Source organism: Bacteroidota bacterium (assembly GCA_018816945.1).
Taxonomy (GTDB): domain Bacteria; phylum Bacteroidota; class Bacteroidia; order Bacteroidales.
Window position 1 is genome coordinate 1 of sequence record JAHIVC010000007.1, and the last position, 57,671, is coordinate 57,671.

The 57,671-nt window shown below is 36.1% G+C and carries 55 protein-coding genes and 1 pseudogene (1 of these 56 running past the window's edge); 43 read left to right on the plus strand and 13 right to left on the minus strand.

From position 1 onward, the window contains the following. Both KKG99_00445 and KKG99_00450 read left to right on the plus strand, forming a co-directional pair. Positions 1-618, plus strand: a 618-nt coding sequence (locus KKG99_00445; GenBank protein ID MBU1011445.1) for a HAMP domain-containing histidine kinase, incomplete at its 5' end; no start/stop codon positions are given. A gap of 9 nt (positions 619-627) precedes the next feature. Continuing rightward, entirely contained in the window at positions 628-3,921 is a 3,294-nt protein-coding gene (locus tag KKG99_00450) for a hypothetical protein (GenBank protein ID MBU1011446.1), read from the plus strand. A 140-nt stretch (positions 3,922-4,061) separates the two neighbouring features. Here KKG99_00450 and KKG99_00455 read toward each other — a convergent pair whose 3' ends face one another. The 3 genes from KKG99_00455 to KKG99_00465 are packed head-to-tail and all read right to left on the minus strand — an operon-like array spanning position 4,062 to position 6,108. Beyond that, positions 4,062-4,457 carry a GntR family transcriptional regulator gene (locus KKG99_00455; protein MBU1011447.1) on the minus strand — a complete coding sequence of 132 codons (396 nt, stop codon included), beginning with the start codon at positions 4,455-4,457 and terminating at the stop codon, positions 4,062-4,064. A 1-nt stretch (position 4,458) separates the two neighbouring features. Next, positions 4,459-5,265, minus strand: a complete 807-nt coding sequence (locus tag KKG99_00460) for a hypothetical protein (protein MBU1011448.1) — start codon at positions 5,263-5,265, stop codon at positions 4,459-4,461. Between the two features lie 3 nt (positions 5,266-5,268). Then, the gene (locus tag KKG99_00465; protein ID MBU1011449.1) at positions 5,269-6,108 is read right to left on the minus strand and encodes an ABC transporter ATP-binding protein; all 840 of its coding nucleotides are present in this window, start codon (positions 6,106-6,108) and stop codon (positions 5,269-5,271) included. 185 nt (positions 6,109-6,293) lie between these two features. On the opposite strand from KKG99_00465, the gene KKG99_00470 reads away from it, so the two are divergent. The 9 genes and pseudogenes from KKG99_00470 (at position 6,294) to KKG99_00510 (ending at position 16,757) form a co-directional block, all read left to right on the plus strand. Beyond that, complete coding sequence (locus tag KKG99_00470) at positions 6,294-7,697, plus strand: amidophosphoribosyltransferase (GenBank protein ID MBU1011450.1); 1,404 nt, start codon at positions 6,294-6,296, stop codon at positions 7,695-7,697. 122 nt (positions 7,698-7,819) lie between these two features. Then, positions 7,820-11,101 carry a PDZ domain-containing protein gene (locus tag KKG99_00475; protein MBU1011451.1) on the plus strand — a complete coding sequence of 1,094 codons (3,282 nt, stop codon included), beginning with the start codon at positions 7,820-7,822 and terminating at the stop codon, positions 11,099-11,101. A gap of 175 nt (positions 11,102-11,276) precedes the next feature. Beyond that, positions 11,277-12,224, plus strand: coding sequence for a tetratricopeptide repeat protein (locus KKG99_00480; GenBank protein MBU1011452.1), 948 nt, complete (start codon positions 11,277-11,279; stop codon positions 12,222-12,224). A gap of 345 nt (positions 12,225-12,569) precedes the next feature. Beyond that, positions 12,570-12,770, plus strand: a pseudogene (locus KKG99_00485) (VOC family protein). A 28-nt stretch (positions 12,771-12,798) separates the two neighbouring features. Continuing rightward, entirely contained in the window at positions 12,799-13,428 is a 630-nt protein-coding gene (locus tag KKG99_00490) for a hypothetical protein (GenBank protein MBU1011453.1), read from the plus strand. A 56-nt stretch (positions 13,429-13,484) separates the two neighbouring features. Continuing rightward, positions 13,485-14,621: a DUF4105 domain-containing protein gene (locus KKG99_00495; GenBank protein MBU1011454.1), complete on the plus strand. Its 1,137-nt coding sequence runs from the start codon at positions 13,485-13,487 to the stop codon at positions 14,619-14,621. A 71-nt stretch (positions 14,622-14,692) separates the two neighbouring features. Further along, positions 14,693-15,052: a cupin domain-containing protein gene (locus tag KKG99_00500; protein ID MBU1011455.1), complete on the plus strand. Its 360-nt coding sequence runs from the start codon at positions 14,693-14,695 to the stop codon at positions 15,050-15,052. A 1-nt stretch (position 15,053) separates the two neighbouring features. Then, positions 15,054-15,815 carry an SDR family oxidoreductase gene (locus KKG99_00505; GenBank protein ID MBU1011456.1) on the plus strand — a complete coding sequence of 254 codons (762 nt, stop codon included), beginning with the start codon at positions 15,054-15,056 and terminating at the stop codon, positions 15,813-15,815. A 24-nt stretch (positions 15,816-15,839) separates the two neighbouring features. Continuing rightward, positions 15,840-16,757 (plus strand): DMT family transporter, encoded by a 918-nt coding sequence (locus tag KKG99_00510; protein MBU1011457.1) that lies wholly within the window; start codon positions 15,840-15,842, stop codon positions 16,755-16,757. Between the two features lie 12 nt (positions 16,758-16,769). On the opposite strand, the gene KKG99_00515 is transcribed toward KKG99_00510, so the two are convergent. Further along, positions 16,770-17,282: a M23 family metallopeptidase gene (locus KKG99_00515; protein ID MBU1011458.1), complete on the minus strand. Its 513-nt coding sequence runs from the start codon at positions 17,280-17,282 to the stop codon at positions 16,770-16,772. Between the two features lie 6 nt (positions 17,283-17,288). Further along, on the minus strand, positions 17,289-19,874 hold the full coding sequence (locus tag KKG99_00520; protein MBU1011459.1) for a peptidase M14 family protein: 2,586 nt from the start codon (positions 19,872-19,874) through the stop codon (positions 17,289-17,291). Between the two features lie 143 nt (positions 19,875-20,017). On the opposite strand from KKG99_00520, the gene KKG99_00525 reads away from it, so the two are divergent. The 10 genes from KKG99_00525 to KKG99_00570 all read left to right on the plus strand — a co-directional run bounded on the left by KKG99_00525 (position 20,018) and on the right by KKG99_00570 (position 26,627). Beyond that, complete coding sequence (locus tag KKG99_00525; protein MBU1011460.1) at positions 20,018-20,230, plus strand: heavy-metal-associated domain-containing protein; 213 nt, start codon at positions 20,018-20,020, stop codon at positions 20,228-20,230. A 37-nt stretch (positions 20,231-20,267) separates the two neighbouring features. Beyond that, positions 20,268-21,644: a 4Fe-4S dicluster domain-containing protein gene (locus KKG99_00530; protein ID MBU1011461.1), complete on the plus strand. Its 1,377-nt coding sequence runs from the start codon at positions 20,268-20,270 to the stop codon at positions 21,642-21,644. A gap of 28 nt (positions 21,645-21,672) precedes the next feature. Further along, positions 21,673-21,957, plus strand: coding sequence for a DUF493 domain-containing protein (locus KKG99_00535; protein MBU1011462.1), 285 nt, complete (start codon positions 21,673-21,675; stop codon positions 21,955-21,957). Between the two features lie 15 nt (positions 21,958-21,972). Continuing rightward, a complete protein-coding gene (crcB, locus tag KKG99_00540; GenBank protein ID MBU1011463.1) occupies positions 21,973-22,359 on the plus strand; it encodes a fluoride efflux transporter CrcB in 387 nt (128 codons plus the stop codon). Positions 22,360-22,362: 3 nt separating this feature from the next. Beyond that, positions 22,363-22,701, plus strand: a complete 339-nt coding sequence (locus KKG99_00545) for a DUF190 domain-containing protein (GenBank protein ID MBU1011464.1) — start codon at positions 22,363-22,365, stop codon at positions 22,699-22,701. A gap of 2 nt (positions 22,702-22,703) precedes the next feature. Beyond that, positions 22,704-23,273 (plus strand): hypothetical protein, encoded by a 570-nt coding sequence (locus KKG99_00550; protein MBU1011465.1) that lies wholly within the window; start codon positions 22,704-22,706, stop codon positions 23,271-23,273. 3 nt (positions 23,274-23,276) lie between these two features. Further along, positions 23,277-23,546: an acylphosphatase gene (locus KKG99_00555; protein MBU1011466.1), complete on the plus strand. Its 270-nt coding sequence runs from the start codon at positions 23,277-23,279 to the stop codon at positions 23,544-23,546. 439 nt (positions 23,547-23,985) lie between these two features. Continuing rightward, positions 23,986-24,543: a superoxide dismutase family protein gene (locus tag KKG99_00560; GenBank protein MBU1011467.1), complete on the plus strand. Its 558-nt coding sequence runs from the start codon at positions 23,986-23,988 to the stop codon at positions 24,541-24,543. 161 nt (positions 24,544-24,704) lie between these two features. After that, entirely contained in the window at positions 24,705-25,868 is a 1,164-nt protein-coding gene (locus KKG99_00565; protein MBU1011468.1) for a DEAD/DEAH box helicase, read from the plus strand. A 75-nt stretch (positions 25,869-25,943) separates the two neighbouring features. Further along, a complete protein-coding gene (locus KKG99_00570) occupies positions 25,944-26,627 on the plus strand; it encodes a type 1 glutamine amidotransferase (GenBank protein ID MBU1011469.1) in 684 nt (227 codons plus the stop codon). Between the two features lie 6 nt (positions 26,628-26,633). On the opposite strand, the gene KKG99_00575 is transcribed toward KKG99_00570, so the two are convergent. After that, the gene (locus tag KKG99_00575) at positions 26,634-28,175 is read right to left on the minus strand and encodes an FAD-dependent oxidoreductase (GenBank protein ID MBU1011470.1); all 1,542 of its coding nucleotides are present in this window, start codon (positions 28,173-28,175) and stop codon (positions 26,634-26,636) included. 143 nt (positions 28,176-28,318) lie between these two features. Here KKG99_00575 and KKG99_00580 point away from each other — a divergent pair, with 143 nt between their 5' ends. From KKG99_00580 to KKG99_00605, 6 genes are all read left to right on the plus strand, one after another. Further along, entirely contained in the window at positions 28,319-29,053 is a 735-nt protein-coding gene (locus tag KKG99_00580; GenBank protein MBU1011471.1) for an NAD-dependent deacylase, read from the plus strand. Positions 29,054-29,067: 14 nt separating this feature from the next. Beyond that, entirely contained in the window at positions 29,068-30,600 is a 1,533-nt protein-coding gene (locus tag KKG99_00585) for a serine hydrolase (GenBank protein MBU1011472.1), read from the plus strand. Between the two features lie 21 nt (positions 30,601-30,621). After that, positions 30,622-31,128, plus strand: a complete 507-nt coding sequence (locus KKG99_00590; protein MBU1011473.1) for a DUF456 domain-containing protein — start codon at positions 30,622-30,624, stop codon at positions 31,126-31,128. A gap of 8 nt (positions 31,129-31,136) precedes the next feature. After that, positions 31,137-31,967, plus strand: coding sequence for a transketolase (locus tag KKG99_00595; protein ID MBU1011474.1), 831 nt, complete (start codon positions 31,137-31,139; stop codon positions 31,965-31,967). Position 31,968: 1 nt separating this feature from the next. Beyond that, positions 31,969-32,934 (plus strand): transketolase family protein, encoded by a 966-nt coding sequence (locus tag KKG99_00600; GenBank protein ID MBU1011475.1) that lies wholly within the window; start codon positions 31,969-31,971, stop codon positions 32,932-32,934. Between the two features lie 298 nt (positions 32,935-33,232). Next, positions 33,233-34,066 carry a hypothetical protein gene (locus tag KKG99_00605; GenBank protein MBU1011476.1) on the plus strand — a complete coding sequence of 278 codons (834 nt, stop codon included), beginning with the start codon at positions 33,233-33,235 and terminating at the stop codon, positions 34,064-34,066. Between the two features lie 24 nt (positions 34,067-34,090). On the opposite strand, the gene truA is transcribed toward KKG99_00605, so the two are convergent. Further along, positions 34,091-34,855: a tRNA pseudouridine(38-40) synthase TruA gene (gene truA, locus KKG99_00610; protein ID MBU1011477.1), complete on the minus strand. Its 765-nt coding sequence runs from the start codon at positions 34,853-34,855 to the stop codon at positions 34,091-34,093. 243 nt (positions 34,856-35,098) lie between these two features. Between truA and nikR the strand changes: the two genes are divergently transcribed. The 13 genes from nikR (at position 35,099) to KKG99_00675 (ending at position 47,493) form a co-directional block, all read left to right on the plus strand. After that, positions 35,099-35,500: a nickel-responsive transcriptional regulator NikR gene (gene nikR, locus KKG99_00615; protein ID MBU1011478.1), complete on the plus strand. Its 402-nt coding sequence runs from the start codon at positions 35,099-35,101 to the stop codon at positions 35,498-35,500. 153 nt (positions 35,501-35,653) lie between these two features. Next, entirely contained in the window at positions 35,654-36,640 is a 987-nt protein-coding gene (locus KKG99_00620; GenBank protein MBU1011479.1) for an ABC transporter substrate-binding protein, read from the plus strand. Beyond that, positions 36,637-37,710: an iron ABC transporter permease gene (locus KKG99_00625; GenBank protein ID MBU1011480.1), complete on the plus strand. Its 1,074-nt coding sequence runs from the start codon at positions 36,637-36,639 to the stop codon at positions 37,708-37,710. The genes KKG99_00620 and KKG99_00625 overlap by 4 nt, the downstream gene beginning before the upstream one ends. Beyond that, complete coding sequence (locus tag KKG99_00630) at positions 37,698-38,456, plus strand: ABC transporter ATP-binding protein (GenBank protein ID MBU1011481.1); 759 nt, start codon at positions 37,698-37,700, stop codon at positions 38,454-38,456. Before KKG99_00625 ends, KKG99_00630 begins: the two co-directional genes overlap by 13 nt. A 4-nt stretch (positions 38,457-38,460) precedes the next feature. Next, entirely contained in the window at positions 38,461-39,552 is a 1,092-nt protein-coding gene (locus KKG99_00635) for an SAM-dependent methyltransferase (protein MBU1011482.1), read from the plus strand. Between the two features lie 85 nt (positions 39,553-39,637). Further along, positions 39,638-40,339 (plus strand): sulfite exporter TauE/SafE family protein, encoded by a 702-nt coding sequence (locus KKG99_00640; GenBank protein ID MBU1011483.1) that lies wholly within the window; start codon positions 39,638-39,640, stop codon positions 40,337-40,339. 87 nt (positions 40,340-40,426) lie between these two features. Continuing rightward, a complete protein-coding gene (locus tag KKG99_00645) occupies positions 40,427-41,437 on the plus strand; it encodes an acetamidase/formamidase family protein (GenBank protein ID MBU1011484.1) in 1,011 nt (336 codons plus the stop codon). Between the two features lie 114 nt (positions 41,438-41,551). Next, positions 41,552-41,836, plus strand: a complete 285-nt coding sequence (locus KKG99_00650) for a YunC family protein (GenBank protein ID MBU1011485.1) — start codon at positions 41,552-41,554, stop codon at positions 41,834-41,836. Between the two features lie 50 nt (positions 41,837-41,886). Beyond that, positions 41,887-43,209 carry an APC family permease gene (locus tag KKG99_00655; protein ID MBU1011486.1) on the plus strand — a complete coding sequence of 441 codons (1,323 nt, stop codon included), beginning with the start codon at positions 41,887-41,889 and terminating at the stop codon, positions 43,207-43,209. Between the two features lie 31 nt (positions 43,210-43,240). Next, complete coding sequence (locus tag KKG99_00660; protein ID MBU1011487.1) at positions 43,241-43,819, plus strand: arylesterase; 579 nt, start codon at positions 43,241-43,243, stop codon at positions 43,817-43,819. Positions 43,820-43,935: 116 nt separating this feature from the next. Continuing rightward, positions 43,936-44,823 (plus strand): sulfite exporter TauE/SafE family protein, encoded by an 888-nt coding sequence (locus KKG99_00665; GenBank protein ID MBU1011488.1) that lies wholly within the window; start codon positions 43,936-43,938, stop codon positions 44,821-44,823. A gap of 351 nt (positions 44,824-45,174) precedes the next feature. Further along, the gene (locus KKG99_00670) at positions 45,175-45,822 is read left to right on the plus strand and encodes a hypothetical protein (GenBank protein MBU1011489.1); all 648 of its coding nucleotides are present in this window, start codon (positions 45,175-45,177) and stop codon (positions 45,820-45,822) included. Positions 45,823-46,089: 267 nt separating this feature from the next. Continuing rightward, positions 46,090-47,493, plus strand: coding sequence for a hypothetical protein (locus KKG99_00675; protein MBU1011490.1), 1,404 nt, complete (start codon positions 46,090-46,092; stop codon positions 47,491-47,493). 103 nt (positions 47,494-47,596) lie between these two features. Here the strand turns inward: KKG99_00675 and KKG99_00680 are convergent, their stop codons facing one another. The 6 genes from KKG99_00680 to KKG99_00705 form a co-directional block, all read right to left on the minus strand. Further along, positions 47,597-48,088 carry a hydrogenase maturation protease gene (locus KKG99_00680; GenBank protein MBU1011491.1) on the minus strand — a complete coding sequence of 164 codons (492 nt, stop codon included), beginning with the start codon at positions 48,086-48,088 and terminating at the stop codon, positions 47,597-47,599. A 321-nt stretch (positions 48,089-48,409) separates the two neighbouring features. Then, positions 48,410-49,861 carry a Ni/Fe hydrogenase subunit alpha gene (locus KKG99_00685; GenBank protein ID MBU1011492.1) on the minus strand — a complete coding sequence of 484 codons (1,452 nt, stop codon included), beginning with the start codon at positions 49,859-49,861 and terminating at the stop codon, positions 48,410-48,412. A gap of 12 nt (positions 49,862-49,873) precedes the next feature. After that, positions 49,874-50,422: an NADP oxidoreductase gene (locus KKG99_00690; GenBank protein MBU1011493.1), complete on the minus strand. Its 549-nt coding sequence runs from the start codon at positions 50,420-50,422 to the stop codon at positions 49,874-49,876. Between the two features lie 27 nt (positions 50,423-50,449). Beyond that, positions 50,450-51,151: a (2Fe-2S)-binding protein gene (locus tag KKG99_00695; protein MBU1011494.1), complete on the minus strand. Its 702-nt coding sequence runs from the start codon at positions 51,149-51,151 to the stop codon at positions 50,450-50,452. A 42-nt stretch (positions 51,152-51,193) separates the two neighbouring features. Beyond that, positions 51,194-52,987, minus strand: coding sequence for an NAD(P)H-dependent oxidoreductase subunit E (locus KKG99_00700; GenBank protein MBU1011495.1), 1,794 nt, complete (start codon positions 52,985-52,987; stop codon positions 51,194-51,196). 419 nt (positions 52,988-53,406) lie between these two features. Beyond that, on the minus strand, positions 53,407-54,024 hold the full coding sequence (locus tag KKG99_00705; protein MBU1011496.1) for a redox-sensing transcriptional repressor Rex: 618 nt from the start codon (positions 54,022-54,024) through the stop codon (positions 53,407-53,409). A 147-nt stretch (positions 54,025-54,171) separates the two neighbouring features. On the opposite strand from KKG99_00705, the gene hypF reads away from it, so the two are divergent. From hypF to hypD, 3 genes are all read left to right on the plus strand, one after another. Beyond that, on the plus strand, positions 54,172-56,454 hold the full coding sequence (gene hypF / locus KKG99_00710) for a carbamoyltransferase HypF (protein MBU1011497.1): 2,283 nt from the start codon (positions 54,172-54,174) through the stop codon (positions 56,452-56,454). A 75-nt stretch (positions 56,455-56,529) separates the two neighbouring features. Then, positions 56,530-56,793, plus strand: a complete 264-nt coding sequence (locus tag KKG99_00715) for a HypC/HybG/HupF family hydrogenase formation chaperone (GenBank protein MBU1011498.1) — start codon at positions 56,530-56,532, stop codon at positions 56,791-56,793. Positions 56,794-56,822: 29 nt separating this feature from the next. Continuing rightward, positions 56,823-57,671, plus strand: the 5' portion of a protein-coding gene (gene hypD, locus KKG99_00720) for a hydrogenase formation protein HypD (GenBank protein MBU1011499.1). 234 nt of this gene lie beyond the right edge of the window; the window shows 849 of its 1,083 coding nt (coding positions 1-849); it begins with the start codon at positions 56,823-56,825; its stop codon lies off the right edge, out of view.

Genomic DNA, 57,671 nt, shown 5'->3' on the forward strand with positions numbered 1-57,671 from the left:
ATGGACAAAAATGAAAAAGAAGTGAAATACGATGATTTTGATGATGCACATAGGAAAAGAATGATCAATGAAATTGATAAGTCATCAAAGTCAACTTACGAATTATTAGAAAACCTGCTCACTTGGTCAAGATCGCAAAGTGGTAAAATTGCAATTAATAAAGAACACATCAAAATTAAAGAATTAATAACGAGTTGCATCAATCCTTACCTGCCAAATGCGAAAGCAAAAAATATATCAATCATTGAAGACGTCGATAATAATATTTCATTTTATGCCGATAAATATACCTTTTCAAACATCATCGGCAATCTGCTCAATAATGCCATAAAATTCACCCATGTTGGAGGTGAAATTAAAATTTCCATAACAGAAACAAACACCCATCAACAATTGATCGTTGAGGACAATGGTATCGGTATCGGACAAAATGATCTCGATAAACTTTTTCGTATTGATGAAAGTCATTCGAAACCAGGGACCAATAATGAACGAGGAACTGGATTAGGTTTACTGCTGTGCAAAGAATTTATTGAAATGAATAATGGAACCATTGAGGTGGAAAGTATAATTGCAAAAGGATCGCGTTTTACTATTAAATTGCCAAAAATTAATTAACGGGTGCGTATGAAAAAAAGCCAGATTGTTACATTTATAATTCTATTTATCATAATCTCAACTTATTCCCAAAATTTATCATTAAAATTTCATCAATATACAATTAAAGATGGGCTTTCTCAATCTACCGTGAGAGGAATTGTACAAGATAAATATGGTTTTATTTGGGTTGGAACCCAAGACGGATTAAACAGATTCGATGGGAACGAATTTAAAATATTTAAGAATGATCCTAAGAATCCTCATTCCATTTCTGACAACTATATCATTAATATTTATCAGGATAGTGATAACGATCTTTGGATTGGGACTCAATTAGGGCTAAGCCGCTATGACTTCGAATCTGAACGTTTTATTAAGTACTCGGTTGAAGATCAGAAAGGCCACCTCATTTCAGAAAACACAATAAATGTCATTGCTGAGTCAAAAGAAACACAAGGCTTGTTGTGGCTTGGCACGAAACAGGACTTAATCAGTTTCAATAAAAAGACTAACCAATTTACCAAATATATTCTGCCTTATACAAATTCTTTGAAAAAGGACCATCCAATAAATTCGATTTACGAAGCACCTTCTGAGGTTGGAATTTTATGGATTGGAACCACAGATGAGCTATTCCGGTTTGATATTAAAACAGGAAGCTTCGAACATTACAACACCGAAGAAGGGTTAAGTAACAACACTGTAAATTATATTTATGAGGATTCACAGAAGAATTTATGGATAGGCACGAATGATGGATTGAATAATTTAAACAGGATCACAAAAAAAATTACGGTTTATAAAAACATACCTGGAGATCCAAATAGCCTTGGAAGCAATTTTATTCAAAATATCTTTGAAGATAGCCGACATAATCTTTGGATTGGGACTGTAGGAGGCGGACTAAATTTATTCGACCGAAATACTCAACGATTCACAAGTTGGATTAATCAACCTGGTAATCCGATGAGTATTAGCAATAACAATGTTTGGAATGTATTCGAAGATCAATCGGGTATACTTTGGGTTACATCAGGCGGTAACGGACTAAATAAAATCAATCCCAATTATAACAACTTCGGATATTATTATCATGATCCGAATAATCCCAAAAGCCTGATTGGAAATACCATCAGGTCTATCATCGTCGACTCAAATAACTTACTATGGGTTGGAACTACTACCGGAATCAGCATTATTGATCGTAATAAAGATATTTTCACACACCTCCTGCATCAGCCGGATAATAAAAATTCAATAAGCAGTAATCAAATCAGAGTTCTTTCTCAGGATAAAAACGGGTTCATATGGATCGGGACCAGAGATGGTGGGCTTGACCGTTATGATCCAATTTCTAAAACATTCAGGCATTACAAAATGGATGTAGATAACCCTAATAGTATTAGCAGCAACAATATCATCTCCATTTATCACGATGAGGATGGGACTTTATGGATAGGAACAATTGCAGGAGGATTGAATCATTTTAACCCTAAAACGGAAATTTTCAAACATTACTTTTATGACAAAGATGATTCAAACAGTATTAACGACAACAATGTTTTCTCTGTTATCGGAGATAAATATGGAAATATTTGGCTCGGAACGACAAGTGGAGTGGCAAGGCTCAACCCAAGTACAGACACTTTTAAAAGATACATAGCTAATCCAGCGGATACAAATAGTTTAAGCCATCATTTTATATTAGGATTGACTGAAGATCATTTAGGGAATATTTGGATAGGTACTTACGGGGGTGGATTAAACAGATTAGATCCTAAAACAGACCAGTTCACAAGGTATACCGAGTCAGATGGACTTCCAAATAATTCTGTATATATAGCAATAGAGGATGAAAATAACAACTTGTGGATGAGCACTAATAACGGAATTTCGAAGTTAGATCCGATGAAAGGAATATTTACAAATTATGATATTGAAGATGGAATTCAGGAAAGTGAGTTTAATGCAATGGCATATTATAAAAGCACTTCTGGTGAAATCTATATGGGGGGTATTAACGGATTGAATATATTCAATCCAAAAACCATTATCCATAACAGCCACATTCCACCGGTAGTAATTAACGACTTTCAAATATTCAACAAATCTGTAAGCCCCAACGATTCGATTAATGGATACACAATACTAACTAAATCAATATTAGAAACTGAATCAATCATCCTTACACACAGAGAAAATGTATTTTCATTCAGTTTTGCCACGCTGGATTTTACCAATCCTGAAAAGAATGAATTTGCCTATATCCTTGAAAACTTCGACACAGAATGGAATAATGTTGGAACAAGGCGCTATGTTACCTATACTGATCTTCCAGCGGGGAAATACACTTTTAGAGTTATAGGGTCGAGTAGCGCAGGCATTTGGAATGATATAGGCAAATCCATAAAAATTCTGATCAAACCACCATGGTGGGAAACTAAAATATTCTATTTCACTACCTTCCTCCTATTTGTCATGTTCTTGGTACTATTTATCAGGCTGCGTCTCAGAAAACTTAAAAATGAAAAGATAAAGCTTGAAAACAATGTTAAAGAACGTACCCGGGAAATTCAGAATAAAAACATAAGTCTTGAACAAAAGCAGATTGAACTGAAGGAGGCCAATGCCACTAAGGATAAATTTTTCTCAATTATGGCGCATGACCTCAGAAATCCTTTTAATGTCATACTTGGGTATGCCGACATTTTAAATTCTGAATATGATGATTATAATGATCTGGAGCGTAAGAGAATGATTCAAGAAATCAATAAATCGTCACAATTAACTTTTGATTTACTTGAAAACCTACTGACATGGTCCAGGTCGCAAAGTGGAAAAATTCAAATCGACAAAACTACTTTAAATCTTAAATCTCATGTTCTGAATAGCATTGAACCAAGCCTGTCAAATGCAAATGTAAAAAATATTTTAACCACAACTGAAATTCCTGAAAACATAGAAATTGAAGCGGATAAATTTACCATCGAAACTGTAATCCGAAATTTATATAGCAATGCAATCAAGTTTACACCTGATAACGGACAAGTTAAGATTTCTGCCATAGAAACGCAGAATAAAACTAAAATAATGATTCAGGACAATGGCATCGGAATGAATAAAGAGAGTATCGATAAATTATTTAGGATTGACATTAATTCATCCACACCAGGAACTAACAATGAGAGAGGTACCGGACTTGGACTAATCCTTTGTAAAGAATTCATTGAAATGAATAATGGAGATATCCAGGTGGAAAGTAAAATTGGAAAAGGCTCAAAATTCACGATTAGCCTTCCAAAAAAAGATATTTTAAATTAATCAACAATATTTTAAAGATTAAAAAAATTAGCCCGGTATGATTCCCGGGCTAATCATTGAATTATATAATCATTTTAAGCGTAATAAGAGCCGCTATCAGCATTACTGCAACTACTAAGAGTATTGCAGCAAAGATTTTATTACTTGTTTTTGTTAATATTTTCATCGCTTTGTGTATTTAATTTCCATTTTTTAAACATTTCTTCCAGATCCTTAAACGTAAGACCGATGAGTTCCATTTTTCTATAAAATTCGGGCAACTCAATTTCAATAAATTGTTGTTTTATCATATCAATCAAAATTGCTTTTGCATTAGGTGAAACAAAATAACCAATTCCTCTTTTATTATAAATTACACCAGTTTCCTGGAGATGTGTATAAGTCCTCATAACTGTATTTGGGTTGACTTCTAAATCTATCGCCAGTTGTCTTACAGAGGGAACTTTTTCGTCGGTCTGCCATAGCTCCTGCATAATGTTATTACCGAAGTAATCGGCAATCTGCATATAAATTGCTTGCTTGTCTCTAAATTCCATCTTATACCTCCCGTTCTTTAAGTTTAAAATATGCCGTAACGTATAATGCAGCTGTTAATGCTACCATTAATGACTTAAGCAAAACCCTTGCTTGTGCTTCAAGTATTACAGGGTCAAATCTATCAGTAGGGAATTGTGAATGATCAATATGGTTCATCATATTCCCAAAATTTTCCATCGAACCAAAAAGAATTAAGATTACAACAATGGCAAAAAGTGAATAAGCCCACTGAATAATCCATTGTGCCAGTATTGTTTTTACAATCGGATATTTTCGGAAAGTTGCTGCTCCTAAAATAAATATCGAATGTGCTAAAAAGAAGGCCTGTACAATCTCAATAACCCAAGTATGATTAAAAACCTTTAACCCATTAAAAACTTCAAAATCGTAACCGAAAGCACAAACCCATACACAATTAAATATTAAACTAAAGGCATGGTAGCTTAAAAAACTAAATACCACCCAAATAACAGAAGTTGAGATCAATGGCACTAAAAATTTTTCAAAAGTAGATGCAGGAATTAAGATCTGAGTGATCGCTTTTTCAGGTGTGTTCATATCCTGAAAAGCTCTACTGGCAAGTACAATCCCACCTAATAATATCATTATTAGCATCCCAACATAATGAAATGGCACGAAATTATAGAGGTTATAAGGATGGTTTCGATTTGCATATGCTATAAAAAACCCGATAATAAATAAGAGGGCAAAATATCCCAAAACAGTCAACATTAAAGTTTTTTTGTGCAGGCTAAATTTAAACCCGGCCAATAGCATTATTCTTTTAAAATCATATACCTGGTTCATAACTTAGTTATTTAAGTGTTTAACAATTTCATTTTGCTTACTCAAAACTGCATTAAATAGCAGTTCAAAATCAACGCGTGATTCGTGATCATCATTTCGCTCAGTCAACAGATAGTTCCCACCAAAAATTGGCTCGCTGTATAAAACGTTTACACCTTCGGGCGCCTTATCATGAACTTTCACAAAGCTTAACTTATTCGAAATATTTTCAATCGTTTCTTTGAAAACGATTTTACCATTTTCGATAATTACCAGCGGATCGATCAGGTTTTCAAGATCTCTTACCTGATGGGTAGAAATTACAAAAGTTCGTTCTTCGTTGGCAGTTGATGCAATAATCTTTCTAAACTTGCTTTTTGAGGGAATATCCAAACCATTGGTTGGTTCGTCCATAAAAACAATCGAACAATTGGTTGCAATTGCAAAAGCAATGATAAATTTTTTCTTTTGTCCATGCGAAAGCTTGTTAAGTTTTTTACCCCTTGTAACCTCAAATTCAGTAACTAATTCTTGAAATAACTTAAGATCGAATTTTGGATAGAAAGGTGAAACATTGGCAACATAGGTGTCCAGAGTGAAATCAGGCAAATAAAATTCCTCAGGAATGAGATAAATATCCTGCAGCATATTGGGTGTTCTTTTCGAAACATCTTCTCCATCGATTTCTAATTTGCCCTTTTGTGTGTATAGTAATCCGCACATTAGCTTTAACAAGGTAGTTTTACCTGCCCCGTTTTTCCCAAGCAGTCCATAAATACTGCCTTTAGTGATATCCAACTCAAGCTTATCAAATAATAAGCTACTTTTAGGATAACCAAATTCAAGATTTTTAATTGTCAACATATTTATTGTATTAGTGTATTACTTTATTAGTACACTGCAAATGTATAATGAGAATTTTTATTTTCCAAATTTTTTTTGAATTATTTTTAAAAAATCTTTCAAAGTCAATATTAACAACTTTTCAACATGCCTTAATTTTCATTTTTAAATGAAGTAGATTTACCCCTCATTTAACTACAAACATCATGGGCGGATTTTTTGGTACTATTTCAACTTCAAATTGCGTTAACGATTTATACTATGGTACAGATTATCATTCACATTTAGGAACAAAAAGAGGTGGGCTTGCTGTTGTTAAAGACAACATTTTCACCAAAGTTATTCACAGTCTTGAAAATTCTTATTTCAGGACCAAATTCGAACCTGAGCTTTCCAAGTTTATTGGTAACAGTGGTATTGGTGTGATTAGCGATAATGAATCGCAACCGATTGTCATTAATTCACATTTGGGAAAATTTGCCATAGTCACTGTCTGTAAAATCGCAAATATTCAGGAACTTACTGACAGGGCACTTCATCAAAAAAGACATTTTGCCGAAGCAGCTAGTGGCAAAACCAGTCCAAGTGAACTAATCGCCATGATGATCAATGAAAAGGATAGTATTGAAGAAGGGATTGAAAATGCCCAAAATTTAATTAAAGGCTCCTGCTCATTATTATTATTGACTAATGAAGGAATTTATGCAGCTCGTGACAAATTAGGCAGAACCCCCATTATTATTGGTAAAAAAGCCGGAGCATTAGCAGCTTGCTCCGAATCAAGCTCACTTTCCAATTTGGATTTTGAAATCGAACATTATGTTGGCCCGGGTGAAATCATTTTCATCACTCCCGATAAGTGGATACAAAAACGCAAGCCAAACGAAAAAATGCAGGTATGTTCTTTTTTATGGGTATACTATGGTTATCCCAGCTCCTACTATGAAGGTATCAATGTTGAAGAGTCAAGATATCGCTGTGGTGCTGCACTTGCACGAAATGATGACAAAGAGGTAGATTTTGTATCGGGCGTACCAGATTCAGGCATTGCACATGCGATTGGATATTCCAACGAAAAGCAAATTCCTTATAAAAGGGCTTATGTAAAATATACTCCTACCTGGCCACGTAGCTTTATGCCGCAAAATCAGGAAATGAGAAATTTGGTTGCCAAAATGAAATTAATCCCGAATGCTGCATTAACCGAAGGGAAAAAAATAGCCTTGTTAGATGATTCCATCGTAAGAGGAACACAGCTTCAGGATAATGTTCAGGTGCTAATGAAATCGGGAGCCAAAGAAGTTCATGTCCGTCCGGCATGCCCAACTTTGATCTTTCCATGCGAATTCCTGAATTTTTCGACATCGCGATCAACACTTGATTTAGCCGGAAGAAAAGCTATTAAAGAACTTGAAGGAGTTGAAGATGCAAATCTGAAAGAATACGCAGATCCTGATTCCCCAAAATGTGCCGCAATGGTTGAAAAAATACGTGAGAAAATGAATGTCACCTCGCTCCAATTTCAACGAATTGATGATTTGGTTGAAGCTATTGGTCTTCCTAAAGAAAAACTTTGTACCCATTGTTGGGATGGAACTAGTTATTTCTAATGATCGCCTGCTGAAAAATAATTTATATCTTGCTCGATTATTTACCTTTATGAAGGTTAATAGTATGCACCTTTTATATGGTGTAAATCATTATGACGTTTTTAATAATCAAACAATTTTTTATGAAGACACTACTAAAAATCAGTATTTTATTATTGTTCCTGAACACACAGGTATTTAGTCAAGGAACACAATTATTAAGGCAACCCACCATTTCTGCAAAAAACATTGTTTTTGTTTATGCAAATGATCTATGGAAAGTTGACCGAAACGGAGGTCAAGCAATGCGTTTAACTACATACGAAGGCGAAGAATCTCTTCCTCATTTCTCTCCTGATGAAAAATGGATTGCATTTACGGCCCAATACGGTGGCAACACTGATGTTTATGTAATTCCTGCAGAAGGAGGAACCCCAAAACGGCTAACCTGGCATCCGGGAGCAGACTTTGTAACAGGTTGGACTCCTGAAGGAGAAATCATGTTCCGATCTTCACGAATGGGTCAACCTACCAAAACAAATAAATTTTATAAAATTGGATTAAATGGCGGACTTCCTAAAGAAATTGATATACCGGGAGCAGCCTACGGCGAAATTTCACCCGACGGTAAATTCATCGCCTATGTTCCAATTACAAGTTGGGATCCCGAATGGAGAAATTATCGAGGTGGTCAAGCTATGCCAATTTGGATTGTTGATATGGCCACAAAAAATTTGATCCGTACCCCACAACCTACACAAGAGCGACATTTAGATCCTGTATGGTTTCAAAATAAAGTGTATTATCTATCTGAGCGTGACTATGCGAGTAATATCTGGTCGTTCGACCTAATTACCAAAGCTGAAGAACAAATTACTCATCACATGAAATTTGATGTAAAAAGTTTGGATGCTTGTAAGGATGCCATTGTTTACGAACAAGGTGGATATCTCCATTTAATTGACAATAATTCAAAAGAATCAAAACAGTTAAATATTGAAGTGAAAGGTGATATGAATTTTGCCATCACTCGTTGGAAAAATGTACCTGCCTCAGGTTTAACAAATGCCAATATTTCGCCTAACGGAAAACGTGCAATATTTGAGCATAGAGGCGAAATATTTACGGTACCTAAAGAAGATGGAAACTGGCGTAATATTACTAATACTTCCGGAATAGCAGACCGTTCGCCAATCTGGTCACCAAAAGGGGATCAGGTTGCATGGTTTTCGGACAATAGCGGAGAATATCAGCTTATGCTTGCCGATCAATACGGACAAAATATTAAACAATTCACTTTACCTAACCCTACTTTTTATTTTGTACCCGACTGGTCGCCCGATGGAAAATACATTGCCTATACCGATACCGATTATAATATATGGATCATCGACCTCAAGAGCGGAGTTGTAAAAAAAGCGGATACCGATCGGTTTGCCCATCCTAATCGTGACATGAACCCTGTTTGGTCGCCCGATAGCAAATGGATCACTTATGCCAGACAATTGGATAATAGCTATAAAGCAGCCTTTGTTTATAATGTTGAAACAGGGGAGCGCATTCAACTTACTGATGGAATGGCCGACGTTAAGACTCCTGTTTGGGACAAAAGCGGTAAGTATCTTTATTTTCTTTCAAGCACCAATTATGGGTTAAAGACCGGATGGTTGGATATGAGCTCCTATGATCCAAGTGCTACCTATAGTTTATATTGTTTGATTTTGGAAGAAGGTGTCCCATCCCCTACTTTAGCTAAGAGCGATGATGAAGAAGTTATTAAAGCAAAAGAAGATACAAAGGAAGCTGATGCAAAAAAAGGCAAAGAAACTAAAAAACCTGAACCGACGAAAGAAGAGAAGAAAATTGCAGATATAAAGATTACCAAAACAAATATTGCCGAGCGAATTATCGCTCTAAATATGCCCAATCGAGATTATAATTCACTTATTTCGGGACCTGAAAATGCCGTTTTTGTTTTAGAAGCCATAAAAAACCAAACTGGATTGACCATGCTGAAATACGATCTGAAAGAAAACAAATCGAAAGAATTCCTCGCCGGGGTGACTGATGCGGTTTGTTCTTCTGATGGAAATAATTTACTGTTTAAATCAGGTCAAACGTGGAGCATTGTAAGTACAAAAAGCACACCTAAAAAGGGCGATGGAGCTTTGAAACTTGATCTTAAAATCAAAATTGATCCTCAGGCCGAATATCATCAGATATTTAAAGAAGGATGGCGTTATATGCGCGATTTTCTTTATGTAAACAATGTTCATGGGGCACCATGGAACGATATCTATGAATGGTACTCACCCTGGATTAATCATGTTCGCCATCGTACTGACTTAAATTATGTAGTAGATATTTTGAGCGGTGAAGTTTCTATAGGTCACTCTTATGTTTCCGGAGGTGACATGCCCGATATAAATATGGTTCCTGTTGGATTGCTTGGTTGCGACTTTATTGAAGAAAATGGTTATTATAAAATCGCCAAAATTTACACCAGTGAAAGTTGGAACCCGGGTTTAAAAGCACCTCTTGCCATTCCCGGCATAAAGATAAAAGAAGACGATTATTTGCTTGCAGTAAATGGTCATGAGCTAAAAGCACCTACAAATCCTTACAGCTTATTTGAGCAAACAGCCGGTATGCAGGTAACTATCAGTGTTAATTCGACCACCGATCTTTCAACCGCGAAAAAAGTGGTGGTTGAGCCAGTAAGAAGCGAAGCACAACTTCGAAACATCGAATGGGTTGAAAACAATCGCAGAACTGTTGATAAATTATCGGGAGGTAAATTGGCTTATGTTTATGTTCCTAATACCAGCGGACCGGGATTCACCTCTTTCAATCGATACTATTTTGCACAGCAGGACAAAAAAGGTGCAGTTATCGACGAAAGAAACAACGGTGGAGGATCGGCGGCAGATTATTTCATTGACATTATGGCCAGACCGCTTTATGGTTATTTCAATAGTAGGGCTAATGACAACCGACCATGGACCACTCCGATGGCCGGAATTTGGGGGCCAAAAGTTATGATCATTAACGAAAGTGCCGGATCGGGAGGTGACCTGTTCCCTTATATGTTCCATAAAGCTAAATTAGGCCCAATGATTGGGACACGAACCTGGGGCGGATTGGTAGGCACCTGGGATACTCCTCCATTCATTGACGGTGGCAGAATGGTTGCTCCAAGAGGTGGATTTTATGATACTGATGGCAACTGGGCCGTTGAAGGGGTTGGCGTTGCTCCCGACTATGAAGTAATTCAGGAACCCAAATTGGTATTACAAGGCATCGACCCACAATTGGTAAAAGCTGTTGAAGTGGCAATGGAATTATTGAAAAACAATGAATTTCAGTTAAAACCGGAACCTCCGGCACCCATTCGCTCGTTACGTCCAAAAGGATTTAAGAAATAGGAATTGATTAAAGATAAGAAAGGTCACTTCGAGCAAGTCGAGAAGTGGCCTTTTTTATTTGGTTCCGACACTATCATCCTTCCCTGCCATTGCGATAAAGAAAGTCCCAACTCAAACACATTCCAAAAATCCCTATATTTATCAAGACCTTAATTTGAAATATAATTATCCTTGTATGAAAACTCAATTATTTAAATTTATATTCCTTGATATCTTAATAATCATTGGATTAACCGCTTGTACACCTACCCGGAAAAAAACGCAAAATGATTTCAGTCCAAAACTTCAGGCCCTTTCACTGATGGGAGATTCCTTATTCTCTGCTTCTCCATCCGAAAAGGTTACTAAAGATTATGAGCTGGCAAAAACAATTTATGATGCCGACACCAGAAACCCAGACAATTTAATATGGCTGGGACGTTGGGCCGCTTATACCGGCGATTATTTGGGTGCGATCAAAATTTTTACCAAAGGCATTGAGCAGTTCCCAAATGATGCACGTTTTTATCGCCACAGGGGACATCGATATATCAGCATTCGTAAATTTGATGATGCAATTGCTGATTTTGAGTATGCCATGACACTTATCCAAGATCAACCGGATGCAGTTGAACCTGATGGAGTGCCTAACACGATGAACCGACCTATTAGTTCCTTGCATTCGAATATCAGATATCACCTGGGTTTGGCTTATTATTTAACCAACCAACCGGATAAGGCATTAGAAGTTTATAAAACGGATATTAATTTGGCCACAAACGATGATAAAATAGTATCAACAAGTCATTGGTTGTATATGACTCTCCGATTACTGGGACAAAATGAAGAAGCGAAAAAAATGCTTGAACCCATTACCCGTGAGATGAATATCATTGAAAACTTTGATTATCACCAATTATTGTTGTTATATAAAGGTGAAATAATCGACACTGATTTACTGGGTGAAGATTATACAGTTACTATTAGTGAAGGCATGGCTTATGGTATCGCAAACTGGTATTATTATAATGGTCAGACAGATAAGGCTAAAGCAATGCTTGAGAAGATACTTAGCGGTAAACAATGGGCCGCTTTTGGCTATATTGCTTCTGAGGTCGACTATTCACGACGTTTTAAACCTTAAGGGAATTTACAATATTAATTATTGCTGATGTAATATACTTAATGAAGTAATGAAAGAAGTATGCGACTTTTCCTTTTTAGTATTTTGCTGTGTTAAACCAACAAAAATAGGTGCTGAACCCAAGAGGTTCATGATTGAAAAAAGGGCTCAGAAAGTCAGTAAAAATAAACTCATTTTTTCTTACAAAATTACATTTTTAAAAATCTATGAATGGTTAGATTTTAATTAAGTTTCAGTTCACCTGATTTTTAAAAGCTAATTTCTGTCCTTCACAATAGGCTTGTAAATAACACGTAACAATTAATATATAAATTACAGTCCTTTTTTATATATTTAACTTCAATTTTTATGATTAATTACCGGGTTCAGAATATTGAAGGTCTTGTAAAAAAATTAAAAGCTAATGGCGTAAACATTCTTGATGAAATTGAAACCTTTGATTATGGAAAATTTGTCCACATAATGGATTTTGAAGGAAATAAATTAGAACTTTGGGAACCCATTGATAGCGTATTTACAAAAATGGGCGAAAAAACTACCAAGTAGTAATAAAACTTAGCGTACGATAAAGTTTATGAATAAATATTCGGAAAATTGGCTGGAAGATGAATTAGCATTGCTAGAAGAATTAAACCATCCCATGAAAATCCAACAATATCTTGATAATATTGAATACGATTCGAAATCCGACACCCGATCACCAAGATATGTAATGATTGAAAAAAGTGCTCATTGCTTTGAGGGTGCAATGTTTGCGGCAGCTTGCCTTCAAAACATTGGATATAAACCACTAATTATCGATTTACGCGCGGTGAATGATGACGACCACGTCATTGCTGTTTTTCAAAAAAACAAGCTTTGGGGTTCTATCGCAAAATCAAATTTTACCACGTTAAGGTATCGTGAACCTGTTTATAAAAGCTTACGTGAGCTGGCAATGTCGTATTTTGATTTTTATTTTAATACTGCCGGTCAGAAAACACTACGTGAATATTCCATTCCACTAAACCTTAAACAATATGATCATATTCATTGGATGACGACCGATGCAGATTTAGAGCATATTGGCGACAAACTTGATAGCATGAAACATAATCCGCTCATCAGTAACGAAGCAGCTTCAGAACTTTCGGAAGTTAGCCCGTATTTGGTTGAAGCAGGATTAATGGGTTCGAATCCCGAAGGTTTGTTTAAACCGGAATGATTAAGAACCTCAAATATGAAATGATGGTTTTATTAGAAATTTATTCTCTTGCTTAGTTGAAAAGACACATTATCATAATAGCAATACTACTAATCTCAGGATTATTTCATGTTTATCCGAATAATCAGATTGAAATAAGCCTTCTTACCTGTTCAAGTGGTTCTGAATCCTATACTGCTTGGGGACACAGTGCCCTTAGAGTCATTGATAAAAACAAATCACTCGATATTGTTTATAATTTTGGTCTTTTTGATTTTAACACACCCAACTTTCACTTAAAATTTATCCGGGGTAAATTAAAATATCATTTAGGAATTCAATCAACCATAGATTTTTATGCGACTTATAAAGCTGAAAACAGACAAATTATTGAACAAAAACTGAGTCTTACCGATGAGAATGAAACTAAAATTATTGACAGATTGACTTATTTATATAGACCAGAAAACAGATATTACTATTATAATTTTACAAAGAAAAACTGTACAACCGAATTACGGGATTTAATTTTTGGAGAAATTGGATTCGAATTTCAAAATAAAAAAATAAGCAAGACCTACAGAAACCTGATCAATGAATCACTTACGGATAATCAATGGTTAAAATTAGGAATTAACCTAATTTTCGGAAAAGGAGTAGATGATGAAATTGATCGATTTAAAAGCATGTTTTTACCGGATTATCTTTCTAACGAAATAAATGAAGTAGAAGCAAACAACAAGAAATTGGTAGTTAGCCAAACAATCTACAATAAAGTTGATCAGAAAAAATCATCAGGACTAATCTTATTGAATCCTGCAATCATCTTTTCAATATTACTCATTTTAACCACCCTATTTAAATCAAATAAAATTCAATTCTCAATTTTCTTTATTATCGGTTTAACGGGAATTTTGCTTTTATCCATTTGGTTATTGACCGCACATCTAGAATCGAGAAACAATTTCAATCTTCTTTGGTGCAATCCTTTATACCTTTTATCGGCAATCCTTCTTTTCAAAGAAAATAATAAATTCGAAATATATTTGGCTATGGTTTTGCAGGCTTTAATCTTTGTCATTTTTATCGTCTGGATATTCAAGATTCAAAGTTGGGAAATTGAATTCCTGCCTATTGTCGCAATTTTAACCCGATATAATATTCGAACTATTAAAAAAGGATATAGGAATAGGATAATATACAGAAAATGTTAAATACAATTTGATAATTAATTGGGTTTTTATAAGAGGTTAGCGTATATAAATAAAACGAAAAAAACAAAACAATGATAAAAGCAATAAATTGGAAGGATGTACCCGAAGAACAAGTTAATCCATACATGAAAAGAAAGTTGGTTTATGGGGATAAAGTGATGATTGCCAAAATGAGATTCAAAGATGGGTTCGTGGTACCTTTACACAGTCATGAAAATGAACAAATCACTCATGTTACTTTTGGCAGCATGCGTTTCTGGTTTGGTGATGACAAAAAGGAAGTTGTAGATCTTCATGAGGGCGATACCATTGTGATTCCTGCAAACTTGCCTCATGAAGCCTTAATGATTGGTGATGTTGAAGAAACCGATACCTGGGCCCCTCCACGTATAGATTGGTTGGATGGAACGGATCATTACTTAAAAAGATAATATGGATTTAGGCATCAAAAACAAAAAAGCACTCATTATGGCTTCGAGTAAAGGCTTGGGCAAGAGTGTGGCACTGGAACTTGCAAGGGAAGGTGCAGAAGTAATGATTTGTGGAAGAACCGAGACCGATCTTATCGAAACGGCTAATGAAATTTCACAGATTAATAATGCAAAAGTGTATTATGTTGTCGGGGATGTATCTATTGCATCAGATCGTCATAAAATCTTAACCGAAGCCAAGTCAAAAATGGGAATGGTTGATATTTTGGTAACCAATTCGGGAGGGCCACCATTTGGCGACTTCGATCAGCATAATGAACAGGATTGGGAACAAGCCTATCGTTTATTGTTGGAGAGTGTTGTTGGAATGATCAAAAGGGTATTGCCCGATATGAAAAAACAAAAATGGGGCAGGATCATCTCGATCACTTCTCAAGCTGTAAAACAACCTGTTGAAGGTTTAATATTATCAAATTCGATACGGGCATCGGTGGTAGGATTGGTCAAGACGCTTTCGAATGAGCTGGGTGCTTATAATATTACGGTTAATAATGTGATGCCGGGATATACACAAACCAAACGATTAGAAAATCTGATTGCTAAAAATCCTAATTTGCTGAAAATAACCGAAGAGATTCCTTTGGGCCGAATTGGGAAACCTGAAGAATTTGCAGCAGCAGTCGTTTTTTTAGCAAGTGAAAGAGCAAGTTATATAACCGGAGTTTCTTTGCCTGTCGACGGTGGGTGGATCAAAGGAATTTAGTAATATCATTGCAAAACATTTCATATTTTGATTAAACCTTTACAAGATAAAAACAAGTTTTTAGGTTATGCATTTGCATTGCTTGCTACCGCCTTATGGTCGGGTAATTTTATCATCGCCCGGGATTTATCCACGAGCATTCCTCCTGCAAGTATTGCTTTTTGGAGATGGACGGTTGCCCTTATTGTAATTACGCCATTTGCTTTAAAATCGTTGATTAAAGATTGGGAAATTATTAAAAAAAATCTTCCTTATTTAATGATTACTTCAGTCTTAGGAATCACTGTTTTCAATACGCTGATTTATATTGCCGGTAGAACCACAACAGCCACAAACCTTTCATTGATTGCCATTAGCTTTCCAATTTTTATTTTTATTTTTTCAAGGATCTTTTATAAGGAAAGAATTTCTCTCAATAAGGTGATTGGAATTATAATGGTCGTTGTAGGAGTATTATATATAATTACAAAAGGATCAATTTCTGTACTCTTAAATTTATCTTTTACCATTGGCGACATTTGGATGTTGATAGCTTCCATCATTTTTGCAACCTACAGCCTTTTACTAAAGCGAAAGCCAAAAGAAATGAGCATTTGGGCATTTCAAATAGCGACTTTTTCTCTGGGATTAATCTTCTTATTTCCTTTTTTCATCTGGGAATATTCAACAGTGTCCTCCATTGTATTCGATACAAATTCCATCATTTCAATTTTGTATATTGGCGTTTTCGCTTCGCTGACTGCATTTGTTTTGTGGAATAATGCCATCCTGATAATTGGCCCGACAAAAGCCGGAATGATTTATTATACCTTGCCCCTCTTTAGTGGATTTTTAGCATTCGTAATTTTAAAAGAAAGTATAGGATTGATCCATTTGTTAAGTGCCCTGCTGATTATTTCTGGTATACTGATCGCTAATTATGAACTCAGAAAAATAAAATGACCTAAATGAACCTTACTTTAACAGAAATTCAGGATTCAATAAATTTTCAGGCATTTCATTTTCAAACCAATTGCCTCCCAAATACTTTTCGTGAACAATTACCGGATCAGACTTCCAGCACTCAAGGTGAAGCATAGCGTTTTTGCCGTATTTTAATTTTTGTACATAAACAGGGTCCTTCTCCCCTATTTTATCTCCGTCCAACACCTGACCGACTAATGCAACCACCTGCCCTTCGCTGATTAAATCACCCACTTTCACATTGGGATTTGCAACTTCTCCATATTTGATATAAAAATCATCCGACTTTACTATAACCTGGTAAGTGACATTCCAGTAATGAACAAAATCGGGATGGGTCATTATTTCAACAGCAACAACCTCTCCGTCTGTTATTGCATAAATTTCTACATTTTTATTTGAATATAAATCAATCCCACAATGATGACGGTCTCCCCGATCTTCCCAGAAAGAACCCTGCCCGGTGACAGGGATTTCTTTCATTACTTTTAATGGTTTGATCATATAAACTTATTCAATGATCGTGTTAAACAATAATTTAAAGGTTCCATCCATTTGGTTGCGCTGTTGAGTTCTGAAACCAATCAGCACAATTTTACCCTTACCATAATGAGTAAGGATCATTCCCGGTTTCTTCACGATATTATCCTTGCCGATGAGCCACCCGCTTTTCAACAAGTTTTCATCCTTATATCTGACAATCGTTTTATAATCTTCATTATTCCGGCTTGGTACAACTTCAAAGACAGGGCTGTTATTGAACATCACTAAACCCTCATCTGGCATACCATATGCCGAAGGATCGGTATTGTCAAAACTGACTTTTAAAGTTGAACCCGGGCAGAAGAATTCTTTTGAGGACAAACCTGTAGTTACATTTCGAACCTTTAAATCGAATTCATTCACAATATATTCGAATGAACGTCCAAGAGCCACAATAGTCCCCCCGTTTTTTACAAATTCCTTCAGGATTTTACCCCCGTCTTTACCAATTCCACTTTGATATTTTTCAGGGTATTTTTCAGGTGTACGGCGACTATTACTTGAATAAACACCTGTTATTCCTTCCGGAGAATCATCGGGTAACACAATCACATCCCATTTTTTATTAAGTTCGCCTTTTCTAAGTTCGCTGCTCATCAAAGTTTGGTAAGGAATAGCAAAATTCTCAAAGCATAAACGTGTCCAGCCTTCATCCATATTACCACCATCATATCGCTGAAATAATCCAACACGCCCTCTTTTTACCTGATGATTATTTACCGATGGATTCTCATTTAATGCAGTAAAATCTGTTCCTGTATTTTTAGCTACCTCACTGAGTATATTCTCCGATGCTTTTTCAATCATAAAATCGCCAGGCAGAAAATTCATAAACTTTTCATCCAAACGTTTCACCTTTATCCCTTTGTCAATCAACAGACTTACCGCTTTGTAAGCGTTATTTTGTCTGCCATCCAAAATATACCCGGCTTCTCCTTTTATTATTTTACCTTCAATCATTTCAGGATAACTTATTACCTTAAAATCACCATTTATATTAATGCTTTTCAAATCAACTGAAACTCCCATGAATTCTGCCATGGTATGCGTTGCCAAATCGTAAGGTCGGATAGGGGTCCCATCTTCCTGCATCGTATAGGTATTTTCAGGATAATGGGTTTCCATCAACAAATTACGAATTAGCCCCATTTTTGGTTGGGCTAATGAGATAATATAGGACCCTTTTTGGTAATTCATGTTTTCAACCACGAAATCAGAGCTTGCCTTTTTAATTTCAATACCCGATTGTAAAAGGATATTTACCATTTTTACCATGGTTAAATAATCGTGTTGCTTAGCAGGCAGCACTATTGTTTTAACCTCTCCGTCGGCTCCTCTTTCCGTTTGGTTCTTTGCTTTGAGGTAAGCTGTTTTTAATACTGTTTCCTTATTTCTGGCTGCCAAATCAAGTAATGACCAAGCAGCAGATTTTTGCTGAGCAACAATATCCCTAAGCCTCCACCATCCACCTAACCATGGATTTGGGAATGTCGACTGTGCTTCATAATCAGGGAATGCTCGTGTATCGGCCCTTAACTGTTCGGGATGAATATAGATGGGTGTAGCTAAGTTAACACCGGCTGATTCGGTTAACATCCCTGCAATATTATGAAATGGAGTAATCCAATGCCAGCCAAAATGCCCCCAACCTGAATATTGCGCTGCGTTCAAAATACCTTTAAATCCATCCTCTTCTAATTTATAGGCAATATGGGCACCATACCAGCTAATTTCCCTCCAAACCAATGGATCTGCAAACGGTCGGATAGGGTCACAATAAGGTGGGACAAAAAGACGTGCACCATAAGAACCCATATGATGTTGATCAATATAAGCTTGTGGTGGCCAGTCATTATACATGATTTTAGCCGTATATTTTGATTCTATCAGGTTCAGATAATCTCCATCGCGATTGTTATCATGGCCGCAATATTTATGGTATAAAAATGGCATACTCAATCCTTCATATTCTGTACCCACCGTTTCGTTGTACCAATCAGTAATCATTACCTCTCCATCCGGATTAAAGCAGGGAATCATGAAAAACAAAACATTATCCAAAATGCGCAAAGCTTCTTCATCATTTCTGCTCAACAAATCAAAAGTCAATTCAGGAGCCATCTGTGTACCGCCAACTTCAGATGCATGCAAACTCATCGACTCAAAAATAACCGCCTTGCCTTCTTTAATAAATTGCTGAAGTTGATCTTCTTTCAAATCTTTTGGATTGGAAATGCTTTTATTGATCATTTGCAAGCGTTCAAGGTTTTTATGATTCTCGGAAGATGTAATCAACAATACCAAAAAAGGATGACCTTCAGAGGATGGGCCCATATTATAAACTTTCATCCGATCACTTTGTCCTTCCAGTAAATTGAAGTAATCAACCATTTTATCCCACCTTGCCAGCTTTCTGTCGGCTCCCATTTGGAAACCAAAGAAATCTTCGGGTGAGGTTATTTTTTGTCCTATTATCGGACCTGTATAACAAAACATTCCGGTTAAAACAAAGGTGATTAACACGGATCGAGAAGCTAGTGTAAAAGTTTTCATATTTTTGGAGCCTTTAATTTGATTATCTAGTAAATTTAAAAATTTAACAGACATAATCCGGGGATTAAGGATTTTATCGACCAATTATTAAAACATTTCTATAATCATTTGAATACCTTTGTCGGACACTAAATATTTTCAAAATGAAAACCTATACTTTTAAAACCAACTTAAAGTGCAGTGGATGCGTATCCGGCTTAATGCCATTCATGAACGAACTCAAAGAAGTTCAAAAATGGGATGTGGATTTAGGCAGTGAGAAGAAAATTCTGAGTGTTAGTGCCGACGATTCTTTGGAAGTAAAAGATATTATTGCGACCGTAGCCAAGGCAGGATATAAAGCAGAAATTATCTAACTGCTATTTTAAGACAATTTTAAATATATTCAGTTATATGATTCTCAGCGAAATATACTTTTCAGGAAAAATACTATTATTATTAGGGATAGTTATCTTTTTGTGGATGTTATATTTCAGTATCCAATCTTTCAGTGAAAAAGAAATCAGGGCCGGAAGTATTTTCAGTTGGATTTGTATTTTATTGCCTCTGCCCTATTTTTTGATTGCTTTTCTTGAAATTCCAAACCAGGTGATCATTTCAAACATACTCATTTTTGTTACTTTATTCATCCCTATTCTTTTTTTCATACCGTTGGGAAAAAATAAAAACATCCTCATAGACTTACCAAAAAATAAAATTGACGAAAGAGATATCATGTTCTCCCGTCGCTTGCTGAAAAAGGGTAGCGAACAATATGTTGAATACTATAATCGGAAACCCAAGAATTTAGAACCTGACGAAAACTTCCGGCAAAGACCCGGCTTGTTGAGTAAAGAATCTGTACAGTATGATCCGCTAATGTTTGCAAGCTCTGAAGCTTCTTTCTTTACGGTTGATCGACTTGCAAAAGCCATCAATGGAAAGCCCGAAGGTGAACCTCAGCAATTGAATGAAAAAGAAATAAGTTTATACATAAAGAATTGGGCAAAGAAACTCGGCGCGTTAGAAGTCGGAATAACAATTCTTAAAGATTACCATATTTATTCCCATGCCGGTCGCGGAGATGATTATGGTTCAGAAATTAAACTCAAACATAAATTCGCCATTGCTTTTACAGTGGAAATGGATTTTGAATTTACAACAACTGGACCTCAGGCACCCATAGTCATGGAATCGGGTCAACAATATTTAAATGCCGGAACGATAGCCGTTCAAATTTCAGCATTTATCAGAAATTTAGGTCACGAAGCACGTGCGCATATTGATGCCAACTATCAGGTTATCTGCCCACTTGTAGCAAAAGATGCAGGTCTTGGCGAACTGGGCAGGATGGGATTGTTAATGACTCCTAAACATGGTCCAAGGGTTCGAATAGGTGTTGTTACGACCAACCTGCCGTTGGTAATAGACAAAAAGACTGACGACCATACCACGATTGATTTTTGTAATCGGTGCATGAAATGCGCGTATACCTGCCCCAGTCATGCTATATCTTCAGGAAAACGTGAAAAAATTGATGGAGTTTTAAGATGGCAGATCAATCAGGAAAAATGCTTTCAGTTTTGGTGTACCTCGGGCACCGATTGTGGCCGCTGCATGGCAGTTTGTCCTTACTCTCATCCAAACAATTTAATGCACCAAATAATACGTTTTGGTATTCGTAATAATATTTTGTTCAGAAGGGTTGCCGTAATTCTTGACGATTTGATTTATGGTAGAAAGCCAAAGCCCAAGCCAATTCCAGACTGGATGAAAGTGAGTAAAAATTAATATTATTGTTAATAGAAACTGATAACAGATGAGTGAAAATAATGGGAAACCTGATCCAAACAAAATAAAATATCCGGTAAATTACCAACTAAAATTAATCATGGATAATGCAATCCCTGTGGATGAGAATATTAAAAATATAAGTGCAAAACTCAATGAGTTGCAGATTAAATTTGGCAGCTTTAACTCACGCTTAAGCGCAAAATCAACTTATATAAGCTTTGGTGTAATGGTCAGAATTATTTCTGCAGATCAATTTAAAATACTTTATGAGGAACTCAAAGATGTCAAGGGCTTAAAAACGGCATTTTAATTTAATAATTGAAAGATGAATAAAATAGTGGCTCTAATCATTGGCGGCGCTGCGGGAACATTACTCAGATTTTGGGTATCTGGTTGGGCACAACGCTTATTTGCGGGCGTTTTTCCTTGGGGTACTTTGACTGTAAATTTGTTGGGGTCATTCCTGATTGGCTTCTTCTGGGGAATTTTTGAAAGAGGGAATATTTCGAACAATATCAGGTTATTTTTATTCATCGGTGTTTTTGGTGGATTCACTACTTTTTCAACATTTGCCCTTGAAAGTCTGAACCTTTTTAAAACCGGCCATGTTAAATTTGCAATAATCTACATCCTGGCATCTAATATCTTAGGACTATTATTTGTATATTTAGGATATATTCTGGCTAGATGGATAGCCATAACTAACAGATAAAAAATGGAAAAATCTATTGATGGAATTTTACTCCGGATCTTTATTAGTGAAAATGACACTTTCAAAGGATCGTGTTTATTTGAATTGATTGTTCAAAAGGCTAGGGAGTGCGGCATGGCCGGAGCCACTGTTTTTAGAGGTATTATGGGCTACTGTGGTAAAAATCAAATCCAAACATCCACCATTCTCAGACTTTCCGAAAACATGCCCATTGTCATTGAAATGGTTGACACCAAAGAAAACATCCAAAAATTTCTGCCTTTTCTAAAAGAAGTTGTTATCAATGGATTGGTCACAACCGAAAAAGCAAACATCATCATCCACCCACAGACTTTCGATTAAGTATGCATAGCATTGAACCATACTACTCCTGGCGCCATCTCTACATTGCCTCTGAGGATAAAAGATCCCCCTTTTACGGAAGAGCATATAGTGAGTTTGAATTCACACACGCTGTTTACAATTATTATATTCATCCTCAATGGGATGAAATTGGTTCCTCAACTTTATATGCTAAACTCTTGTTTGCCGATTACGAGAATGGATACTGTGTGATCGAATTTATTGGAGAATGGAACGACCTGTTGCATAATGACGTGATGGAACTAAAAAAGAATTTAATCGATGTATTAACCATAAACGATATTCATAAATTTATTTTATTAGGCGAACACGTCATGAATATGCACTCCGATGAAAACGATTATTATCAGGAATGGTTTGATGAAATTGAAGATGGTTGGATCGTTGGCCTAAATTTCCGCGATCATGTGATCAAAGAATTTGAAAATGCCCGTATCGATTACTATATTTCATTTGGCGGTAAGTTTGATGAATTTAATTGGAAAGTTTACAGACCCGATCAATTATTCGAACAGATTGATAAACTAATGATGAAACGATTAAATCCTTAATGAATGATTATTGCCAAAACATTTAAAATCTTCGGTAAAGTTCAAAATGTAGGCTTTCGGTTTTACACCCATAAAAAAGCAAAAGAATACAATATAATGGGATTTGTCAGAAATGAGCCCGACGGTTCCGTTTATATTGAAGCTGAAGGCGAATCCATATTTTTGGAAGTCTTTGAAACCTGGTGCAAGCTTGGCCCGCCATGGGCAAGGGTCAGTGATTTCAAATCCAACCAGTCACTAGTGATGAATTATTCCGATTTCAAAATAAAATGAAACTCCAATTCTTTTACAGATTATTTTGATTCATTCTAAATAATATTTACTTTTGACAGTATGTGTAATTCTTTTATTATGAAGATCACTGATTATCAGAAAACATAAACACATTAACACGTAAACACATAAACACTTATTGACATTCAGTGGACATTCAGTGGACATACAATAGTAATACGTTGTAATACATGGTAATACGATTGTGAATAGGAAGTTTTAACAATAAAACAATAAAGCACTTTAACACAAACACGTAAACACATAAACACTTATTGACATTTAGCAGACATTCAGTGGACATACAATAGTAATACATAGTAATGCGCTTGGGAATAGGAAATTTTAACAATGGAATAGTGAAACAATGGAACAATAAAGCACATTAATACTTTAACACGTAAACACGCTAACACATAAACACTTAAATTTTAAAACAATGAAAAAAAACATAAGCACCATTTTCGCCATTATCACCTCAGCAATTCTCATTATGTTGACCTATTACGCTACTGCACAAGACCATAAGATGCATAAGCAGTTACAATCAATTAACACTGCCATCTGTGTGCTTGGTCCTACCGAGGGTAGCGGCGTTTCAGGTACGATAACTTTTACTCGAACAATGCAGGGCATCAAAGTAGTTGCCGAACTTAACGGTTTAAGTGTTGGAGCTCATGGATTTCACATTCATGAATTTGGCGATTGTAGTGCTGCCGATGGTACTTCAGCAGGTGGTCATTTTAACCCCGAAGGACATGAACATGCAGGTTTGGATGCTGAAATGAATCATGTTGGTGATCTTGGCAATTTAGTGGCAGATCAAAATGGTCACGCCCATCTTGAATTCACCACAAATCAAATACAATTTGAAGGTACAAATTCAATAATAGGAAGATCGATAATCGTACATGCTCAGGCTGACGACCTTAAATCGCAACCAACCGGAAACGCCGGAGCACGTGTTGCTTGCGGAACCATTGGTATTACAAAATAAGACTGATACCTGTCTAACCTATTTTCTTTATCAAGATATACAAGCTTTGATATGCTGAATTTGCTTAATTTAGCATATTAAAATCAATTGCATATTTTTGTTATACATCATTCAACACGTAAATATTGAACTTTAACGATTTTGGCCTCCATCCGGACTTAATGAATGGAGTGAAGGCATTGGGCTTTGAAAACGCCACCCCCATACAAATACAAGCAATCCCTGTTATCCTCAAGGGTTCAGATATGATTGCTTCTGCACAAACCGGAACAGGAAAGACCGCCGCATTTTTATTACCTATTATTAATCAAATATTGTCATCCCCCGATCGGGATTCCATTCAAGCACTTATCATTGTCCCAACAAGGGAGTTAGCCATCCAAATTGATCAACAAATGGAAGGCTTGTCCTATTTCTGTCAGATAAGCTCTCTGGCTGTATATGGAGGCAATGATGGAGGAAGTTTTACGCAGGAAAAAAATGCATTATCGCAAGGAGCAGATATGATTATTTGCACTCCGGGTAGGATGATTTCGCATTTGGCTCAAAATTACGTCAAGACTTCAAAACTCAAATTTCTTGTTTTGGATGAAGCCGACCGCATGCTCGATATGGGTTTTCATGAAGACATTCTTAAAATTATTAGTTATCTGCCGGAAAAGAGACAAAACTTAATGTTTTCGGCAACCATGCCTGATCAAATTAGGGTATTGGCGAGAAAGGTTTTAAACAATCCATTTGAAATTAATATTGCTGCTTCGAAGCCAGCCGAAAAAATCCTTCAAATTGCATATGTAGTTTACGACAATCAAAAGATTCCACTTGTATTGTATCTGCTAGGAAATCAGAAAGCTAAAAGTGTGTTGATCTTTTGTTCGACCAAAAGTAGTGCAAAGGCACTTAGCAGAGAATTAAAGCTTTTAAATCTGGCTGTTGAGGATATTCATTCAGATTTGGATCAGATGAACCGTGAAAAGGTTTTGATGGATTTCAAAAATAAAAAGCTTAATATTTTAGTCGCAACAGATATTTTATCACGAGGAATCGATATTGAAGACATTGAACTCATTGTCAACTTTGATGTTCCACAGGATGGTGAAGATTATATTCATCGAATAGGGAGAACAGCCAGGGCAGATGCCGATGGTGTTGCGATTACCTTAATAAGTGAACGTGATCAAGGAAAGTTTGCTGTAATTGAAAAATTACTGGAGAAAGAAGTTTATAAAGGGAAAGTTCCCATTCAATTTGGGGATGCTCCAACTTATAATCCAAACAGTAAGCGAAATACGTTTAAAAAATTTGGGCGCAAGAAAAATAAATAATTAAATTTTTTAATTATCATAAATAGAGAGTTATTATTCTAATTAACCATCAATTAATAATTAATTTTTTCGATTATGAAAATCTTACTTATCCAAAATCATGCAACTGAAAGCTTTGGTTATATAGAAACCTTTTTAACAGAACATAATTATGAATTTGTATGCTTCAAAGCTTACGAAGGCAATAATTATCCTCCATTAAAACAATTTACGCACCTCATGGTTGGAGGTTCTCCGCATTCGGCCAATGAGGTTGATTCAATTTTATTTCTAAAAAAAGAATGGGAATATTTGTCGAAAGCAATTAAATTGAAACTTCCGGTTTTTGGTCTTTGTTTTGGAGCACAAATCGTTGCACGAATTTTAGGTGCCAAAGTTCAAAAAAATGCCTTATTGGAAATTGGTGATTCTGAATTAAAACTAACTATAGCCGGACAGTCCGATCCATTTTTCAAAGGATTTCCAAAAAAGTTCCATGCGTTTCAATGGCATGGCGACACCTTCGATGTTCCAGAAAATGCTGAATTATTGGTTGAAGGAAAATCTTGCAATAATCAGGCATTTCGTTATAACAATATTTTGGCGGTCCAGTTTCACCTGGAGGTTGATCACATCATGGCCAGCCAATGGTATAGCCATTTTAAAAATGACATGAAAGGCTATCACAAAAATGCAGAACAGATTGTTCAGGAATGTCTTGCGATTGAGAAAGCACAACTCCAATTATGCGAGATTATGCTGAATAATTTTTTTGAGTAAAGATTTTCAACCTGCATTATTTATTAGATGCATTGCTCCCTTTACCCCATCTGCGGCACTTGAAATAATGCCTCCGGCGTAGCCGCTTCCTTCGCCAAGCATGTATAAATTCCCGAATCCTTCACAAAGTCCGGATTTTTCTCTTAAAACCTGAATGGACGAAGACGTTTTGCTTTCCAAACCCAATAGAATCCCTTTCTCAAATCCCTTCATTTTACGATTAAAATCCAACAACCCTACTTTCATTGCTTCACTGATTTCTTTCGGCAGAAGTTCCCATAAAGGTGCACTCACTAATCCTAAAGGATAACTGGTTTCAATAGCCAAACTACTTATTTTCCGAGTAATGAAATCTTCAATCCTACAATACGGGGCTTGATATGAACCAGAAAAATCGAAAAATTTTTGCTCAAGCTTTTCCACCCAATCGAGTGATTCAAGTGCTGAAACTTCCCTGTTCAATAATTGACTTAAATTTAAAGATGCTACGCACGCGGCATTTGCAAATTTGGCATCACGCCCGTACATACTCATTCCGTTTACAATATTACTTCCTTTGTATGCTGTGGCCGGAACTACCATTCCTCCGGGGCACATACAAAAACTATAAACATGATGTTTATCATCGGCATTTGAAGTAAGCCGATATTCGGCAGCTTTAACTCCTGGTAAGGATTCAATCCCCCATTGGGCCTTATTGATCAGTTCTTGCGGATGTTCCATCCTGCTCCCAATGGCAAAATTTTTTGATCGGAATTGTACTCCTTTTTTAATAAGCATTCGATAAGTCTCGAATGCGGAATGACCGATTGCCATTATTAAATAATCCGTCTCGTAATTTTTGCCTGTACTTGTTTCAACAGTATGAATCTTTCCTTTTTTTATTTTAAGATCGGTGACGCATGTATTAAAAATAATTTCCCCGCCAATCTTGACAAACTTTTCCCTCAGGTTTTTTGCAATTATTTTTAAGTTATCGCTTCCCAAATGTGGGTGCGCCATATATTTAATTTCCTGAGGAGCACCTGCATCAACATATTCATTGATAATAAAACCCCTTTCGGTGGAAATATGTTTAGATCTGGAAGTTAATTTACCATCCGAAAATGTACCTGCTCCTCCTTCTCCATATGCGTAGTTATTGTTTGAATCAAACTTTTCCGTTTTTTCAAATTTTTCAATCATTTGTCCCCGATGCTCCACTTCCGAACCACGTTCAATCAGTATAACATTAAATCCGGCTTTTTGTAAAATATAAGCCGAAAAAAAACCTGCAGGCCCGCTTCCCACAACTACAACCTTTTCATCTCTCTTTTTGCAAGGAACACTTAAGGTTTCGCTTGAAAAAGGTACAGATTCCTTAATTTCTTCCGACTGAATAAAAACTTTCAACAACCAATGAATATCCCTTTTATTACGGGCATCCAGGCTCTTGTTTTCTATTTGAAAAGAAAAATTTTTTATTCGAAACTTATTTACTATTCTCGATCGCAGTTCAGCATCTGAATAATTTGTTGGCATTTTAATCTCAACTATTTTCTGTCCCATTTCAAGCCATATTATTAATATTGATCGGAGGTAAAATTAATTCAATTCAGAGCAAGATTTAGAATTTCTTTTATCTTGGCCAAGAAAACTTAGGTTTCATGTGATGAATTCAATATTTTTGTGTAATCAGAAAAGCTACTAAATTGTCACATTCATTCTCAGAAGCAATTGATCTTATTAAAAAAGCAAAACATATTGTTGCTTTTACGGGCGCAGGTATTTCTGTAGAAAGTGGCATCCCGCCATTTCGGGGTGCTCAGGGGTTATGGAGCAAATATGACCCTCAGGTTTTAGAACTTTATTATTTTTTTGACAATCCGAAAGAATCGTGGACCGTTATTAAAGAAATTTTTTATGATTTTTTTGGGAAAGCCAAACCCAATGATGCCCATAAAGGACTTGCGATATTGGAATCAAAAGGTTTTATCAAAGAGATCATTACCCAGAACATTGACAACCTGCATCAGGAAGCAGGGAGCAAAGTTGTTTACGAATTTCATGGGAATTCACAACAATTGATTTGTACTTCTTGTAAATCCACTTATAAAGCACGTGAGATAAATCTAAATAAACTTCCGCCGCTTTGTTTAAAATGCAATTCATTGCTAAAACCCAATTTTATCTTTTTTGGGGAAGGAATTCCTCAGGATGCTTATCATGCGTCATTAGCTGCAGCAAAAAAAGCTGATCTTTTTATTTTAATTGGAACCACAGGCGAGGTGATGCCAGCCTGTCAAATGCCCTATATAGCAAAAGAAAATGGCGCAAAAATTATCGAAATAAATCCTGAAACATCAAAATTTACGCATACGATTACCGATGTTATTTTAAAAGAGAAAGCATCAATCGCCATGAATCATATTATTAAATCATTATGAAAATTAATATAAGGATGAAAAATAGAATTTACAGTATTGGGCTAATACTAATAATGGTTGCATTCGCTACAACCAATCTAACTGCCAAAGAAACCTTAAAGAAAACGACGGCCGAACTGGATAACTATTACGAAACAGCATTGAAAAAATGGAATGTTCCGGGAATGGCAATCGCAATCGTAAAAGACAATCAGGTGATTTATGCGAAAGGCTTTGGGGTTAAAAATATTTGTACGGGAGAAGCCGTCGATGAGAATTCATTGTTTGCCATCGCATCTAATACAAAGGCGTTCACTGCGGCCGGAATTGCGATGTTGGTTGAAGAAGGCAAACTATCATGGGATGATAAAGTCACAAAATATTTGCCTTGGTTCGAGCTTTACAGCCCGTACGTTACACATGAAATGAATATCCGCGATTTATTAAGTCACCGATCAGGGTTAAGAACCTTTTCAGGCGACTTGATCTGGTACGGGACAGATTATAGCCGGGAAGAAATCGTAAAAAGAGCTAAATTCCTTGAACCTGCATTTGGATTCAGAGAAAAATACGGATACCAAAATATTATGTTTATTGCCGCAGGCCTTGTTATAGAAAAAGTAAGCGGAATGAGTTGGGAAGATTTTATGCAACAAAGAATTTTTGATCCACTGCAAATGGACAGAACAGTTACCAGTATTGCGAAACTTGATTTAAAAGGAAATTACACCACTCCTCATAATGATTATGAAGGAAAATTAATAACAATCCCTTATCTTAATTGGGATAATGCCGCTCCTGTAGGAGGAATTTTGTCAAGCGTTGCTGATCTTTCAAAATGGATGTTACTTCAACTGAATCATGGCATTATTGGTGCCGATACCCTTTTCACAGCCAAATCGCAACACGAAATGTGGCAGGCGCATACGGCACAAACGGTTAGTGCTTTTTCTGAGAAAATGTTTCCAAGTACCCATTTTAAAGCTTATGGTTTAGGGTGGGCATTGATGGATTATCAGGGAAGGAAAATTGTTTCTCACGGAGGTGGTTATGATGGTATGATCTCCAGAACAGTTCTGGTTCCGGAGGAAAATCTTGGATTTGTCATCCTGACAAATTCCAACAATTCCATTTCAACTCCGTTGATGTATAAAACACTTGATATGTTTTTGAGTGATGAAAAAACCGATTGGAGTGAAACGATGTTTGTTCAAGACAACAGGACGGATAACCGTGATCCTGAAGAAGGACGGATTAAAAACACCAGTCCAAGTCTGGATCTAAAAGAATATACGGGTATTTACGGGGGTAAAATATACGGAAATACTGAAGTGACTTTAGTTAACGGTCAATTAATTCTGGAAATGAAACATACCAAAATTTTCAAAGGATCATTAACCCATTGGCATTACAATACTTTTGAAATTGAATTTAAAGAGGTGCCTTCACTTCCAAAAGGAAAAGTTCAGTTCAAATTAGATGCAGATGGCAAGGTTGAAGAATTGATTATAGACGTCCCAAACCCTGATTTTGATTTTACTGAACTCGACTTTAAAAAGCTTAAATAGTAATTACTTAAAATTTCGAACATGGATTTTATCTGGATCATAGTGGGTATTTTACTCATTTTAATTGGCATTGCAGGTGCTATCGTTCCCGGTATTCCCGGACCAATTGTTAGTTTTTTTGGATTGTTGGTACTACAACTTAGAACCAATCCTGCTTTTAGCGAAAGTTTACTTTTTATTCTCGGTTTTATCGCAATAGTGGTTACCATACTCGATTATGTGGTACCTATTTGGGGAACTAAAAAGTTTGGGGGAACTAAAATGGGTGTCAGGGGAAGCACAGTTGGATTAATCGTAGGCATTATTGGACTACCAATACTTGGCATCGTGATAGGACCAATTGGGATTATAGGGATAATTTTAGGCCCTTTTGTTGGAGCATTCATTGGTGAATCGATGGCTGGTAGTGACTCAACCAAAGCTTGGCGTTCTGCCATTGGATCATTCATTGGATTTATGGCCGGAACATTTATGAAGCTGGTTTATTCGTTGGTTGTTGCATATTATTTTGTGATTGGATTAATGTAAATCAATTTATGACTTTTCAAAAATATCAATCAACTACCGAGCTGGAAAAAATCGCTTATTCCATCCGTAAAAATGTTTTAATAAGCCTGACTGAAGCAGGATCAGGACATACCGGAGGATCTCTTGGATTAACAGACATATTCACTGTTCTGTATTTTAATATCATGAATCATGATCCTGAGAATTCAAAATGGGAAGAACGGGACCGTTTGATTTTATCTATTGGACATGTTACCCCTGTGCATTATGCTACTCTTGCTGAAGCCGGATATTTCCCTGTCGAAGAATTATTAACCTTACGGAAACTGGGTACGCGTTTGCAAGGTCATCCCGGTCGTGAACATGGCTTACCCGGATTGGAATTATCTGCGGGTTCATTAGGACAAGGTTTGTCAGTTGCGGTTGGGATGGCGTTAGCAGATAAAATAGATAAAAAGAACAGAACCACATTCTGCATTTGTGGAGATGGCGAATTACAGGAAGGTTCCATTTGGGAAGCAGCCATGAGCGCATCTCATCACAAATTAAATAAACTAATAACTATTATAGATAGAAACAGGGTTCAAATTGATGGAAAAACGGAAGATGTAATGCAAATTGAACCGCTTGCCGACAAATGGAAGGCTTTTGGTTGGGGAGTTTTAACCTGTAACGGTAACAATATTCAGGAATTGATTTCAACCTTAAATAAAGCCAAACAAGTAAGCGAAAAACCTACTGTCGTTATTGCGAAAACCATAATGGGCAAGGGCGTAAAATCAATCGAAGATGATTATCGATGGCACGGAAGAGTGCCTACAAAAACAGAGCTTGAACTTTTCTTAAAAGAACTTTACTAAAATGGATTATATCAACAGAGGTAATAGATCTACCAAAGATGGCTTTGGTATTGGACTTTTAAAATTGGGAGAGAAGCACAAAAATCTTATTGCTTTAGGAGCAGATATTACGGCTTCCGTAGGTGTAAATTATTTTGCAGAAAAATTTCCGCAACGATTTTTTTCTTTAGGCATAGCCGAACAAAATTGCATTGGCGTTGCTGCCGGATTAGCATTAAGTGGTAAAATTCCTGTTTTTAGCACTTATGGAGTTTTTGCAGCACTTCGCACCACCGATCAAATCCGTATTTCATTATGCTATAATAATGTACATGTCATTATTGGAGGAGCTCATGCGGGCATTTCTGTTGGTCCTGACGGAGCAACTCATCAGGCACTGGAAGATATTGCGATCATGCGGGTACTGCCAAACATGACCGTTTTTTCGCCTTGCGATGCAACACAAACTGAACAGGCCATTATAGCTGCAGTTGAACAAATTAAAGGTCCGGTTTATCTTCGGTTTGGGCGTGCTCCCGTTCCCGATTTTATAAATCCTGATTTAGAATACATTCCAGAAAAAGCCCAGACCTTAAAAAAAGGCAATGATATTACCTTAATAGCCACTGGGCATATGGTTTGGGAAGCTTTACAATCCGCAAAAATATTGGAAGAAAAGGGCATCTCGACCAGGGTGATCAATATTCACACCATCAAACCTATAGATAAAGAAGTAATCATTAATGCAGCTAAGGAAACCAAAGCCATCGTAACCCTGGAAGAACATCAGGTTCAGGGTGGATTTGGAAGTGCAGTTGCAGAAGTGATCGTTGAGAATTATCCTGTTCCTTTAAAAATGATTGGTGTGCAAGATCGTTTTGGTGAATCAGGTCAGCCGGAAGAATTAATGATAAAATATGGTTTGAAGGCTGAGATATTTACGAAAGACATCCTGCATTTTATTAATTTAACCTCAAGTTCGATCTAAGCATTTCTCATGAAACTGTTACTGTATATATGAGATTTAGCATTTTGAGCTATCAAGGTGTTAGCTATTGGCATTTAGCTGTTGGTCAAATAGCAAGTGACTTTTGTTGTGTCTTGAATCTTGTGTCTTGAATCTTGTGTCTAACATCTAAAGTCTAACGTCTCATAACTTAATCTATTAAATTAGTTACCATTTTATTTATTTGCATTTTATTTAAATTTAATTTGGTTTTTGGCATAAGAATTGCAAATTTCGCATGAAAAATATTAACCATAATAATTCATAAATATAAATGATGATGAAAACAAAATTACTTACTTTAATAATACTGGCTATATCATATAGCAGTTATGCACAGACAGCATATGATAAAATTTACACCAATGACAAAATTATTGAGTGTACGATCAAGGAAGTCACACCGGATGCAGTAAAATTCTGTTATCCTAACGAAGATCTGGTAAATTCAATTTATAAAAATACAATCCTCAAAATAGAATATAAATCAGGTCGGGTTGAAGAATTTGCAGAAGCTACCTCATTTAAAACAGTCCGTAGTGGGGCTGATTGGGAAAATGTTTCCATTACACAAATTGAAAGTGAAGTAAAAGGATTGTTCAAACTGGAAGATGTTTCTTCAAAGGCCAAGGGTACCACTGCTATTGCCAATGTCAACAAAGTAAAGGACCGTGCGATGAAAAAACTGAAAATAGAAGCAGCTATGATGGGAGGTAATATTATTTACATTACACAACAGGATACCAGAGGAAACCTTTTCGGGAGTGAATACCAGGCTTCTCAACCAACTGAAACAAATTATGCAGGAGTTGCTTATACCAATAAAAGACCCAGTTTTAGCGAATTTCAAGCTTTGTATGAAACAAAAAAACAATTTCAGTTTCAATCGAAGGAATTTCTTGGGAATAATAGCCCTGACTTAGAATCAACAAAACCAAAAATATATAATGTAAACATCAATAATATTGAAGACGAAAAAGGCTTCATCTATGTTTATGCTGATATTCCGGGTGAGGAAAGTAATAAATTCAGGGTAAGTTATTTTGATCAGGAAGTTGTGGTTTTAATGTATCAGGACAAACGTAAGATTTATAATCTGGTTCTGGGAATTTAAGATCTGAATAATGTTAAAAAAGAGTCAGATTTCTGACTCTTTTTTTAATTTACTGAAAATAGATTCCGGATATTCCACTTCCTCTAAAAACAAGGCCTTCGCCGGAACTGAGTAACCTGCTTCGTTCCGGTTTCTGCGTTCAATGATGTTTTTGAATTCTTCTATGGTGATTTTACGTTGCCCCACCTCCAATAAAGTCCCCACAATTGCCCTTACCATATTTCTCAAGAATCGATCAGCTTTGATAGTGAAAATCAATTTATGGCCCACTTCTTCCCATTTCGCATTAAAAATTTTACAATTATTGGTTTTTGTTTGTGTATGCAATTTTGAAAAACTCGTAAAATCATCATAAGCAATCATTTCAAATGCAGCCTTGTTCATCAATTCAATATCCAAATCACCAAATAAATAAAATGAATAATCATCCATAAAAGGATCTTTTCTGCGATTGATATAGTATTTATAAGTTCGGGATAAAGCATCGAATCGTGCATGGGCATTCTCTTTAACCGGTTCAATACTAAAAACAGCGATTTCTGGCGGAAGAAACCTATTCAGTTTAAAGCACAAATTTATCCGTTCTTCATCACAAATCTCCCGATCGATATCAAAATGGGCATAAAAATTATTGGCATGTACCCCGGTATCTGTACGGCCACAGCCTGTTATATTAATTTCTTTGTCAAGAAGTGTTTGTAAACCAATGGTAACAGACTGCTGAACAGTTGGTGCATTTACTTGAAATTGCCAACCATGAAAGCCCGTTCCCTTATAGGCCAGATGCATAAAATAACGCTTTATCAATATTTTTGATTTTACACAAAAGTAGAAAAAAGTGACTAAAGTGCACTAAAGTATTTAGAGTGCCTAAAGTTTCAATATTTCAAAACAGCTTTAGTACTTTATTCACTCAAGGCATTTTAGTCACTTATTTAAACTCATCCTAAATTTCTTTAAAAATAAGCTTTAACCTCTTATATCTATAAAAACAGCATATCTTTGTGTCATCTTTTTAATAAACTTAACACGATGCAAGTAAAACGATTTGGGGTTTCCCTGGAAGATGAACTATTAAAAAAGCTTGATCGCTTGGTAGAAGATCAAAAATTCCCAAATAGATCACAGGCCATCCGATATCTAATCAAAAAAGACTTAGTTGAAAATGAATGGGAAGGCAATGAAGAAGTGGCCGGAGCCATCGTATTGGTTTATGATCACCATAAACGCAATTTACAGAATGAATCAACCGAAGTGCAGCACGATTACCATCATTTAATTCTTTCGGTGCAACATGTGCATTTAAATCATGATAATTGTTTAGAAACCATTACTGTTAAAGGAAAAGCATCTGAATTGATCGACCTGTCAAATAAGCTGATCGCCATTAAAGGGATCAAACATGGTCAGTTGGTAATGAGTACTACAAACTAATTTTTTTACACTGTGAGTAACACCTTTGTCATATTATTAACACGCTTATACAAGAAAACATCTCTTTTTATTTTTTTTTTAAGTCTACTTCTTAGTTCTTGTTTAAGTAGTAATCCTAAATCTCAAAAATCCGAAACCCACTTTATCACTGATATGAATGGACGAAATATTGAAATTCCCATTCGAATTAGGAGTGCAGTTGCCCATGGTGCAGGAGCTTTACGAATGATTTGTTATTTAGATAGAACCGACATAATCATTGGAGTCGAATCAAATGAAAAAAAACGCAATGTTCCTTACTTGTATGCCTATCCTGAACTAAGAAATTTGCCAATTATAGGTACTGGAAATAACGCTGATCCAGAACTGATTGCAAGATTGCAACCTGAAGTCATTATTTGCACTTTCCTAAGCTCTTCCGAAGCGGACGAATTACAGAAAAGAACGGGAATTCCGGTGCTGTGTTTAAGTTATGGCGACTTCAATAAAAATGAAACTAACTTTTATGAGTCTATGCGCCTTTTGGGAAGTATTCTTGAGAGAAACGAGAGAGCTGAATATCTGATTAATTATATTAAAAATGGCCTAAATAGTGTTGAAATAGCATGTGATAAACACGCGTCAAGAGCAAGGGTATATGCTGGAGGAATTGCATTTCGTGGCTCACACGGAATAAATTCGACCGAACCATTATATGCTCCATTCAGATATGCTCACGCTTATAATGTTGCTGAAGGATTAGTTAACAACCCGAATTTTTCTGCTTCACAATTAAATAATGTGATTATCGACAAGGAGCAAATTATTAAATGGAATCCGGAGAAAATATTTATTGACATCTCAAGCTACACGCTTTCCGAGCCCGATTTGGATAAAAATTCAGTAGTTGGTAAATTGATTCCGGCTATTCAAAAAGATGAGGTTTATTTTTTACTACCTCATATCTGGCATTCTGTAAATTACGAACATATTTTAATCAACACATTTTATATCGCAAAGGTTTTGTATCCAGATATATATCCCGACATGGATATAAAAACGAAAGCCAATGAAGTTTACGAAGCCTTTTTAGGCAAAGCAATTTATGATAACCTTCTTGATTTATATGGGATGGGTTGCCAGAAAATAAATGAGAAATGAGCAAGGAAATCATTAAAGAATATAAACAGTTTACCACCCGTAAAAGGCTTTTTATTTGGGTCAGTATTTTCCTGCTTCTACTCTTCATCGTTCTTGGATTATTGATTGGTGCTTCTTCTATTTCGTTGAATGAGATAGTTCAGATTTTAACAGGTAATAGCGAAGATGTGAACCGTCAAATTATTTTAAATATTCGCTTGCCCCGTGTTTTATCGGCAGTTTTGGCCGGAACCGCATTGAGTGTTTCAGGAACGGTAATGCAAAGCATTTTAAGAAATCCGCTGGGCTCGCCTTTCACATTAGGTATTTCAAATGCAGCCGCGTTTGGAGCTGCATTCGCGGTTATTATTTTAGGTGCCGGGAGTACACAAAGCAATGTGAACGATGCTGTTCTGATTAACAATCCTTACTTGATCACTATTTCAGCCTTTTTCTGGAGTTTGGTCAGCACAGCGATTATTTTACTAATGGCACGATTTAAAGATGCATCGCCCGAAACAATGATCCTTACCGGAATTATATTGGGTTCATTGTTTATTGCCGGAACTACCGGGCTCGAATATTTCGCGGAAGACGTGCAGCTTTCAACTATTGTCTTCTGGACCTTTGGTGATTTGGGCAGGGCCTCATGGCGCGAATTTTATATTTTATTGGCTGTCGTTATTCCTTCCCTGTTCTACTTTATGAGCAACCGATGGAACATCCGTTCTCTCAATACCGGTGACGAAACGGCAAATAGTTTGGGTGTAAATGTTGAAAAAACCCGTATAAAAGTCATGCTGGTGGCTTCGTTGACAACAGCAGTGGCTGTTTCCTTTTTTGGCATTATCGCATTTGTAGGTTTGGTTGTACCTCATTTGGTTCGAAAAATGATCGGAAGCGACGAAAGGTTTCTTATTCCGGCAACTGCACTTTTTGGAGGAGTATTTCTGTTAGCTTCCGATTTGCTGGCTCGTAGCATCATTGCACCGATGGTATTGCCGGTTGGAATCCTCACTTCCTTCATAGGTGCACCATTATTCATTTTATTATTGTTCAAAGAAAGGGGGAAGGGTTTATGGTTAAGATAGAACTTAAAAACTTAGATTTTGCTTACAATGGCAGTTTGGTTTTGAAAAACATCAACCATCATTTTGAGCAAGGGAAATTAATCAGTATCGTCGGGCCAAACGGCTCGGGTAAAAGCACCATCCTTAAATGTATGGATCGCATCCTTCAACCTAAAAACGGAACCATTTATCTTGACGAAAGGAATATTATAAATTTTCATGCTGAAGAATTAGCAAAAAAGATAGCTTATGTCCCGCAAAGCGAGGGTGGAACTTTTCCAGCTACGGTATTCGATTCGGTTTTGTTGGGGCGAAAACCGCACATTCAATGGTCGCCAAGACAAAATGACCTTGAAGTTACCGCCTCGATGATCGAAAAAATGAACCTCAAAAACATCTCCCTAAAGAGTATAAACAAGTTAAGTGGCGGGCAACGACAAAGGGTTTTTATCGCCCGTGCCCTTGCACAGGAACCCGAAGTGCTTCTTTTAGATGAGCCAACGGCAAATCTGGATTTAAAACATCAGATCGCTGTCTTAAAAGTCCTTAAAAAACTCACTGAACAGGGCATCACTGTAATTATTGCCATTCATGATTTGAATTTAGCATTACTATTCAGTGATCATTTTGTATTATTGAAAGATGGAGAGGTATTTGCAAGTGGCGAAAAAGAAATCATCACCAACAAAAACATTGAAAAACTTTATGACATCAAGGTTAATATAATTAAACAGAAAGATAAAATATTCATCATTCCTTTATCCTGAAAAAATGAGAATCACAGAAATAGGTATCGTTAAAAACAATTTTGAAACTGAAAATAATCCGCACGAAATCAAAAAATACGAAAGTCGAATTATCATCAAAGACGAATTTTTAGAAGGCCTTGATCTTATTGAAGAATACGAATTCATCGATATTGTTTTTGATTTTGATCGATCTACTTCATATGAGATGACTGCAACCACACTCCGGGGCAATGTTAAAGGATTATTTGCTACTCGTAAACCTGACCGACCGAGTTCTATTGCAGTTACCACGGTCAAACTTTTGGAAAGAAATGGAAATTTGCTTCGGGTTATTGGTTTGGATGCCTTAAACAACACACCGGTCCTTGATATTAAACCAGTTGATTTCTCAATGGTTGAAGATAAAATGGACAAAATTAGATTGGATGAACTTAAAAATAATCCCCGAAGGGAAATCGTAAATGATATTCTGCGCAACGATCTGGAAACCTTAATGATTAAAGCCGCGGCCCTGCATGGCCACTATTGTCCCGGAGTAGCATTAGGTGTTATGGCTGGGACAAAAGCCATGGGATTGATGCGCGAAACAGGTGATGGGATGGAAGATATTCTTGCTATCACTGAAACCAATAATTGTTTCAGTGATGGGGTTCAATTTGTAACAGGCTGTTCATTCGGAAATAATGCTTTAATATTTAAGGATTTTGGGAAAACCGCTTTCACCCTTACCAAAAGAGATGGAAAAGGAATTAGAATTACCGCAAGAGCCGATGCGAAAGAATATATGCGTCAGGCTCATCCATTATTCACAGAAAGTTTTCAAAAAGTAGTAAAAGGACAGGATCATAGTAAGTATGAACTTTTAAAATTTAAAAAATACGGTCGTGATCGGGCATTTGCAACGTTAGGTTTGGATTTTGACAAATTATTTAAAATTGAAAATATTAAGGTCTCTATCCCGGCTTATGCACCATCTCACGAGAGTATTATTTGCAGAAAATGCGGGGAAAACACCATGAGTACAAGGGCTATCGGAGATTTATGTTTACCTTGCTCCGGAGAAAAATATGCAGAACTTAATGGAGCAGGAATAGTTATGAGTGATGAATTATAAGTGATGAATTTTATTTTCAAAAAAATATCATTCACCATTTTTCAAATTCACCATTTCACCAATTTACCAATCAACTAATTAACCAATTATGAACGACTTAAACGTTTTACTCGGAACAGCGGCAATCATTGCTTTCACCCATACCCTTTTTGGCCCCGATCACTACCTCCCTTTTATAGTGATGTCGAAAGCAAGAAAATGGTCCTTATGGAAAACCACCTGGTTAACAATTGCCTGTGGAATTGGTCATGTTGGAAGTTCAATTGTACTTGGCGTTATTGGTATAGCTTTTGGGATTGGACTCTATAAAATTGAATTCTTCGAAGGTTTCCGTGGAAACCTTGCAGCATGGGCCTTCATTATTTTTGGATTTGCCTATATGATGTGGGCATTTTATCGTATATATTTCAACAAACCACATAAGCATAAGCATTTTCACACAGATGGTCATTTACATGTTCACGAGCATACCCATAGCAACGAACACGATCATGTTCATCATAAAAAAATCACTCCCTGGATCTTATTTACCATTTTCGTGTTAGGGCCTTGCGAACCATTGATTCCTATTTTAATGTATCCTGCCGCTGAATTAAGTACCTTTGGTATCATTGCCGTAAGTGTAGTTTTCTCAGTGATAACCATCGGTACCATGCTGGGAATTGTTATCCTGGCAACCCTGGGTATTAATTTCCTTCCAATGGGAAAGTTAGAGAAATATATACACGTAATTGCCGGCGCAACCATCTTTTTAAGCGGAATAGCCATTGTATTTTTAGGCCTTTAAATGAAATTTCAGATCTGATAATCTATTTTTTTATAAATTCGTTCAAAGCAAAGCTAATCTGCTAATTAACTAATTAAACTTTGAACCATGAAAAAAACAATCATCATATTATTCGGTTTTTCCTTGATCCTGATTTTAGGTTGCAAGGCTAAAAGCCCAATTGCAAAATCGGAAATCCCAAAATATTTCAAAATAGATCATACCCTTACAGCAGATCAAACTCACAATAAATTCAGTAGTATAATTGAGCCTGTTCTTAGGGTAAAATCAGGAGCAGTGATTGAAGTATTTACGGAGGAAGCCAGTGATCAGGAGCTAAATATCAACTCAACCAAAGAAGCTATTGGAACCATGAATGCTGATTTGATCCACCCGATTACGGGCCCAGTTTATGTGGAAGGTGCTGAACCGGGAGATGTGATCACCGTAAACCTGCTTGAAATTGAAATTGGTGACTGGGGCTGGCTTGCTATCTTTCCTGGTTTTGGAATTCTTGATCAAGAATTTACTGAACCCTATTTGCGAAATTTCAAACTGGACGATAAGAATCGCACCATTAATTTTAAGGATCATATTAATATTCAACTGAAGCCGTTTCCCGGAGTTATGGGCGTTGCCCCTCCCACCGACGAAATGTTAAGCACCATTCCACCTAGGGCCAATGGTGGTAATATGGATAATCCATTTTTGGTTGAAGGCACCCTCGTGCATTTTCCTGTTTTTGTTGAAGGAGCTTTATTTTCAATAGGAGATGGTCATGCTGCACAGGGATTGGGTGAAGTTTGTGGAACAGCTATTGAAGCTCCGATGAGGATCGTATACAGAATTACCTTAGAAAAAGGAGGACGTTCAATACCAGAACCTGAATACGAAAATAATGATTATTATGCCGTATCAGCCTATGGAACCACTTTGATCGAGGCATCCCAAAAGGCCACCAAATATATGGTTGATTATTTGGAAAAAGAATTTTATCTGAGCCGTGAAGAAGCTTATTTGTTATGTTCAATTGCTGGAGATTTGCATATTGCCGAAGTGGTCGATCTTCCTCATTATTTAGTTAGCATGCACATTTCAAAAAAAGTGCTTGGCTTATAACTTCTAATAAGGACTATAAGGGAGAAAAAAGGACTTTAAAATCGACTATTCTGGAGACAAGCTGCGAGTAATTATTAGTTTTCCTATATTTACGTCAAATAAAAACATTCCATTATGAATGATATCATAACAATTGAAGGGAGAGCATATCAGGCTTACCACATTCCAACACAAAATACCAGCATTTTATTACTATTTGGGAAAAATGGTTTTTTAGCTTGTGGATATATCAATATTGAAATAGCAAATAAGCGTGATGATGCCTGTGCTATTATTACAGGCATCAAAACTGTCGACGAACTATTGACTTCCGAAGTAAAAATGGTGAGTAGTGCCGCCCGTAAAATCGGCGTTATGGAAGGAATGACAGGGAAAGAAGCACTCATGTTGATGTCTTGAAATTTTAATAAAATACCGGGTTTTCATAAAATTACCAACACACATCAACTATGGAAGAGAATGAAGGCTTGAAGAGAGAAATCGGAGTATGGGGGCTGGTTTCCAATTCAATCAATATAATTGTTGGTGCAGGGATTTTTTTAATCCCTGTTATTGTTTTTGAACGATTAGGTACAGGAAGCATTTTAGCATTTATAATTTGTGGTATCCTGATGATGCTTATCATGTTAAGTTTTGCGGAAATTGGCACCAGGATCACCAAAACAGGCGGGGCTTATTCTTATATCGAAGAAGCATTTGGTAAGTATGCAGGATTCCTCACCACCAATATTTTCATCTTTGGGGCATCTGTTATGGCTAATGCGGCAGTGGCAAATGGATTGGCCGACACACTGGCTTATTTTTTCCCGATTTTTACGATACAATGGGTTAGGATACTTCTCTTTTTTTTAATATTCAGCGGATTGGCCTATTTGAATGTAAAAGGGATCAGTAAAGCCATGTCCTTGGTTAAATTTGTGACCATTGCCAAATTAAGCCCCCTTATCTTGATAATACTGTTTGGTTGGATTTATATGAAACCTGCTAATCTGGCCTGGACTTTCACCCCTACTCTATCAGATGTTGGTGAAATGTCGTTGATATTAATTTTTGCTTTTGTAGGTGCTGAAACTGCCTTGAATGTGGGTGGCGAAATAAAGAACCCACAAAAAACCATTCCAAAAGGAATCATCCTAAGTATTTTAGCTGTTGTATTACTTTATACCAGCATTCAAATTACTGCCCAAGGTATTCTGGGGAACGAGTTACTTGATTTCAGAAGTGCTCCACTGGCTGAAGTTGCAATGCGAATGATTGGCCCGATTGGTGCAACAATCGTGATCATTGGGGCTTCATTCTCCATGTTCGGCAACCTGAGCGGGATGACCTTAAATATGCCACGTGTATTGTATGCCGCTGCCCGCGACAAGGTGGTCCCTATAAAATCACTTGCTCACATCCATTCTAAATATGCCACCCCTAATGTATCAATAATCGTTTATGCAGCAATGGGTTTCATCTTTGCAGTCACAGGAGAATTTAAAGAATTGGCCATTTTATCGAGTGTTTCTTATTTAGTGATTTATCTTGGTGTCGTATTAGCTGTAATTAAATTCAGACACACTAGTGGTACCCGATCAATAGATACATATCTCACACCGGGAGGATACATCATTCCTGCAATCTCTGTAATCGTTATCATTTGGCTCTTTACCAATCTGGCTTGGGCAGAGGTGAAGGCAATGCTTATTTTTATTGGGATATTAAGTATTATTTATTTGCTTGTTCAATTGTTTAAGAAGAATTCAGTAGTTAGTAGTCGACATATATAGTACACTTTTATCTTTTCATTGTTCAAATAAAATGGCCAAAGTAAAAATAGTTTGCATCGGCGATAGTTTAACCGAAGGATACCAGATTCCGGCAGGAAGTTGCTGGCCAAACTTATTGAATCAGAAATCAGCTTACGAAGTTATTAATTCGGGCATTTGTGGTGATACAACAGGTGGTATGCTCGCACGATTTCATGAAATGGTGATCGTGCACAAACCAAATTATGTAATCATTTTGGGAGGGACGAATGATATCTGGTTTAACATTCATGATCATCAGATTATTAGCAATATTTTGGCAATGACCCGCCTTGCCCGTCATTATAAAATCCAATCCATCATTGGTATACCTACTCCTTTCTATTTGCCACAGGCAGATGAAGGAAGTCATTTCTTCATGGATCTAAAAGGGATGTACCTGCGCCTTCGCGAATACATTCAAACCTTGAAGCGATTTGCTTTGGATGATAATCAGCCAATCATTGATTTTTCTTTAAACATGCATGCCGGATTATTCCTGGAAGATGGATTACATCCGAATAAAGAAGGACATCAAATTATGGCAATTAATGCCAAAGAAAGCTTATCCGGCATTTTATTAAAACAATGAAAGGAAATAAAAATGTCAATTTGAAATTCTCGATTTTCAATTTGAAAAATAAAGGGTTTCTTAAATTAAAAATTGTAAATTGAAAAGCGAAAATTATCAATTTAAAAACTTCTTTCATGGTTATAATTCTTAAAGCCGTTCTCGGTTTAATGACGAGTATTTTTGGTTTTTTTTATTTCAAAGACGTTATAAAAAATAGAAAAACCTTTACCAAAAAACCCTGGTTTGGTCTCTTCGGCACAGGATTTATAACTAATTTTTTCGATACTCTTGGAATTGGAAGCTTTGCGCTGCAAACTGCTATTTTTAAGTTTTTCAAATTGGTCGATGATCGGATTATTCCGGGAACCATGAATGTAGGGAATACCATCCCGACCGTTACACAAGCTTTTATATTTATGACCGCAGTTACTGTTGATACCCTGACCTTGGTTTCAATGTCGCTTGCCGCTCCGGTTGGTGCGGTGCTGGGAGCAGGTATCGTATCCCGATTGCCCCGACAAAAAATACAATTGGGAATGGGTATTGGCTTAATGGCCGTTGCCCTTATCATTTTGGCAGGACTTTTTGATTTGATGCCCATTGGCGGAGAAGCCATTGGCCTTACCGGTTGGAAATTGATTTTTATAATTGTGATGAGTTTTGTGTTCGGGGCCCTTCAAACCATTGGGATAGGATTTTACGCACCCTGTATGGCTATGGTTTATGCACTTGGCATGCACCCATTAACTGCGTTCCCTATTATGATGACCGCAACGGCAATGTTAATGGCTGCAGGCGGATCAAGATTTGTTAAAGAAGGCTCCTACGATCGTAAAACAGCCATTGCTTTGACAATAGCTGGTGTTCTTGGTGTGTTTATAGCGGCCTATTTTGTAAAATCATTGCCTTTAATTATACTCAAATGGGTGGTTTGTTTAGTGGTTTTATATACTTCAATCTGGATGTTCCGATCGGCATTTAAAAAAAGTGAAGAACAGATTCCGGTAGAAATAAAGTCTTAGATCATCAAAGTAAGGCATGAAGGGTTTGAGATTGTCAATTGTCAATTTTCGATGTTTAATTTACGATTCTAAAAAGTATAATTCATAATTCATAATTCATAACTTATAACTTATAACTTTTTTTCTTACATTTATTCCAGAAATTCTTTCCTGCCGGATAGTGGTTGTTGATCAAAGAATTTTAAACTCCCTCACAAGTATTGAAATTAAATCGATTTTGATGAATCGAAAAAATATATAAAACCACCATACTGAACTTATACATTCTTACTTGGATGGATAAAGAACAGTTTATGTACCATATAACAAAGTTAGCAAGCATTAAAATATTTGACATTTAAATAGAATAAGATGACCAAATGCCCCAATTGTAAGAGTGAATTAAAAGTAATTGATAAAATATATGCAGAATACATCTTTTGCCAAAATTGTGATTTTGAAAAACTAGAATATAATTCATCAGGATGTTGCATGTTTCCAAAAGTCATCCCTGTTAGATACTATTCTGATGAGATCGAAGCTATGAGAAATTCTGACAATTATACAATTTATGGACAATGTCAAAATTGCGGAAAACGAGTTGGTCATGCTATGAAAAAAATCGATTTTGATAAAAATAAGCTTCCACATTCTAACGATGAAATTATTGAGAATGCAAAAAAGGTGCGTGATGAACTATCTGAAATAGCAGAAAAGATTCATGAAAGAAAGAAAAATAAAAATCAAGATGATTACTGGAATGATTATTCAGAATATTTAAAATCAGAAAAATGGTTGAAAATTCGTGAGATTGTTTTAAAAAGAGACAATAATTTATGTCAATCATGTCTTTGCGAAGAGGCAATTATAGTACATCATACTATTGGTCACTTTAGAAAAAACGAACCTTTATTTACACTTGTTTCGTTATGTGGAAGATGCCACGATATTATCACAGAAATTGAAAGAGGAAATCACAAAGACGCTCAAAAAATTGAATATGAATTTAAAAACAAATAACGCTTGCTAACAAAGGTTAATAAAACATGGCAAATTCGTAATTGGCAGAAACCGTCAGGTAATATTTAAAAAGAATGAAACAAATCTATTATTACGTATTGGTACTTTTTATTTTTTCTCAACCGCTTGCACAAGTAAAGGGAAGTATTGGTTTTTGGTTGAAAAACTTGATGATAGTGTACGCTTCCTTATAAACAGATTATCTTACTTTATAAAAATACTTTAGAAATATTATGCATTATTAGACAATAATAAATAATCATAGTCATGAAAAAGTTATCAATAATATTTACTAATAAATCCGGATTAAAAGTTGTTAAAAATATCCTTAATATTTGTGTATTACTGTTATTTATCAACACCATTTCGGGTCAAACTTCTTTTAATGAAATTGATATTTTAGCCAAAAAATGCAATGAAGGACAAATGGCCTCATGTAATAAATTAGTTTCTATCGCTAAAAATGGCAAAAAAGAGTATGACCTCAGAATGGCAGCATTTAATAAAATAAATGACCAAAGTATTTTAGAAGATATCATGAAGAATGATTATTATTTTTCGAGGTATATAGTAGACCAAATAAGAAATATCAACAATAAAAACATTCTGATTGTTATTGCCAATTCTAGTTTTCAAGATTATATTCGTGCGAGAGCTGTTGAAAAAATAACAGACCAGAATACACTTATATCTTTTGCTAAAAATGGCATTATTCCTGCACTTCGTGCAAGTGCAATTAAAAATATAAACGACCAAAGTATCCTCATTGAGATTTTCAATAATGAAAGTGAAAGCAAAGTGCGTGTTGAGGCGATTAAAAAAATATCCGAGCAGAGGTTCCTTGTTAATATTGTCAATAATATAATTGACAGAGATTTACGAGAGACCGCGCTTGGAAATATAACCGATCAAAATTTACTTTTATCTATTGCTTCTGACAATAAGGAATCGTATAGCATGCGTCAAATTGCTATTAACAATTTGACCGATCAAAATGCATTATTTTCCTTTGCTGAAAATGATCAGGAATTAAGTGGTCTACGAATTACCGCCATTGAGAAAATTACTGATCAAGTTATTTTAGGTAAAATTTTAATGAATGAATATGGATATTCAAATGATTTACTTTTACTTGCACTTAAAAATTTGAATGACCAGCAGATTCTGGATAATATAGCCAAAAACATCAGAAAAAGTGAAATTCTTTGGAATGTTTTAAATTTACTCAACTGCGACATTAATTATCAGACAATCATTTATTTACTTAATCAAAATATTGAAAGGGATCATAATATTGCTGCCATCGCTGCCATAAAAGCCATTCCATGCGACACAATCTTAAATCAGCATTATGCCATTTTGGATTTAATTGCAGACTACAAAAGAGGTTATGATTCATACAATGTTGCTTTTTGGCGCTGGATAGATTACACTGTAAAAATAGAAATGAATGCACGAGTATTAACTTATCAATACCCAGGAAAGAGAGGTAAAAAGGAAGAAACACTTTCAATGGTTAAAATTCTTCACGAAGGGAAGATTGATATGAATGAAATTTGCGAATTACTTCTATCACCTTTAAGAAGAAATGATCTTATGAAAATTGCTGAGACATCAGACATTTATTATATTAGAGAAACTGCCAAAAGAATTTTAGAAAAGAATAACTAAATCTTAAATAGAACATCAGTTGTTATGATAATTTTATAAATATTGTGAGAGATTATATTGCCGATCCAAACTAAACCTTTATTAGTAGTAAATCACAATTATTTTATTTACCACAAATTTTAAGATCAGCAGTCTCATCAATCAATGAATGAGGACTTAAAATAAAGGGCTTTAGATATTCAAAAGCCATCTCCATATTTTCAATTGCCTTAGAAGTTAAACCTTCCATAAATTCCCATTCATAACCTTTGATATGAATTAAATAGGTAGGAGGTGCTGATTTATAAATTTCCTTGCACAAGTCAACAATATAGCCCGGTGAGGCAGCATGAGTAGTAAATGTAATTTTAGAGTTTTCGGTTACTTTTGAGATACAAAAATCATCCAGCTCCTCAACCGAAGCATCCACAAAAATCACCAATTCTTTATCGGCAATGGCATGCGCATCTTCAATATTTAACTGATAGTTGCTGTCAAATTCAAGGCCCTCTATATTGTTTTCCTTAGCCCATTCTTCCATTCGTTCAACAAAAGCATTGCCTAATCCATCATCTTGTCGGCCAGGGTTGCCGTAACCGTATATTAAAATTTTCATGATGCAAAAATATAAATAAAAGTACTTAAAGTGAGCTAAAGTTTAAAGTGAACTAGAGTTTGGAGTGCCTAAAATACTTAAAGTGCCTAAACTAAGTAATGATAGAACTTAATATTATCGAAAGTTGGTTTAACAATATCAGCTTATGCAAATGAGTTATTGCAAGTACTTCTTTTTCGAAAATTTTATGCACTTCAAACTCTAGTTCACTCTAGGCACCCCAAACTTTAGGCACTACATGCAAACAGGTCACAATTAAAGGCATCTACCTCTTTTTTGCAACCTGTTTTTAAATCCACCTAAGTGGGGTATGATGGTTTACTATGTCCTTTTTTTATCGATCAAATTGTTTTTCGAATCGTACAAATTGACCTCAAGTGGCATTTTACCAATGGCATGGGTCGCACAACTCAAACATGGATCATATGCCCTGATTGCAACTTCGCAAGCGTTCATCATCGGCTCGGTAATTTCCTTCTGACCGGTCATCTGAGCTACAGCTACTTTGAGAACTGCTTCGTTCATAGGTTTATTGTTATGTGTTGTTGAAACAATAAGGTTTGCCATTTCAATCTGATCGTTATCATTAATCCGGTAATGATGGAATAAAGTTCCACGAGGAGCTTCGATCAAACCAACACCTTCTTTTTGTTTGGTACCTTTTGTTACCAAATCACCTTTTAATAAATCCGGATCGTTCAACAGATCTTTCATCATTTCGGCAGCGTGAAGTAATTCAATTAATCGTGCCCAATGCATGTGCATCGACATATTATTGGTTTTACCGCTGGTGTAGGCCCTGAATATTTCGAATTCTTTTTGAGCCAATGGAGTTGGAATAAAATCACAGGTATTTAAACGAGCTAAAGGCCCTACTCTGTACCAACCATCTTCTTTACCTAATTCAAGCAGATAAGGGAACTTCATATAGCTCCAACTCTTCACTTCTTCGCCAATGTATTTCAGGTAATCCTGATAATCTACATCATGAAGGATTTTTTTACCGTTAGCATCCACTGCTCTCAGCACTCCATGATAAAGATCTAAGGCACCATCTTTACGAACCAAGCTTAAATGGCTTGATGGGAAAGCTGCGAAAGTATCAATTAAACCTGCATTTGCTTTATGATAACCCTTGAAAAGATCGAGTGCTGCAATTGACCACTCAATCATTTTTTCAATATTCAACGGATCTGCACCTTTAAGGAACTCATCTCTTTCGGCAATAGTCAAATGTTTGTTTATACCACCTGGGATTGCACCTGTTCCGTGAATTTTCTTACCGGCTGTAGCCCGGATAACTTCTTGTCCGAATTTACGCATCATTACTCCTTGAACGGCTAGTTCAGGGAATTTCATGGCTACGCCTATAACATTTCTGATTGCCGGATCAGCATCGATTCCGAACAACAAATCAGGAGATACAAGATGAAAGAAATGCAATGCATGTGATTGGAAAGTTTGTCCGTAGTGCATTAATCTTCTCATTTTTTCTCCTGTTGGAGTTAATCCATCACCGGTTCCTGCACCAACGATTACGTCGAGTGCTTTGGCTGCTGCCAGATGGTGACTGACAGGGCAAATACCGCAAAGGCGTTGCACCAATACCGGGGCCTCCCAGTAAGGACGACCCTGAACAAAACGCTCAAAGCCCCTGAATTCAACAATATGTAAACGACTCTGGGTCACATTACCGTTATCATCCAGATGAATGGTAACTTTACCATGTCCTTCTACTCTGGTTACGGGTTCTATAGTGATTTTTTTTGTCATGATTTCCTGCTTTTAATCAAATTTAACAACTTCGTAAGGTAAATTCAGTTCGCCACCCGTAACAAGGGCAACCAGTGCTTCCCAAATCAGATCGGCACGCGGGGGGCAACCGGGTAAATGATAATCGATTTTTACGATTTCGTGGCAAGGATATACCCTATCCAAAATCATAGGTAATTCATCATCATTTGGAAGAATACGGGTCGTATTATTTCCAACTGTTGGTCCGTTCAGATATGCTTCTTCGAGGCATTCCTGAACAGGGATACCATTACGTAATGCCGGTAATCCGCCCATGATGGCACATTCGCCAACTGATACTAAAATTTTACAATTTTTTCTGAATTCTTTAAGTACGTGAACGTTTTCACTATTACAGCATCCACCCTCAATCAATCCAATATCACATTGCTTAGTAAACGTTTTTATATCATCGATTGGTGATTTATTAAATTCAACCAAATCAATGAGTTGAAGAATTCTTTCATCAATGTCAAGAAGTGACATGTGGCAGCCGAAGCAGCCTGCTAATGATGTTGTTGCAACTATTGGTTTACTCATTATATATATCTCCTAATATTTTAATTTCTAAATTACACTGGTAATATCGCTACCGATCGCTTGTTTATCATATTTACGTGTGCCAATTGGTTCGTTAAAGCCTTTTTCTTTTTTGATTAAAGCCCCAACCGGACAAATGTTCATGATTTCCTGAGCCATATCATCGGTAATATCAGCGGCACATTCTTTATCAATGCAAATTTGTAATTTATGACCTCTTGACTTGAAAGCAAATAAACTTCTGCCTTTTTCATCTTTAAATGATCTGATACATCGTTTACATAAAATACAACGGTTACGGTCGATTAAGATTTTTGAATTTTCAGCATCAACCTGCTTTTGTGGAAACTGATATGGGAATCGGGGAACCATCATTTGATATTTATAAGCCAAAGCCTGAAGTTCGCAATTTCCACTCTTTTCACAAGATGGACAGAAATGGTTGCCTTCAACAAATAATGCTTCAATAATTGCTAATCTTAAGTCACGCAATTCAGGGGTGTCATTTTCAACTGCCATCCCTGCTGCTACAGGAGTAGTACATGCGGTCATTGTTCGGCCTGCAATTTTAACATTACATACCCTACAAGATCCTGCTTCTTTAATTCCTTTCACATGGCATAAAAATGGAATATAAACTCCATTATCGCGAGATGCATCTAAAACATTTTGTCCCTGTTCTGCAAAACACTCTTTACCATCGATGGTGAATTTTATTTTTTCGCTCATTGTTCTATATTTTATCTTTTCAAATTAAAATTTATTAACGACTTAAAGATTTGGAACCCTGTCAACATATGCACAAGAAGCAGCTACTGCTTTTTCCATATCAAAGCCTAATTCGTATTTGGTGTCTTCCTGAAGAAGTTCTAAATATTTCTCACGGAAATTTTCAATTGTACTCAGGATTGGTTGGGCGGCTGTTTGGCCTAAACCACAACGGTTTGCAATCTTCATTTTATTTCCCCAATCAACCAAATTGTCCAGATCGGACTTTACACCTTTGCCGTCAATAATTTTTCTCAATGTATTTCTCATTAAAACTGTAAAAGCTCTGCAAGGAACACATGAACCGCATGATTCATCGATGAAGAAATCGGTAAAATTTAAAACAACATCTTTAAGTAAGTTGCGGTCTTTACCGATAATCATGATGGATCCACCTGTTGGGATATCTTCAAAAGAAATGGTCCGTTTGAAATCTTTAGGTCCGATACAAACGCCCGATGGTCCACCAATTTGAACTGCCTGAACATTTTCGGTACCTGCCATCTCCAATAAATCTCTTACCCGCAATCCCCATTCAATGGCATAAACACCCGGGAATTCACAATCGCCGGATACGCTTAATAATTTTGTTCCGTTACTTTCACGTGAACCCATGGTAGTAAACCACTCAGCACCATGATTAATAATTTTAACGACCGTACAAAGGGTTTCAACATTATTGATTACGGTTGGTTTATCAAGATAACCTTTTTGTACAGGGAATGGCGGACGATTTCGAGGTTCACCTCTTTTACCTTCTGCTGATTCGATCAATGCTGATTCTTCACCGCAAACATAGGCACCTGCACCAAATTGAATACGAATATCAAAATCAAAACCTTCTTTTCCGGCAATATTTTTGCCAAGTTGATTTGCATCACGCATTTCCTGAAGTGCATTTTCAAGATATGCATTCAAGTATTTATACTCTGCCCTCAGGTACAAAATGCCTTCTTTTGCATCAATGGCATAAGCAGCAATTGTCATTCCTTCGAACAATAGTTTAGGAACCTCCGTCAGGATAACTCTTTCTTTAAAAGTTCCGGGTTCGCCTTCATCTGCATTACATAAAATGTATCGTGGGCCGGGTGTTTTTGTACAGAAATCCCATTTTAAACCTGTTGGGAAACCAGCTCCTCCTCTACCTCTCAAATGAGATTTTTTTATTTCCTCAATAACCTCTTTTGGGGTCATTTTTATTATTTTTTTTACTGATGATCCATCATCGTAAGGTGCAAAAATAACCGGGCCTGATTTACGGATATTATTAAATACCATCGAATTAATAAGTGCCGAACCGTTTTGACCCTCACCTTTAAGCCTAATCATGTCCTTTGCAGCTACTCCTTTTTTCATCTTTTGAACTATCTCTTTTACCATGAGCGGAGTCAGATTGGTAAAAATGACGTCATTGATAATGGCAGCAGGTTCCTGGTCACTCATACCGATACATGCTGTATTATGAAGTCCGATCATTCCATCAGAAGTAACGCTTCCAAATTTGCATCCGGCTTCTTCTTCAAATGCCTTTGCAACTTCAGCACGTCCTTTCATATTAGCAACCACACTGTTATTCAAATAAACAGCATACTTACCGACCGGTTTCTGTGAAAGAAAATGATAAAAGCTTAATGTTTGAACAACATCAACCTTTGATAGGACGGTTTCCTCTGCCACAACCTCAACAGCTTCTTCAGGTATAAAACCATATTGGCTTTGAATATCAATCAGAATATCCATCAGCCTGGCTTTATCATTATTGTATTTTGCAATAATGTTTTTTACAGTAGTTCTCATAAATAAAAATTGTTTTATTATACCTTTAAAATGTTCGATTTATAATCTGTTAATCTTTTAACAAATGCAAATTTAGCGCAAATTTAAATACCAAAAAACCAATTGAGGAATTTAGAAGAAGTTTAAATAATATATACTCACATTCAACCATTTAGATGCACACACCTACTTCTTTACAAATGAAAAGATTAAGTTAAAAACAGAATGCATTTTAACCCCCTATCTATGTTCGTTGATAACATATATTATTCTCTGACTTTCTGTTATTTACATTGTGAACAAATTATCATATAGCGAAAATACAATACGAATGCTTCAAAGATAAAGCTCGGGTCACGATCAAAAAAAGTCGTGTTGATTATTAACAAAAGTATTGAGACAACAAATTATGATTGTTCCAAGGGTTTCCGTATAACTTTTTAATTACACTTTACAAAGTAGGCCATTTCCTCCAGGGTAGTAACTATATCAAATTCTTTGAGGTACACTGACTTTGGCAAATCAAGATGAACAGAAGTGAAATTCAGAATACTTTTAATTCCTGAATCCAATAATATCGAAGCTATAGAAGTAGCAAATTCCGATGGTATCGCAATAACTCCGACGGTTATGTTCTTTTCAAGGATGATTTTATTTAATTTACCAATGTCATAACATGGCACTTTATTAAACGATTTATCTATTAGTTGAGGGTCAATGTCAAAAATTGCTTTTACCTTCAAATTAATATCTTCTCCGGTAACATAATCCAAGATAGCCCTGCCCAACCGTCCGGCACCTATGATACAAATGTTTTGATACTCATTACTATCTATTGTGACCCCAATTAAGGCATTTAATTCGTTTACATTATAACCTTTGCGATGATTACCGGATGATCCGATTAACATTAAATCTCTTCGAACCTGAACGGGATTTAGATTTAATAATCTCGCCAAATCATGTGAGTAAATAAAAGAGTCTTTCACGTATTTATATTTCACCAGTAATCTTCTGTAACGACTTAAACGCTGGACCGTTTTCTTTGGTAACTTCATAATTAGGATCAATTTATGGCAACTTTCAAACCAATATCAGCAAAGAAAGTGTAATGCAAATTTAGGTGTAAGTTTCGGTTTTTAAAAAATTCATATCAAATAAAAAGTTTAATTTTGCCCGGTTCTCAATTGAATACTACTTAAAATATGCTGGAATATAACCTTTTTGAGACTTATCAAATTCATATTCAAGGTCTGGTTCAGGGAGTTGGCTTCCGTCCATATATCTATCGTCAGGCACATAAATTTCAATTGAAAGGCTGGGTCGAAAACAGTAATGACGGGGTGTTTATCAGAGTGAATATCGATCCTGTTAAACTTGGTGAATTTCTTTCTGCAATAAAAAATGAGGCTCCAACGGCTTCAGATATATTTAGAATCAATTATCAAAAAATTGTGACCGAAGAATTTTCCGGTTTTGAAATTATTAAGAGTCGAAATAAATCGGATGAAATAACGGAAGTCAGCCCAGACATTGGAGTTTGTAGCGATTGCCTGGCCGATTTAAAAACTCAAACTCATCGCATCAATTATCCTTTTATAAATTGCACCAATTGCGGCCCGCGTTTTACGATCATAAAGGACCTTCCTTATGATCGGGAAAAAACCAGCATGAACCCTTTTGTGATGTGCGATCAATGCCGATCAGAATATATGGATGTTTTGGATCGCCGTTTTCACGCTCAACCGGTTGCCTGCAAGCATTGTGGGCCTCAATATCAATTGTATTTAAATGGAGAAATCATAAACGATTTTAATCAGATTATTTCCAATGTTTGCGAGTTACTTGAAAAAGGGGATATTGTTGCCATTAAAGGGTTGGGAGGTTATCATCTGGCTTGCGATGCTCAAAATGAAGAAGCCGTGCAAAAACTTAGAAACGCAAAAAACAGAGATGGCAAACCTTTCGCTGTTATGTTTCGGGATATTTCAAGCTTGAAAAAATTTACGGAATGTGATCCTGTTGAGGAGAAACTTTTAACTTCCTGGCGAAATCCAATTTTACTTTTAAAAGACAAAAATAAATTAGCACCAAGTGTTAGTGTTGGTTTCAAAACCACCGGTGCTATGTTACCCTATATGCCTTTCCATTATCTGTTATTTCAGCAATTAAAATTACCTGTTATTGTTTTAACCAGTGGCAATATTACTGACGAACCCATCATCATTGATAATCAGGATGCATTAGAAATACTAGGATCTATCGCTTCGGCTGTATTAACTTATAATCGCGACATCTATAACCGTACCGACGATTCAGTTGCCTTTGTGAGCAATAATAAATCAAGGCTTATACGGAGATCTAGAAGCTATGTACCTAGTCCGGTTCGCTTATCTTTTAACGCGGAAGGGATCTTTGCAGCAGGCGCCGAATTAGTAAACTGCTTTTGCATTGGCAAATCCGATCAGGCCATTTTAAGTCAGCACATTGGTGATCTTAAGAATTTAGAAACGCTTGAATTTTACAGCGAATCAGTTGCACGATTTCAGCAATTGTTTAGGTTCAAACCAACATTGGTAGTTCATGATCTTCACCCTGATTATTTGTCAACTAAATATGCGAAAGGATTAAACCTAACTCATATAGGTGTTCAGCACCATCACGCTCATATTGCATCATGTATGGCAGAACATCAGCTTGATGAAAAAGTTATTGGAATTGCATTTGATGGTGTGGGATTGGGAGATGATGGAAATATTTGGGGCAGTGAATTTTTAATTTGTGATTTTGAAGATTACAAAAGATATTCACATTTCGAATTTGTACCGATGCCGGGTGGTGACAATGCCACAAAAAATCCTTGGCGGATGGCAGTTTCATATCTGTATAAATATTATGGCAAATCGTTTCTCGATTTAAATCTTACATTTTTAAAAAAGATTCCTGATTTTGAAGTTGATTTAATAATAAAAATGCTTGATAAAAATATCAATTGTCCTTTAACTTCCAGTGCCGGAAGACTTTTTGATGCCGTTGCGGCATTGACAGATATTTGTACTCAATCAAGCTTTCACGCGGAAGCTCCTATGAGGCTTGAAGCCGCGATCGACAAAAAGACATCAACAGCCTACGATTTCGAAATTGGTACACCTATAAAACTCGAAAATATTATAAAAGGCATTGTTGAGGATTTACAAAATGGGATAAACAAAGAAGTGATCTCCGCAAAATTCCATAATACCATAATTAATATTATTTTTGAGGTCGCTAATAAAATTAGGCAAACTGAAGGGTTAAATAAAGTAGTTTTATCGGGTGGAAGTTTTCAGAATAGATTTTTACTTGAAAGAGTCGAGAATTTATTATCAGATGATGGATTTGAAGTTTTTGCACAAGAAAATATTCCTGCAAATGATGGAGGACTAGCTTTAGGGCAACTAGCTATTGCAGCAAAAAGAAGAGCTTTGAAATTGATTAATGTTGAATGATTATTGATAATTGAAAATACATATTAATAAAGCTCTGAAATAATCAATAATTATTCGAAAATAAAAAATAAAAATATGTGTTTAAGTATCCCTGCAAAAGTTGAATCGATAGAAGGTGAAATGGCAATAGTATCTGTTGGAGGAACTACCTACGAGGCCAGTTTACAAATGATTGACAATGTTGAAATTGGTGATTATGTATTATTGCATACAGGATTTGCGATCCAAAAAATCAGTGAAGAAGATGCTGCTGAAACGCTAAAAATATTTGAAGAGTTTGAAGATTTGAACCAGCGTCTTGATGAGGAAGAAAAAACGACAGGCAATCGGATAACCTAAAATTAGCTATCTATTCTAAAAGCTACGCAATGAAATACATTGATGAATATCGGGACAGAGAACTGGTGATGGAGTTGATTGAACAAATTAAAAAAACTTCAACAAAAAAAATTACTTTAATGGAAGTTTGCGGTGGTCATACCATGTCCATTCAAAAATTTGGGATCCCAAGTTTATTACCTGCAAATATTAAATTGGTTTCAGGTCCGGGTTGTCCTGTTTGTGTTTCGAGCAGAAAATACATTGATCAGGCAGTTGCTTATGCCAGGTTAAATGATGTAATTATTGCAACTTACGGTGATTTGATCAGAATTCCCGGATCCTCCACTTCACTTGATGAAGAAAAAGCCAAGGGTGCAGATGTCCGAATTGTATATTCGGTGCTGGATGCATTAAAAATAGCGGAAGAAAATCCGGATAAAAAAATCGTATTTTTAGGAATAGGTTTTGAAACAACTGCACCCAGCAGTGCTGTTGGAGTTTTAAACGCACATAAATCCGGAATTAAAAACTTCTTTCTGTTCAGCTCCCACAAAATTATGCCACCAGCAATGGCAGCGCTCATTGATGAAGGCGTTAAAATTGATGGATATATTGCACCCGGCCATGTTAGTACCATTACCGGATCCGGCATCTATAAAGACATCGCTGAAATTTATAAGTTGGGATGTGTAATTTCGGGATTCGAACCTGTTGACCTTTTACGATCAATTTTAATGCTGGTGAGGCAATTGGAAAACAATGATCCTAAAGTTGAAATCCAATATAGCCGGGTTGTAAAACCAGAAGGAAACCTAAAGGCACAACAAATGTTGGATGAAGTTTTTGAGCTACAGGATGAATGGTGGAGAGGCTTAGGTGTACTACCAGAAAGCGGA

Coding starts and splice junctions, on each gene's coding strand:
- KKG99_00555 (MBU1011466.1), top strand. CDS start 23,277: ATGATTATTGCCAAAACATTTAAAATCTTCGGTAAAGTTCAAAATGTA.
- KKG99_00530 (MBU1011461.1), top strand. CDS start 20,268: ATGATTCTCAGCGAAATATACTTTTCAGGAAAAATACTATTATTATTA.
- KKG99_00570 (MBU1011469.1), top strand. CDS start 25,944: ATGAAAATCTTACTTATCCAAAATCATGCAACTGAAAGCTTTGGTTAT.
- KKG99_00575 (MBU1011470.1), bottom strand. CDS start 28,175: ATGGGACAGAAAATAGTTGAGATTAAAATGCCAACAAATTATTCAGAT.
- KKG99_00715 (MBU1011498.1), top strand. CDS start 56,530: ATGTGTTTAAGTATCCCTGCAAAAGTTGAATCGATAGAAGGTGAAATG.
- KKG99_00635 (MBU1011482.1), top strand. CDS start 38,461: ATGAGAATCACAGAAATAGGTATCGTTAAAAACAATTTTGAAACTGAA.
- KKG99_00670 (MBU1011489.1), top strand. CDS start 45,175: ATGACCAAATGCCCCAATTGTAAGAGTGAATTAAAAGTAATTGATAAA.
- nikR (MBU1011478.1), top strand. CDS start 35,099: ATGCAAGTAAAACGATTTGGGGTTTCCCTGGAAGATGAACTATTAAAA.
- KKG99_00650 (MBU1011485.1), top strand. CDS start 41,552: ATGAATGATATCATAACAATTGAAGGGAGAGCATATCAGGCTTACCAC.
- KKG99_00585 (MBU1011472.1), top strand. CDS start 29,068: ATGAAAAATAGAATTTACAGTATTGGGCTAATACTAATAATGGTTGCA.
- KKG99_00625 (MBU1011480.1), top strand. CDS start 36,637: ATGAGCAAGGAAATCATTAAAGAATATAAACAGTTTACCACCCGTAAA.
- KKG99_00690 (MBU1011493.1), bottom strand. CDS start 50,422: ATGAGTAAACCAATAGTTGCAACAACATCATTAGCAGGCTGCTTCGGC.
- KKG99_00675 (MBU1011490.1), top strand. CDS start 46,090: ATGAAAAAGTTATCAATAATATTTACTAATAAATCCGGATTAAAAGTT.
- KKG99_00490 (MBU1011453.1), top strand. CDS start 12,799: ATGAATAAATATTCGGAAAATTGGCTGGAAGATGAATTAGCATTGCTA.
- KKG99_00515 (MBU1011458.1), bottom strand. CDS start 17,282: ATGATCAAACCATTAAAAGTAATGAAAGAAATCCCTGTCACCGGGCAG.
- KKG99_00450 (MBU1011446.1), top strand. CDS start 628: ATGAAAAAAAGCCAGATTGTTACATTTATAATTCTATTTATCATAATC.
- KKG99_00455 (MBU1011447.1), bottom strand. CDS start 4,457: ATGGAATTTAGAGACAAGCAAGCAATTTATATGCAGATTGCCGATTAC.
- KKG99_00565 (MBU1011468.1), top strand. CDS start 24,705: ATGAATGGAGTGAAGGCATTGGGCTTTGAAAACGCCACCCCCATACAA.
- KKG99_00645 (MBU1011484.1), top strand. CDS start 40,427: ATGAAAAAAACAATCATCATATTATTCGGTTTTTCCTTGATCCTGATT.
- KKG99_00685 (MBU1011492.1), bottom strand. CDS start 49,861: ATGACAAAAAAAATCACTATAGAACCCGTAACCAGAGTAGAAGGACAT.
- KKG99_00695 (MBU1011494.1), bottom strand. CDS start 51,151: ATGAGCGAAAAAATAAAATTCACCATCGATGGTAAAGAGTGTTTTGCA.
- KKG99_00475 (MBU1011451.1), top strand. CDS start 7,820: ATGAAGACACTACTAAAAATCAGTATTTTATTATTGTTCCTGAACACA.
- KKG99_00590 (MBU1011473.1), top strand. CDS start 30,622: ATGGATTTTATCTGGATCATAGTGGGTATTTTACTCATTTTAATTGGC.
- KKG99_00470 (MBU1011450.1), top strand. CDS start 6,294: ATGGGCGGATTTTTTGGTACTATTTCAACTTCAAATTGCGTTAACGAT.
- KKG99_00680 (MBU1011491.1), bottom strand. CDS start 48,088: ATGAAAATTTTAATATACGGTTACGGCAACCCTGGCCGACAAGATGAT.
- KKG99_00465 (MBU1011449.1), bottom strand. CDS start 6,108: ATGTTGACAATTAAAAATCTTGAATTTGGTTATCCTAAAAGTAGCTTA.
- KKG99_00500 (MBU1011455.1), top strand. CDS start 14,693: ATGATAAAAGCAATAAATTGGAAGGATGTACCCGAAGAACAAGTTAAT.
- KKG99_00595 (MBU1011474.1), top strand. CDS start 31,137: ATGACTTTTCAAAAATATCAATCAACTACCGAGCTGGAAAAAATCGCT.
- KKG99_00545 (MBU1011464.1), top strand. CDS start 22,363: ATGGAAAAATCTATTGATGGAATTTTACTCCGGATCTTTATTAGTGAA.
- KKG99_00605 (MBU1011476.1), top strand. CDS start 33,233: ATGAAAACAAAATTACTTACTTTAATAATACTGGCTATATCATATAGC.
- KKG99_00520 (MBU1011459.1), bottom strand. CDS start 19,874: ATGAAAACTTTTACACTAGCTTCTCGATCCGTGTTAATCACCTTTGTT.
- KKG99_00550 (MBU1011465.1), top strand. CDS start 22,704: ATGCATAGCATTGAACCATACTACTCCTGGCGCCATCTCTACATTGCC.
- crcB (MBU1011463.1), top strand. CDS start 21,973: ATGAATAAAATAGTGGCTCTAATCATTGGCGGCGCTGCGGGAACATTA.
- KKG99_00660 (MBU1011487.1), top strand. CDS start 43,241: ATGGCCAAAGTAAAAATAGTTTGCATCGGCGATAGTTTAACCGAAGGA.
- KKG99_00525 (MBU1011460.1), top strand. CDS start 20,018: ATGAAAACCTATACTTTTAAAACCAACTTAAAGTGCAGTGGATGCGTA.
- KKG99_00460 (MBU1011448.1), bottom strand. CDS start 5,265: ATGAACCAGGTATATGATTTTAAAAGAATAATGCTATTGGCCGGGTTT.
- hypF (MBU1011497.1), top strand. CDS start 54,172: ATGCTGGAATATAACCTTTTTGAGACTTATCAAATTCATATTCAAGGT.
- KKG99_00620 (MBU1011479.1), top strand. CDS start 35,654: ATGAATGGACGAAATATTGAAATTCCCATTCGAATTAGGAGTGCAGTT.
- KKG99_00655 (MBU1011486.1), top strand. CDS start 41,887: ATGGAAGAGAATGAAGGCTTGAAGAGAGAAATCGGAGTATGGGGGCTG.
- truA (MBU1011477.1), bottom strand. CDS start 34,855: ATGCATCTGGCCTATAAGGGAACGGGCTTTCATGGTTGGCAATTTCAA.
- KKG99_00630 (MBU1011481.1), top strand. CDS start 37,698: ATGGTTAAGATAGAACTTAAAAACTTAGATTTTGCTTACAATGGCAGT.
- KKG99_00535 (MBU1011462.1), top strand. CDS start 21,673: ATGAGTGAAAATAATGGGAAACCTGATCCAAACAAAATAAAATATCCG.
- KKG99_00505 (MBU1011456.1), top strand. CDS start 15,054: ATGGATTTAGGCATCAAAAACAAAAAAGCACTCATTATGGCTTCGAGT.
- KKG99_00700 (MBU1011495.1), bottom strand. CDS start 52,987: ATGAGAACTACTGTAAAAAACATTATTGCAAAATACAATAATGATAAA.
- KKG99_00705 (MBU1011496.1), bottom strand. CDS start 54,024: ATGAAGTTACCAAAGAAAACGGTCCAGCGTTTAAGTCGTTACAGAAGA.
- KKG99_00480 (MBU1011452.1), top strand. CDS start 11,277: ATGAAAACTCAATTATTTAAATTTATATTCCTTGATATCTTAATAATC.
- KKG99_00665 (MBU1011488.1), top strand. CDS start 43,936: ATGGTTATAATTCTTAAAGCCGTTCTCGGTTTAATGACGAGTATTTTT.
- KKG99_00560 (MBU1011467.1), top strand. CDS start 23,986: ATGAAAAAAAACATAAGCACCATTTTCGCCATTATCACCTCAGCAATT.
- KKG99_00600 (MBU1011475.1), top strand. CDS start 31,969: ATGGATTATATCAACAGAGGTAATAGATCTACCAAAGATGGCTTTGGT.